This is a genomic window from Nesterenkonia halotolerans (genome assembly GCF_014874065.1).
Taxonomy (GTDB): Bacteria; Actinomycetota; Actinomycetes; order Actinomycetales; family Micrococcaceae; genus Nesterenkonia; species Nesterenkonia halotolerans.
In genome coordinates this window covers 2,062,749-2,118,392 of sequence record NZ_JADBEE010000001.1, presented here as the reverse complement: position 1 = coordinate 2,118,392, position 55,644 = coordinate 2,062,749, and the positions used below count along the sequence as shown (strand labels likewise).

The following is a 55,644-nucleotide window of genomic DNA, read 5'->3' as shown; positions in this document are numbered from 1 at the left end:
CGCGGTTGTTGCTTACACGAGCAAACCTGAAGCAGTGCGCGCCTTCGCGATCGAGAACAACTGGTTCTCGGAGGACGAGATTGTTCTACTTTGAGCGAAGACGAATAACCGACGAACCCAACGGGTCGGTCGGCCCTCCGTCTGCCGGGGTGGCGACCGACCTCCGGAACCACGAACTGCCCCGGTAGAGAAAAACGACTAACTCCCACGCTCTAGGCTGAACCCCGTGTATGAGAAAACGCGGCCCGCTGCCTCCGACCTACTGACCACAAGCGACGGTCAGGGCATCTACTGGGAGGAGTCCGGCACCCAGGACGGAATCCCACTGCTCTACCTGCACGGCGGACCGGGTGCAGGCCTGGGCAGTCGTGGCTACCTGACCAAAGCCGACCCGAGCCGATTCCGTATCATCGGTCTCGACCAGCGAGGATGCGGCAAGTCAGTCCCCCTCGCGTGCGACCCGGATCATGACCTGGAAGCCAACACGACCGCCCGACTGATCGCCGACCTCGAGGAGCTACGTGAGCATCTCAAGGTCGAACACTGGGTGCTAAACGGCGTCTCCTGGGGGTCGACGCTGGCCATCGCCTACGCTCAGGCACATCCGGATCGAGTGAGCAGCGTCGTCGCCATGGCAGTGACCACCACATCACGCTGGGAGGTCGACTGGATCACCGAGGCCGTCGGGGCCCTCTACCCGGAGGAGTGGGAGGTCTTCGTCCAGCACGCCGAGCGGTCCGGATGTGGCTATCGACGCGGGGAGACGCGACTGGTTGAGGCTTACCGGCAGCTGATGCGCCACTCCGACGCGGATGTGCGGGACGCCGCCTCGCAGGCGTGGGCCCGCTGGGAAGACGCCCACATCGCCATCGGAGCCGGAGGGTTCCGGCGTGACCCGCGGTGGGAGGATCAGGAGTTCCGTCAGAACTTCGTCACCCTGGCCACGCACTTCTGGGCCAATGACGGATTCTGCGATCCACCGCTGCTGGACCGAATGGATCGGCTCACCGACATTCCCGCAGTGCTCATCCACGGACGGCTCGACGTCAGTGGACCTTTGCGCACCGCATGGGAAGTCCATCGCCGGTGGCCAGGCAGCCGCCTGATTATCGACGAGGGCGAAGGCCATGGTGGCCACTCGATGGTGGACGCATGGGCACAGGCCAACGATGATCTGGCAGCCCGCCTTCTCGCTGAAATGGGATGAGTTGCTTGGTTTTATTCGGGGGCGCGTTGGGTTTTCCGCACCGATAGTTGTCACCGTGACGCGCCCTACAAGTGTGGCAAACCCGAGCGCAAGAACACTCGAGAACGCACTAGCAAGACCATAAACCGTCTGCGTCGCAACTTTCATAAGGACCATCCCACCAAAGCGCGGCGCGGCGACGTTCAACAGCTCCTCGAAGACATCGTTGCCCAACTCGAGGACACCGGAGCTGAGGCCGAAAAAGTTCGCGACGACGTGCGGAGCATCCGCTCCGACTTCAACGTCTCCACCGAGCCTGCAGCTTCGATCGATAATTACGACGAGCTCAAGCGTCGTCTCGAAGCATTGACGTATGCACCAGTACTACTGGTCCAGGACTCTGGGAGCTTGTGAAGCCACAAGTCTGGCCAGATGAACCCGCTAATACTCGCTTGCGGGAAATTGAACTTCAGTCTCTCCAAGCCCGTAGGTGCCTCAGAACCTGCCAACTTAGCCCTTCCCGGACCGGGGAAGAGCCCGTGAGAAAATAACCAAGTGGAAACCATCTTCAGCCACAAACCAACACTCGAAGGAACCCGCGTCCGGCTACGCCCGATCCAAGGCCAAGACGCAGAAGTGATCCACCGGCTGATCCAAGACCCTGACATCGCGGTCCTGACAGGTTCGGTCCATTCCAGAACCCCACAACAATCACCCTGGTCGGTAGAGTCCCTTCGCGCGATCTACCAGCAGTGGAGCACCTCAGACGACCGACTAGTGCTCGCCGTGATCGAGCAGAAGACCGGAGCCATGGTCGGTGAAGTGGTCCTCAAGGACTTGCACGAAGAGAACCGGTCCTGTGGCTTCCGGACCCTCATCGGCCCGGACGGTCGCGGCAAGGGTCTCGGCACCGAGGCAACGAGGATGATCATCCGGTATGGCCTGCAATCACTAGGTCTGCATCGGATCTCGCTGGAGGTCTACGATTTCAACCCACGCGCACGTCACGTCTACGAGAAGGTCGGCTTCACCCACGAAGGGACCGGCCGGGACGCATTGCGGTTCGAAGATCGGTGGATCGACGTGCACTACATGTCGATCCTTGACATCGATATCTACTAGAGCGTCGGTCGGCGATGACGGCTATGCCCGGAGGTCTCGGACGAAGATGTGAAACACCACCGGTTGGCCAGCTTCATCCACCTCGCTCGTGCTCGGGGCTACTCGCAGCAGCGTGAATCCGGCCTTCTCTGCCACCCGAACGGACGCCGGGTTCCGCAGATCGGCCCGGATCGCCGCGCGAGAGCCGACCCTGCGGGCACGAAGAAGATCACGTACCTGGATCACCGCGTCGGTGGCCACCCCCTGGCTCCTCACCCAAGGGGCGACGCCGTACGCGATGTTCACATCCCCGGGGTCGAGTCCATCTGTGACCTCAAGGGAGTAATCGATGGTTCCGACAAAGGCACCCTCGACCCAAATGCCGAAGGCCCGCTTCGTCGAACGCTGCTCCGCGGCGGACATCAGACGCTCCACGTAAGCCCGGGTGCCAGCCACCGTGCTGACGCCACCACTAAACCAGCGAACTGTCAGATGGTCTTCAGCGGCAACGACAGCCTCAGCATCCTGGATACGGAGAGGTTTCAAGAGGACGACCATCCGCCAAGCCTAGTCTCGGGCAATCCTGACGGGACAAAACAGGCCGTAAAGCCAAGAGCTGTGAGCCTGTGCTCGGGGCGTGAGCTGAGGATTACGACAAGTTAGTGAGACAGACCGCGTCTCACCGAAATGTCACACCCCATGTCAGCGGCTCTCACGTATGACAAGTTCCGCGGGATCCTACACCGCCGCCGCCGCTTTGCGGAGAAGTCGGGGTTCTTACCGCGCCGAGCGGCCGCACAATGATCACGGAGGCGGAGTGTGTCTCGGCCCATAGCTCTTGGCCCGTCCCCGGTTCAATCAATCCGAGCCTGCGAACCCGAGCTGAAATTCGAACCCCTTCGCCGCGCTCATTCGGGCAGATGGGGTCATGACACTGACGTTGTTGACCAGAATGTGGACCGGCTTCCCGACTTCTCCCCTGTTCCCTCCGAAGGCGGCGATCGAATCGAGGGAGGACAGATCCAGATCCCCGAGCTCGAGATGAGCTTCCGGCCTGCGTCGTAAAATTTCGGAGATCGCTGCCTCGCCCTTCTTCCGATCGCGCACCGCGACGGAGGCCGCTCGGAGCCGCTCTCACCGGCGACCCGACCTCGTTCTCAGGAACCGCCCGCGAGGTAGGAGCCTTGGAGCTGAACTGTCACTGGCAGACACGGATCAGCTGCATACGTTGCTCGTCTGCACACCGGCCCCCGTCACGAAGAGCTACGAGAAGCTACAGCTTCTTTCAGCGATCGACTCAGTTGCTCGCTGACCGTTACCCGAAGACAGGGACACATGCCCGGATCCACCCTGCGACTGATGCGCGTGCACTGCCCACCACCTACCGTGGGGGCATGTCCAACGAGCAGATCCCACTCCGCATCTTGAAAAGTCCTTGGTCTCAAGCAGCAGTCGGAGGGGCGCTGACCCTCATCCCGGGCAGGAGGTACCCAGCGTGGTTGCGTCATGCCATCACCTGGGGCTCGACCGCAACGGTGACGGTTCTCGTTGCAAACCCCCGACTCGGCTCGAGAGTCCTCGGAGCCCTCAGTCGAAGCTCAGACCAGGAGCCACCAGAGCCCATCGAAACGAGCCCGAAGGCAAGGGCCGTTTCTGCGGCGGTGACCGGCGCGGCGACGTTTGGGATGCTGCGGCTTGGCTGGTGGTTCGACGAAGCCGCCGAACAGGCTCTCAGGAAACTCCAAGTGCCATTCCCCCGGGTCCTGCTCGGAGTAGCTGTAGGCGCGTTTTACTACGCCACAGATGATCGAGAGCGGAAGGACATGAACTCACTCCACGATTAGATGGAGAGATTGGATGGAGGAGCACCAGTTCGCGTGGATGCCCTCCCATCATCGGGAGCGACCCGCAGTGGGTCACCGAGCAGTTCCCGCACCACATGTCTATCGCCGGTCACACGGATGCGCATGACCGCTGAGAAAGGGCTCTATCCATATGGCACGACGTCAGGATACCCACCTCTGGCCGATGATGGCCGCGGAACGCCAGGCCCTGGCAGCTGATCTGGCCAGTCTCGGCCCAGCTCAATGGAGGCACGGCACCCTCTGCGGGGAGTGGAACGTCGAACAAGTCGTCGCCCACCTCACAGCAGCCGCCAGCCTCAGTCAGTGGCAATGGCTGTGCAGCATGCTCGGCGCACGGTTTCGTCCCGCCGTGCACAATCAACGGCGGCTGGAAGAGCACCTCGGTCAGACTCCACAGGAGACGCTGAACCGCTTCCGTGCCGTCATCGGGAGCACGACGACGCCGTCGGCCCACCTCCCGGCTTACCTGGGCGAGGTGCTGGTGCACACTCAAGACATTCGGTGGCCATTGGGGCTGCAGCGGACACCCAGCATCGAGGCTCTGACGCCCGTGGCCGAGTTCTTCTCCCGGCGAGACTTCGCCGTCGCAAGTCGCACCACGGTCCGGGGACTGCGGCTTGAGGCGAACGACGGACCTTTCGCCGGGGGCTCCGGACCCGAGATCACGGGCTCGACTCTCGCCCTCGTGATGGGCATGGCCGGTCGTGAGGCATATCTCGACCAGCTCGATGGGCCAGGGGTGACGATCCTGCAGACCCGTCTGGACCGCGCTGCCTCTTGAAGTCACTGGCCGCGCTGGCCCCATGCTCTAGGTCACCGCGTCTACGCATCCTCTTCAAGGTCTGAACTCTTGTTCTCGTGGGGTTCGTCGCGACCCTTATGTGCGACTTCGATCTGCTGGCTCGCTTCCGCGACAGGGTCAACCTCTGTCGTTTTGTCGCGTCCGCTCCAGACCTTGATGATGTCCCACGCGACGGCCGTCAGCGGAACCGACAGCAACGCTCCGACCACACCAGCCAATACCGTGCCCGCGGTCAACGCGATCAGTATCACCAGGGCATGAAGGTTCAACGTCTGAGACATCACCAGCGGCTGCAGCAAGTTCCCATCCAGTTGTTGGATCACGATGACCACGGCAAGAACAATCAACGCGGCGACGGGTCCATTGGCCACAAGGGCCACAAGGGTCGCCAACGCCCCAGCGACGGTGGCCCCTATGACGGGGATAAAGCCACCAAGGAAGATGACCACACCGAGGGGCAGAGCTAGCGGCACCTGGAGGATGAGCAGTGCGATGGTGATCCCGATGGCGTCGATTGCGGCGATCAGAGCGGTACCTCGTACGTAGCTGCCGAAGGTCTGAACGGCACGGTCTCCGGAGGCTATCCATTTGCCGCGGAAGTGTTGTGGTGTCCACGAGACGAAGAACGCCCAGATGCGATCACCGTCTTTGAGGAAGAAGAACAGGATCACAAGCAGCAGGATCAGGCCGGTGATGAAGCTGCCCGCGGCGCCGAGAGTGCTCACCGCACCCGACCCGAAATCGGAGCTCGTGGCGAAGGACGTCACCGAGTCAATGGCACCGTCGATCTGTTCCTGGTCGATGGTGATCCCGAAGTTGCTCAGGAGGCCATTGACCAGGTCGCGCAATTCGGCGAACCCCTGACCGGCCTGGTCTACCAACGTGGGCCACTGATTGAGCACCGAGAAGAACAAGCCAGTGCCCACGCCACCGAGCACGAGCAGAGAACCGAACAAGACCGTCCAGGCGGCCAGCACGGCGGGCATGACCCGGCGAGCAAGATGCACCAGAGGCCACAGTGCGCACGTCAGGATGATGGCGATCAAAGCGGGAATGACCACCACCGCCACATTCAACATGGCGAACACCAGCAGGGCCGCCACGGCGCCGATGAGCAGCAGCTGCAGCGCGCGAATGCTCAGTCGGCCCATTACATCGGTCCACAACCCGGGGACCGTGAAGCGTCTACCTCGGCTGCCCTCGTGGACCGGTTCATTCGGTATAACCGCCATCTATGTCTCCTGCGGGCTCGTCGTGTTGAAGGGCTTTGTGGCAACCGGGACGCTGGGCTCTCGCGCTGCTGAGAGAGTCTCGGGCCGAACGCTCAGATCTCGACAGTACCTCGCCACCTCGCTTCTTCCCCCGCTCGACTGAAGCGATATGTGGTCATATCGCGGGCCATCCATCTCAGCTGAGGTCACTCCCTCGACCTCCACGCGTCATTTCACCGCGCCTCGCAGGCCCACTCGTCGGGTTCTTCATGCCAGAATCGCTCAGGTACGCTGGCGTCGTAGCTCAAGCAACGGGCTCTTGAATCAACTTTCAAGGGTGGCTTCTTGCAGCACTTCTCTCGTCTCCCCGCTTCCAGCCAGTGGTGGCACCAGCGGGTGAGCCACATGCGAGCGTCCCGACTCCGGCGGGTCGTGACATGACCCGGGTGCGCGAACTCATGTCCGCTGTACCGCGCAGCGTCTGGATGACCCAGTCTCTGGCCGACGCCGTCAGCCTGTTCGATCATCAGACCCCGGCGGGCCTTGTCGTGGATCTTCGGGATCACCCTGTTGGTCTGATCACCAAAGCAGCAGTGGCCCGCGTGGCGGCAAGGAACCCCGACCGCTGGAGCAGAATCCGGTGCGCACACCTGATGGAACCCCTCACCAGCTGGCTGCATCCCGATGATTCGGTCCAAAGGGCATTAGCCTGCTACCGCGACGATGGCCCCCGACCCTTGCTTGTCTTCAACGGAGACCACCCCACCGGGATGCTCTACCCGGAATACGTCCTGGCCTCGACCCCAGCGTCTGACAGGACCCCGACGTCGACCCCAGGTGTCGAATCCACACTCAAGACTCCCTGACTCCAGCCCTCACGGCCCTCCCTGCCTCCCCACCCCGAGGCACAGACTTCTCAAAGGAGAAAGCTCTCATCATGACGACAGTCGCAGAACTCATGACCGCTGACGTGCCGCACCTCAGTGCGCACTGCGCCCTAGAACACGCCAGTCACGCCATGGACCAGTCCAAAACCGACGCACTCCCGCTCTGTGATCCAGACGGCAGACTCCTCGGCATGGTGACCCGGCACAACATTTCACGGGCCTCCCGATCCCTGGGGGAGCTCGCAGATTCCCTCAGGGCCCAGCATCTGATGAACCCTGATCCGCCCACCATCGGCCTCCACGACACGGTGGAGAAAGCGATGGCCCAGATGGCCATCCATCAGACCCGCCACCTCCCGGTCCTCAACGGACAGCGCGTCTGCGGCATGCTCACCAGCGCCCAGATCGGCCACCAGCGCCCCGCGGTGAATGTCGAAGAGCTCGTCCACCACGTCAAGCTCCCAGCCGAGCATGCCCCGGCGTCGTCGTCGAGCACGCAGTGAATCTTGACCCCGCCTTGCGAAATGACTCCGAACCAGAAGATGTACCCACGGGCGAGACGCCGGTCAGCGGCAGCGCGCAACGTGTGACGCTCTCACGTCGGGGACGCCGGAAGCGCGAGGCAGTGGCCCGGGTGACGGCACTGGTCGTCGCTGCCGGACTGCTGCTCCTGGGGGTCGCTGGTTTCATCCCCGGAGTGGCCGATACCGACCAGACCCTCGCGTGGGGCGAGGAGAGCTCCCTGGTGGTGCTGGTCGGTGTTTTCCCTGAGTCCGGGTGGGGCAACGTCGTCCACGTGGTGATGGGACTGGTGGGGTTGGCCCTGAGTCTGACCCGTCAGGCGGAAGCGTCCCGGCGCTATGTGCTCGCCACCGGGGTGCTTCTGCTGATCTGGGCATTGGTGCGATTCATCTTCGCGGTGCCCGTGGCGGCGGCGCCTGAGGGCCTGACCTTCGGCGGGTGGCTCCACCTCGGGGTAGGAGCAGGCGTGAGCCTCATCGGGTTCCTGCTGCGCATCTCCCGCCCAAGGAAAGCACCTGAAGATACCCGGCACGAGGAGCACAAGGCCGTGTAGAGCGGCCACCCGCCACGTCATCAAGCATCCGGTCGGCGGAGGGCACAGCGTTGTGAAAGGGACACCACCCTGGACGGTTAATCGCGGCACCGTCCCACGTCAGATCCTCATTCATCTGAACCAGGAGCACCCGATCACGAGGGAAAAACCGCCAGCCCGCTCGACGATGGCTCCCCGTTCACTCGTTCCGTCTCCCACCACCCGTTGCTCCACAAATTTACGCATAACCCCTGATCACAAGCAGCTAACGATCTACGCCAACAGTTGCCCCTGTCCAGTCAGCCCTGGTTACCGTGGGGAAACACCCACCCCCTCGGCTCACCCTGGAGGACACCCCGATGACCCGCCGCCCCGCGTTCCTCACCGCTTCCATAGCCGCAGGCGCACTCGCCCTCGCGAGTTGTGGCACGCCCGAAGAGGATCCAGCACCCATCTCGACGTCAGCTACACCCTCCTCCACGGTGGAAGAAGAAACCAACTCCGAGGAGTCCAACTCCCCGGAACCCTCCCCTGAGGACACCGAAACCGATGCCCCTGCCGACGACTCATCCCAGGAGGAGACGTCTGCACCAGAGGAAGAACCTTCTCCAGCCGAGGAGGCCAGTGATGGATCTCAAGCAGAGGGGGAGAGCCATCACGTCGATCGTTCTGAGTTCTCTCGAGAGACAACTGCTACGGAAGGATTCCCGGGAACTCCCGGGGCCCCTGCTGAGATCCAGCACCTGGTGGAAGTCCGGGTTGGTCAACATGAGGGTTATGACCGAGTTGTCTTCGAACACAACGGCCCGAGTGAATTGGGGTACCAGGTCGAGTATGTTGACTCTCCCACCGACCCCCAGTTAGCGGAGCCCATCGACGTGCCCGGTGAGGCGTTCATATCGATCGGCGTAGCGGGATTGGGATTGCCTACTAGCAACTTCGATTCAGTGCTTTCGGGACCCATCGAGGGTGTCGATACACGGTCCCAGTTGGTCTATGGCGTCCACGCGCTCAGTCCCTTCGAAGCCCAAAGCACGTATTTCATCGGGGTGGACCAGCAGCGCGACTTCCGAGTGCAGGTGCTCGAAGACCCTGTCCGGTTGGTCGTGGACCTCGCGCATTGATGCCCCTGGAGGGTTCTTCTTCGAGGGGCCGGAGAAGTCGGCGCCCGCGAAAAGCTGGAGCTTGGAAGACCTGGCCCGCGCTTCGTCGATGTCCCGCAGCACCTTCGCCCAGCGCTTTCGCGACACCGTGGGCACCTCACCGCTGGCCTACCTGATCGACTGGCGCATGCTGCTCGCTCAACGCGCGCTGCACACACGCGACACGCGGATCGGTGCACTGGCGTTCACCCTGGGGTACTCCTCCGAGAGCGCCTTCAGCTCTGCCTTTAAGAAACATCTCGGAGAGTCCCCGCTGGCCTACCGCACACGCCTCACCAAGAATCGCTGACAGGAACCTGCGTCGAGAATTTGCCGGACCGGCGACATGTGCTGACGGTGCTCAGCCAGGAACGTGAATCGCTGGCGAGTCGGACCTGAGGCGGGCGCGTCTTGCGGTCAATGATGGAGCCATGAATGACCTCCATGGAATCGACATCGCCGCTGAGCTTGGGAAGGTTCACGAACACTGGACGCCGCGGGTCGTCGGGCGGGTGAACGACCAGTATATAAAGGTTGCGAAGCTCCTCGGTGAGCTTGTCTGGCACGCTCACGATGCAGAAGACGAGATGTTCCTTGTCATCTCCGGCCGGCTTCGAATCCAGTTGCCGGACGACGAGGAGGTCGTGCTTGCGCCAGGTCAGTTCTACGTCGTTCCGAGGGGCGTCCAGCACAATCCAATCGCGGAAGAAGAGGTTGAGATCGTTCTGATTGAGACCATCACGACCGCGCACACCGGCGATGTCGTCGTCGAGGGCACTGTTCCCGTCGAGGAGCAGGTCCGCGACTTCAGCTAACGGCATCCGGAGAGGAACGCGTCCGATAGAGGGTCCCCCACCGGCCTATATGTTGAAGCCCCAGACACACATCGGCCTTGCCGGGAGGACTGTGATCCTTCCGGCAAGGCCGATGTCTCTACTTCTTCGCGCTGACTACGGAATGTGGTCGAAGCTGTCCGGGTCTGGACCGGTGCGCTCGTCCTTGTTCAATCCCGAGATCGCCGCGACATCCTCCGCGCCAAGCTCGAAGTCGAAGAGGTTAAAGTTCTCCTCGATGCGGGAGCGAGTCACCGACTTCGGAAAGACGATGTGGCCTTGCTGGATGTGCCAGCGCAGGGTGACCTGGGCGACAGTGCGATCGAGGCGCTCAGCGATCTCCTTCAGCAGCGGGTCATCAAGCACCTCGCCCTGTGCAATCGGGGACCATGCCTCGGTAGCGATATTGTGTTTGGCGTCGAAAGCGCGGACTTCCTCATTGGTGAGGTACGGATGGATCTCGATCTGGTTGACCGCGGGAGCAGTGTCGGTCTCATCCATCAACCGCTGCAGGTGGGACACCTGGAAGTTGGAGACGCCGATCGCCCGCGCCTTGCCGGCCTTGTAGATCTCGATCATTGCCTTCCAGGTTTCGACGTAATCCACCCCGATGGTCGGCAGCGGCCAGTGGATCAGAAACAAGTCCATCTGCTCTACGCCGAGCGCACGGAGGGACCCATCAGCAGCCTCCAGGGCGTCGTCGAACTTGTGGAAGCTGTTGTTCAGCTTCGAGGTGATGAAAACCTCGTCCCGAGCGAGGCCAGACTCTTTCAAGGCTTGTCCCACCTCGGCTTCATTGCCGTACATCTGAGCGGTGTCGATGTGCCGGTAGCCGACTTCAAATGCCTCCAAGACCGCGTCCTTGGTGGTCTCAGGAGTGATCTGGAAGGTGCCGTATCCCAGCTGCGGGATGGTGACACCATTGTTGAGTGTGATCTGAGGGACTGTGGTCATCGTCAGGTGCTCCTTTATAGTCGCGACGGCCGACGTGAGGGCCGGGTCCACGAGCAAGAACGTGGAGAGTGGCAGTCAGTATTCCTGCTGTGGCCGGTCGGTTTGGCTCGTGAGTGCTGTCGGATGTCCGAAGTACCACCCCTCAGTGAGCCCTTCTCACGGATTTACGCCGCGGTCCTGGAAAAGCCTACGAGTTCAAGGCTTTTGTCCCACAATCTCGCTGCCAGCTGCGCGTCCGAGGCCTGCGGATTGGTCTTGGAGATCTTCTGCTTCTCGTAGTATTCACCCGAGATCCACTCCCGGCCAGGGTTGCCCTCCGCGATCCATACCAGAGGCTCCGCGCCCTTCTCTGGGCTGATCAAGCCGGCCAGACGGCCTAGGGGCGTCTGGTAGACGAAACGCATCACGCTGGTGGTGTCCGAAGCGAAGCTCGTCTGGACATTTCCGGGATGGAAGGCAACCGCAGAGATTCCCTGATCGGTGAACCTGCGGTCGAGTTCCTTGGCGAAAAGGATATTGGCCAGCTTCGCGTCACCGTAGGCCTTGTTGGGGGAGTACTTTCGTTCATTGTTGAGGTCGTCGAGGTTGATCTTCCCGAAGATTCGCGCTGCCACACTTGACGTATTGATGATTGAGGCGTTGCTCGCCGTCAGAGTCTCCATCAGGAGGTTGGTGAGCAGGAACGGTGCGAGGTGGTTCACCTGCAGCGTCTTCTCGAACCCATCGACCGTGCGGGTCTGATCCCCGAAGATGCCGCCGGCGTTGTTGATCAGAACGTCTATACGGGGGTAACTGTCCTTCAGCCGCGCCGCGAGCGCCCTGACTTCGGAGAACTTGGTGAAGTCCGCGAGGAAGAATTCGGTCTTCAGCTCGTGCGCCAAGGCTTCTGTCTTCTGTTTCGAGCGTCCCACAAGGGCGACCGTGTGCCCGTCCGCAACGAGTTGGCGGGCTGCGGCTGCTCCGATCCCGTCGCTGGCACCTGTGAGGACGATGGTTCTTCTGGGCATGGGCTGTCTCCTCGGTGGATGAATGTGTGATGGCAGTGCCAATGTTTTCGAGATGAATCTGGGTCTACGCGCGACCCCGCCGGGACGCGAAGACCACATGCAGCAACGGGATGAGAGAGACCACCATGAGCCCATATCCGATGACGGCGTTTTCGTCCCGCAGCAGCGTTCCCGTCACCAGCAGTCCGGTGAAGAGCACCGCAGAGACGATTCGTCGACCCACGCGTTCCAACGCCGCCACCCGCCGATCAAGATCCGGGGTGCGCACCGGGATTCGTCCGCCCTCGATGCGGTCCACAGTGTCGGAGATCCGGCCAGGCAGGCGCAGCGCCGTGGCGGCAGTGGCGCCAGCCCGCCGCGCGATGTCCTGGACGGCGGGCCCGCGCTGGTCGCGGATCAGCTGCTGGGCGTAAGGCTCGACGGCGTCCCAGATGTTGAACTTCGAATCCAGCGTGCTGCAGACGCCTGAGATCAGCGAGACCGTGCGCAGCATCAGCAGGAAGTTCTCGGGCAGCTGGAACGGCAGCGAGCGAACCAGCTCACCGAACTCCTTGGCGAAGTCCCGGAACTCCCGCGGGTCGACCTCTTTCAGCTCCGCGAAGCCCATGCCGCCGAATCGGGCGAAGAGCTGCGTCATCGCCTCTTCAAGCTCATCGGTGTCCGCCGAGGGAAGCAGCACACCCACCTCTTGAATGCCGTCGACCAGGCTCTTGCCGTCGCGAGAGGCCGCGGCGATGAACACCCGGCGCAGCCCATCGCGCAGCGTCTCCGGAATCTCGCCCATCATGCCGAAGTCGATGAAGGTCAGATGCCAGCCCCGCGCCTCACCCGGCGCGACCGCCTCGCCCGAAGACTGCGGATCCGCGGAGTGCGGGGTGACGAAGATGTTGCCCGGGTGGGGATCGGCGTGGAAGAACCCCTGGACGAAGATCTGATCAAACATCACGTTCGCGAACTCGATCGCGACCTCTGCCGGATCGATCCCCGCAGCCTTCAGGCGCTCCACATCATTGATCTTGATCGCGGTGACGTCTTCGAGGGTGAGGACACGACGCGTGGTGCGCTCCCACATCACCTCGGGCACCGAGACGCGCGGATCCCCGGCGAAGTTCGCGGCGAACCGTTCCGCATTGGCGGCCTCATGGAGGTAGTCGATCTCCTCCATGCTCGTCACGGCGAACTCCTCCACCAGAGCGGGAGCATCCACCCGGTCGCTCACCAGGCGGATATGCGACAACCACCGGCCCACCCGACGCAGCGCCGCGAGATCGACGTCGACGATCTCCCCGATGCCGGGGCGCTGGATCTTCACCACCGCTGAAGCGAAGCCAGCCAACTCTTCGTCTTGCGCGCTGGGTACAGCGCGGTGCGCCTGCCCCAGCGAGGCAGCAGCGACGGGCGTTGCACTTACGGAAGCGTAGGCATGTTCCAGAGAGGTGCCGAGCGCCTGCTCCGCGACGGCCTTGATGTCAGGAAAAGACACGGGACTGACCTCATCCTGCAGCCCCTCCAACTCCTTGGTGATCTCCGGAGGAAGCACGTCCAAGCGCGAGGACAGGAACTGACCGACCTTGATCATCAGCCCGCCGAGATCCACGGCGAGCACGTGGAAACGCTGGGCGAGCCGCCGCATACGGCGTGAACGTCCCGGAGCGGCCAGTCGTGCCAGACCGATCCGGGGCAGAAACAGTTCGAACCACCACACCTGGATCAGGTGAAGAGCGGCGAAGCGCAGGATGCGGCGGTCCCGGGTGCGCAGCGTCTTGGACGAAAGACTCACTCGGTGCCCTGCAGGCAGCAGCGCCGAGGATCAGGTGCAGTCACGCGGTTCAGTCCTGCGCGAGGATGGAATACAGCCGACGACGCACCTGGTCCAGCTCTTTCTCCGCCTGACGAATCTGCTCCGGGGTCCCGGAACGGCCCACCTGCGCGGCCGCCTGAGCCAGTTCCATGCCAGCTTTGGACAGGGTCCGCACGGCGTGGCCGCGAGACTCGGCGCCCTGACCTTGCGCAGGCCACGGGCCAGCCGCCTCGGCGGCTTCCCGGCCTTCTGCGGTCAGCGAGTAGGTCTTGCGTCCGCCCTCGGCCTCCGCGTGGATGAGCCCCTCGTCGGCCAGAAGCTGCAACGTGGGGTAGATCGAGCCGGGGCTGGGCTTCCAGGATCCCCCGCTGCGCTCTTCGATCTCATGAATGATCTGGTACCCGTGCATGGCTCGCTCGCTCAACAGGGAGAGCACTGCCGAGCGGACATCACCGCGGCCGGCTCGCGGCGCCGGCTGGTTCTTGAAAGCACCACGCAGCTGATCCAGAGCCTCCCAGATGTCACCTGGGGACCCTCCTACGGTGGGCCGAAAGTCTCCGAAGATCCCACGAGAATGGGAGTCACCTGTGAATGATCCAGTCATAACAGCCTCCTAGGCGCCGCACCCACGATGGGCCCGATCACGCCTAACGATATATCGGCAAGTATCGCCTCGTGAAGATGTGACGAATCACGTCCATCACCAGACGGGGCTGCTGGGAGGCATCACAGATGTTCACGGCTCCTGGGCGGTGGCCCAGTCGACACCCTCCAGCGAGAGCTGCTGCGTCATGTCCTGAAGGAATCCGATCACGACCTCGCGCTCACTCGCGCTCAGCCGTGCTGCCGAGTGAAATCGCTTCGCCTGCTGGCGCCCCACTGTCTCCATCGCTGCTTTCGCCGTCGCCGGCGTCACACGCACGATGAAGGCTCGTCGATCGGAGTGGTGCACCTCGCGGGTGATGTGCGCACCCCGCTCCAGACGATTGAGAAGCTTCGTGGTCGAGGCCGCCGAGATTCCCAGATGGGCCGCAAGCATCCCAGGCGTCACCATCGTTCCGCGGTTGTCCGCCACGATCAGATAGTGGATCGCGCTCATATCCTGCGGGCTGAGCTTCATGTACTGCTGCGACGCCTCGGACAGGCGCTCCTCGGCAGCCCGGAGTTCAGACAGCGCCCGCATGAGCCGACCGATTTGGGCAGTATCCTCGGTGGACACGTCGGACCGATCCACGAGCTGCTGCTCGGGGTCCGTGGCGTCCACCTCATACAGGTGCTCTGCGACGGAGTCAGGCCCTGCTTCTCCTGCTGGCATGATGCCTACCTTACGACGCAGCGGCTGCGTCAGTGCAGATTACTATCCTTTGGTGTACTTTATCCTCAAAGACATTAAACGCCACGACCGCACGGACCGCCACGCGAGGAGAAGCAGACATGCCGCAGCGCGAGCTGACAGACGTCAACGAGGACGGCCGTTCCAGTGCAGGAGCCAGTGGCCGCTCGGCGCGAGGGCGCGTTCCCCGGTGGCTGCGGGTGTTTCTCCCCGCCCTGTTGATCCTGATCTGGCTGACGGGGACCGCGGTGGGTGGGCCTTACTTCGGCAAGGTCTCGGAAGTCAGCTCCAACGATCAGACGACCTACCTGCCTGAATCTGCGGACGCCACGGCAGTGCAGGAGCTGCTCGGAGAGTTCAATGACTCCGAATCCATCCCCGCCGTCGTCGTCATCACCTCCGACACGGAGCTCAGCGGGTCCCAGGTCACCACGATCGAAGACGCCGTCACACAGCTGCCCGAGATCGACGGCGTGCAGGACGATCTCTCCCCTGCCATTCCGTCCGAGGACGGCCTCGCCGTGCAAGCCTTCGTGCCCATCAACTCGGAGGAGGAGCTCGGCGACGTCGTCGGCGAGATTTCAGAGACGCTCCGCAGCGAACTTCCGGACCTCGAGGTCTTCGTCACGGGACCGGCCGGGTTCACCGCCGACCTTGCCGCCGGGTTCGCGGGCATCGACGGGATCCTGCTGGCGGTCTCCCTGGCGGCGGTCTTCGTCATCCTGATCGTCGTGTACCGATCACTGCTGCTGCCGATCGCCGTGCTGGCGACGAGCGTCTTCGCCCTCACGGTCGCGCTGCTGAGCGTCTGGTGGCTGGCGTATGCGGACGTCCTGCTGCTCAGCGGGCAGACCCAGGGGATCCTGTTCATCCTGGTGATCGGCGCGGCCACGGATTATTCGCTGCTGTACGTGGCGCGCTACCGGGAAGCGCTGCGGGTCCATCAGGACAAGTGGACCGCGACGTGGAAGGGGCTGCGGGGGTCCTTCGAGCCGATTCTCGCCTCGGGTGGCACCGTGATCGCGGGCCTGCTGTGCCTGCTGCTCAGTGACCTGAAGTCCAACAGCACGCTGGGACCCGTGGCCTCGATCGGCATCCTCTTCGCGATGGCCTCGGCCCTGACCTTCCTGCCAGCGCTGCTCTTCGTCTTCGGCCGGACGGCGTTCTGGCCCCGCCGCCCACGCTTCGAGCCCGAGGCGGTCGCCGCAGAGGGCGGAGTGCCGAGCCGCGGCCTCTGGGCCCGGACTGGTCAAGCCGTGGAGCGCAGACCCCGGCGCATCTGGATCGCGACGACCCTGCTGCTCTTCATCGGAGCAGTGGGAGTCACGCAGCTCGACGCGCAGGGCGTTCCGCAGTCGGAGCTCGTGCTGGGTGAGTCCGAGGCACGGGATGGCCAGGTCGCCTTGGGCGAGCACTTCCCCGGCGGCTCGGGCAGCCCCGCCTACGTGGTCACCGAGCAGGACTCGCTCCAGCCGACTGCCGACGTGCTGCTGGGGAACCCCGGGGTCGACGGCGTCACCGTGGTGACCGACGACGACGCCGGCTCCGCCCCAGTCACCGAGGACGGCGTCAGTGGCTTTGGCCCTCCGGGCACACCCGCCCCGGAACCCACGGTGGTCGACGATTCAGTCATGCTCCAGGCCACGCTGACCGACCCGGCTGATTCGGCAGCCGCGCAGGACACCGTCCGGGAGCTGCGTGCGGACTATGCCTCGACTGATTCCGAGGTGCTGGTGGGCGGTGTGACCGCCACGGCCATCGACACCAACGATGCCGCGATCAGTGACCGAAACCTCATCATCCCCATCGTGCTGCTGGTCATCCTGCTCATCCTGATGGTGCTGCTGCGCTCGGTCCTCGCCCCGGTGCTGCTGGTGCTCACCACCGTGCTCTCCTTCGCCACAGCACTGGGGGTCTCCGCGCTGGTGTTCGACTACGTCTTCGACTTCCCGGGGGCTGATCCCACGGTGCCGCTCTACGGCTTCGTCTTCCTGGTCGCACTGGGCATCGACTACAACATCTTCCTCATGACACGCGTCAGAGAGGAATCTTTGAGCCACGGGACGCGTCGCGGAGTCATCCGCGGGCTGACCGTCACCGGTGGCGTGATCACGTCGGCAGGGATCGTGCTTGCCGCCACGTTCGCGGCGCTCTCGGTGATCCCGATCCTGTTCCTCGCCCAGATCGCCTTCATCGTGGCCTTCGGCGTACTTCTGGACACCTTCCTGGTCAGGGCCCTGCTGGTCCCCGCCCTGGTGCGCGACATCGGCCCCGCCGTCTGGTGGCCCTCGAAGCTCGCGCGGCCTGACGGATCAACATCGGACCAGAGACTCAGCTCCGAGAATCTCAGCTCCGCAGTCGGCGAGCGCTGATCACACCTGGCTGGCTGAGTTCTCCGGTCGCTGCGTGACCGCCGGAGAACTCAACCACGAGGGAGGGGAAACCCCGCGGGAGGAATATCATCGGTCTGACAAAACGATGAAATGTTCAGCCCTACAGCGGAGAGGCACCGATGACGACCGCGCCCCCGGACGCTTCATTTCAAGGACCAAGCGGTTCTGTCTCCCCGGATTCTCCATCCTGGCGACGCCGCGCGCCCACCGCTGAAGAGTTCAGGACCGACCTCTCCATCACCCTCGGGCTCTTCTGCTGCTCGGTTCTGTCTCTGGTGCTGTTCCGGCCGGCGGGGTTCATCGAAGACCCTGCCGGGCCCATCACGTCTGCACTGTGCCTGATGGTCACTGTCCTTCCGCTGGCGTGGAGACGTCGCTATCCCGCGGCCGTCACCTCAGTGGTCGCCGGCGGCTTCATCCTGGTCACGGAGCTGCAGGTGCCGGAGATGCTGGTCATCAACATTGCGCTCTTCCTCGCCCTGTACAGCCTGGGCGCGTGGGGCCGCCGGAAGCGCACAGCTCACATCGTGCGCTGGTCCGTGATCGCGGCGATGGCGCTCTGGCTGCTCATCGCGTTCTTCCGCGTCTCCTTGGAGGACCCCCTGTCGGATCAGGAGGCGATGGGACCGGGAGGGATGACCCCGGCGCTGGCCTACATGCTCTATCAGCTGCTGATCAATGTGCTGTACTTCTCAGCCGCCATCTGGTTCGGACACCATGCCTGGGAATCCGCCCGTGACCAGGCCCGACTGGAGGAACGGGCGGCTGAGCTTCAGGCCGAGCGTGCGACAGTGGCGGCGCAGGCAGTCTCGCTGGAACGGCTCCACATTGCCCGCGAGCTCCATGATTCGGTCGCCCACCATGTCTCGGTCATGGGGGTTCAAGCCGCCGCGGCACGCGTGGTACTGACACAGGACACCGCGAAGGCAGAGAGGTCCATCCGTTTGGTCGAGGACTCTGCGCGCCGTTCCGTCGCGGAGCTCCATTCACTGCTCGGCACCCTCCGGGAGCAGCCGCTCATGCGCTCCGGCGGCGAGAAGTCTCCCTTCGGCTCGGGGACCTCTTCTGGGGGCGTGGTCGGCGTCGGTCACCTGGAGGGTCTCGTCGCTGAGGCACGCATGACTGGCCTCCACGTCTCTCACCAGGTCCTCGGGAACCCCTCCACGCTCAGACCCCTGGTGTCCATGAATTTGTACCGGATCGCTCAAGAGGCCCTGACGAACGTCCGGAAACATGCCGGGGAAGGCACCAAGGTGGACCTGCGACTCCGCTACCGGAGAGCTGCGGTCGAGTTGGAGGTCACTGATGATGGCTCCGGCAAGGCAGGGAATGCGGCCCGGGGTGCGGGTGATTCAACGGGCGGACACGGACTCATCGGCATGCGGGAGCGAGTCGCAGCCATGGACGGAGAGCTCACTGCCACCACGCAGGCCAGCGGAGGATTCACTGTTCGCGCAGAGGTGCCGCTGACGGAAGAGTCCCCAACCCTGTGGCCTTCCGCGGCGTCGGCCAGTCAGACCGATGGACGCCAGTCATGAACGGTCACCCGCAGGTTGACTCCCCCATCCGGGTGTTGCTGGCAGATGACCAGGACCTGGTGCTTGACGGCATCGCCACGATCCTGCAGTCACAGCCGGGTCTCGAGGTCGTGGCCCGCGCCTCCACCGGGCAGGCAGCGATCGACCTGGCCGCGCAGACGAGCCCGGACATCGTCTGCATGGACATCGAGATGCCCGGCATGAGCGGCATCGACGCGACACGCCAGATCGTGTCTGCCGGTGGAACTCAGGTCATCATGCTCACCACCTTCAACCGTGACGACTATCTGCTGGAATCCCTCCACGCCGGCGCCGCTGGTTTCCTGCTGAAGACGTCCTCCCCCGAGCAGCTGATCGCCGGAATCCGCTCAGTCTTCTCGGGTGACGCGCTTCTCGCGCCCGAGGTCACTCGATCCCTGATCCAGCATGCCATCACCCAACGCACCCAGACGCCAGCTGCGGAAGCAGAAGCCCCAGAATCTCGACTGCCAGCGAGACTCTTGCCGCTGGCTGACGGCGCACATCCGCAGGATCTGACCACTCGGGAACAGGACGTGCTCTCCCTGGCCGCGCAGGGTCTCTCCAACAGCGAGATCGGAGCGCAGCTCTTCATCGGGGCAGAAACGGTCAAAACACACATCTCCAACGTGCTGGCCAAGCTGAACCTGCGCAATCGCGTCGAAGCCGTCGCGTTCGCCTACCAACACGGGCTCGTCAAACCGCTCTCCGCATGAAACTCAGCTCCTGAGCAGCTGAGGGCCTGCCTAGAAGCCCGTGGAGCCAGACTCCCCTAGATGGGGGATCCGCCCAGGCCAGCGGGATCGGTACTCTCGAAACAAGTTCTCACACTTCCACCGGTCCCCGGCTCAAGAAGGTGCCCTCGTATGCTCGAGCTGCAAAACATCTGCCGGTCCTATTCAGGACGCCAGGTCCTCCACGACCTCTCTTTCAGCGCCCACCCCGGACAGCTCACCGGCTTCGTCGGCGGCAACGGCGCAGGCAAGACCACGACGATGCGCATCATCCTCGGGGTCCTCTCCGCTGATTCCGGCACTGTGCGACTCGACGGAGAAGAACTCACCGGTGCCTCGCGATCGCGGTTCGGGTATATGCCTGAAGAGCGTGGCCTCTACCCCAAGATGCAGGTCGCGGAACAGATCACCTACCTGACCCGGCTGCATGGGTTCGAGCGCCGAGAAGCCCGCACCCGAGCAGAACACCTGCTCGAGAGGCTGGGTCTCACTGAGCGGATGAATGCTCCGCTGGAGTCCCTGTCTCTGGGAAACCAGCAACGGGTACAGATCGCCGCTGCCATGGTGCATGACCCGGACGTCCTGGTCCTGGATGAGCCCTTCTCCGGCTTGGACCCGATGGCGGTCGACGTCGTGCTCAGAGTTCTGGCAGAACACGCTGCGGCGGGCGCTGTGGTGCTCTTCTCCTCGCACCAGCTCGACGTCGTCGAGCGCCTCTGCGATGACCTCGTCATCATCGGATCGGGCCGCATTCTGGCGGCCGGGGGCCGCGAACAGCTGCGCGAGAGACATGGCACACGCCGGTTCGAGCTGATCACCGATGCCGATACCGGGTGGGTGCGCGACCTCAACTCCGTGCAGGTCGACGAATTCTCTGCCGAACGCGTGCTCTTCCGCGGCGACGACGCCGCAGCTCAACAAGTGCTGCAGCACGCCATGGCCCGAGGTCCGGTCCGGCAGTTCCGTCCGGTGCTCCCCAGCTTGAGCGAGATCTTCAAGGACGTCGCATCTGACGATTATGCGCAGCAGTCCCGCGGACAGGAGACCCGAACATGACCACGACGATTCCCCGTCCCACGCGAGGCGAACACGAGCAGCCCTCCCCGCGCACTCAGCTCGGCTCGGTCCAGGCTTCCCTGCTGGTGGCCGAGCGTGAGATCACCACACAGGTGCGCAACAAGTCGTTCCTGATCAGCCTTGCGATCACGGTGCTCATCACCGTGGTCGGCATCCTGATCTCGGGATTCATCGGAGGCGATGAGGAACCCACGACTGAGGTCGCCGTCGTCGCGGGGGCTGACGCCCTCGACGAGGAGCACAGCGACGCAGGCCTTGAGATCGTCGCCGCCCCCGACCAGGAGGCCGCCGAGCAGCTGCTCCGTGATGGTGATGTCGAAGCCATCATCACCACGGACGAGGAATCCCCGGTGGGACTGCGTGTCATCGGACTGGATGCGATGCCCACGGAGGTCGCCCAGGCGCTCTCGGTCAGTCCGTCGATGGAGGTGCTGGATCCCAGCGCGGAGGGCCCGCTGCGCTTCATCATCGCCCTGCTCTTCGGGCTGGTCTTCATGCTGCTTTCCATCGGCTCAGGAATGATGATCGTGCAGAACACGATCCAGGAGAAGCAGTCCCGGATCGTGGAGATTCTGCTCTCCAGCATCTCCTCACGCTCGCTGCTGGCCGGCAAGATCATGGGGAACTCTGCGCTGGCTCTGGGGCAGGCGGTGGTGATCGCGGCCGCGGCTGCTCTGGCGCTGATGGTCTCGGGGCAGCAGGATCTGCTGGACGTGCTCACCGTCCCGATGCTGTGGTTCGTCCTGTTCTTCCTGCCCGGCTTCGTGCTGGTAGCCGCGATATTTGCCGCCAGCGCGGCGCTGGTGTCCCGTCAGGAGGACTCCGGAACGGTGGTGACCCCCGCGATGATGTTGGTGATGATGCCCTATTTCGTCGTGGTGTTCTTCTACGACAATCCCTTGGTCATGACCATCGCGTCCTACATCCCCTTCACCGCACCCGTGGCGATGCCCTTGCGGATGTTCTTCAACGAGGCGGCGTGGTTCGAACCACTCCTGGCGCTGGCCGGTCTGGTGCTGGCGAGCCTGGTGTTGATCATGCTCGCCGCCAGGATCTACAGCCGTTCGCTGCTGCGCACCGGCCAGCGGGTCTCCCTGCGAACGGCTCTCGGATCAGGCGACTGAGCAGCGAGGGCACCGCCAGACGACATCTGGCGGTGCCCCGAACGGCCCCTCGGTCTCATGCCTGGACCCGGGCCCGGATGCTCAGGCCTGGGGCAGCGGAGCCTTCGGTGAGATCAGGCCCTCGTGGAGCAGCTCTTCCCAGAAGGCGGCGGGGATCTGCGTCTTGAGCCCGGCGATGTCCTCGGCAATCCGACCCGGTCGGCTGGATCCTGGAATCACTGCCGCCGTCGCGGGGTGGGCCATGGAGAACTGCAGGGCCGCGTCCTTCAGGCTCACCTGGTGCTGGCCCGCCACAGCGTTGAGCTGCGCCACGTGCTCCTTGACCGCCGGAGTCGCTTCGGCGTAGTCGAAGTGATCTCCGCCGAGCAGCGCACCGGAGTTGTACGGTCCGCCGACGATGATCCCCACGCCCTGAGCCTCCGCACGGGGCATCATCCGCTCGAGGGCGGTCTCATGCTGCATGAGGGTGTACTGGGTGGCGGAGAGGCTCACGTTCGGGGTGGTGTCCTCCAGCTGCATGGCGAGCTCGATCGGCTCGGTCGTGTTGACGCCCAGCCCCCATCCCTTGATGAGACCCTCCTCGCGCATCTGGGTGAGCACCCGGAATGCCCCGGTGCGCGCCTCTTCCAGCTTCCCGATCCACTCATCGCCGTGGAAGTCCCGGGACACGTCATGGACGAACACGAAGTCCAGACGATCGGTCCCTAGACGCTCGATGCTCTGTTCGATGGACCTCCGCGTGGCATCGGCGGTGTAGTCGGTGACGACCTTCTTGTTCCGGCCGTCGGCGAAGAGCCCTGACTTCTCTTCGGTCTCGTCGAGCATGTAGCGGCCCACCTTGGTGCTCAGCACGAACTCGTCGCGAGGCTGCTGGCTCAGGGTCGCGCCGAGACGCTTCTCGGCCAGTCCGGCCCCGTAGAAGGGAGCGGTGTCGAAGTAGCGGATGCCTTCATTCCATGCAGCCTCCACGGTGCTGCGGGCTTCGTCCTCCGGGATGTCGCGGAACATGTTGCCCAGCGGGGCGGTGCCGAATCCGATGGTCTTGTTCAGCGTCTGGTTCAGGTCGCTCATGTCGTGAGTCCTTACTCGTTGGTCTGCAGTCGTCACGGGAACACCACCTGAGGCGCGGTTTATTTCATGGCTCCGCAGTCTGACTGACCGACAAGGACTTACTTTCGACGGATCGCCAGCGCGTCGAGGAGTCTGCCTTCGGAATCCGATCCGGCATGGATTCCGCGCGGGATCCGGAACAGGAAAAACATGCCGAGCAGCCACCAACCACCGAAGAGCACGTAAGACATCGGATGGATAGAGGCCGGCATGCCCGGAATATAGAGGGAGAGCAACCCCAGAGTGAGCAGGCAGCCGAGGACTCCGATGAACGTGCCCTTCGAACCAGCACCTGTCATGAAGGGACGTTCCATGCCGGGCTCTCGCCTACGCAGGATGAGAAAGACAACGCAGACCATGAAGTAGGTGAGCACGATGCTTGGTGACCCTGAGTCCACGAGCCACCCCAGGGCGCCTTCCCCGAGGAACGGGGCGATGATCGAAAGTACACCGATGAACGCGATGGCGTGCGATGGTGTCTGGAACTTCGGGTGAATATGAGCGAACCAACGGGGCAGCATTCCTGATTTACCCATTGCGTACATCAATCGCGATGCACCAATGAGCATCGCGATCCACGAAGTGATGATTCCGGCGACTCCACCTGCAATCAGCACGTGCGCCATGAACTGGCTGCCGAAGAGTGCACCCATGGCGTCGGCCGTTGCCAGATCCGAATTCACCAGCGCCTCCAGCGGCATCGAGGAGGCAGTTGTCACGGCCGTCAAGATGTACCAGACGGTGGCGATGACCACCGAGATCACGATGAGCTTGCCCACGCGGCGCGGGCTCATGCGAAGCTCTTCGGCAGTCTGCGGGATGACATCGAAGCCGACGAAGAGGAACGGCACGACAATCAGAACCGTGAAGACCCCGGTGAAATCCGTGAAGATCGGATCCATGTTGCTCACGGAGCCACCCGTGAACGAACCGAAGGTCAAGATGAGCCCTACTGCCACCAAGAACAGCACGACGAACGTCTGAATCAGGCCGGCGGTCTTGATCCCTACGTAATTGATCACGGTGACTATGACTGCCGATACTGAGCCGACCAAGGCCCACAGAAGGAAAACATCGGAGCCAAAGACCGAATATAGGTACCCCTGGTTAATTCCAGGGAACACATAACCGAGGGTACGAGGAAGCGCGACCGCTTCGAAGGCGACGATGGTGATGTAGCCACCGGTGATTCCCCAGGAGCCCATGAAGGCCCACCGTGCGCCCAGCCCGCGCATCAGGTAGTTGTGCTCACCACCAGCCCGTGGCATCGCCGCCGTCAGCTCCGCGTAGATGAGACCGACGACCACCATGATGAGTCCGCCTGAGAGCAGGGCGAGAACGGCTCCAAGGGTGCCGGCGGCTTCCAGCCAACCGCCCGTCAGAACCACCCAGCCGAACCCGATCATGGCACCGAAGCCCAGGGCGTATGAGTCCAACGTGCTCAAGGCACGTCGTAGTTGGGGAGCTTCGTGGGTCGTTCTGGATTCTCTGATCATTCTTCAGTCCTCCGCAGGAAACATCAACGAGGTGGCGCCGCTCACGCTACGATAATGTCTGCCACTGGACAAGCCTGGATTATCTGGCACTTAGTGTAGGTTTTACCTATGTCAATGACCCTCGCGCAGCTGCGCGCCTTCCTTCGCACCCTGGAACTGGGGACATTCACGCGGGCCGCAGAAGAGCTCGACGTCTCCCAGGCCTCCGTTTCAGAGCTCGTGAGCCGACTCGAGGAGCATCTCGAGACCCGCTTATTCGTCCGCGGCGGTCGACGAATGGTCCCCACGGCTGCGGCGGAGGAGCTGCGGACATACGCCTTGCGAGCGCTGCAGGCAGCGGAGGACGCCAACCATGCAATGCAGGCGCTGCGATCGCTGGAGGCTGGGGTGGCGAGATTCGGGGTCCTTCGGAACGCCAACTACTACGGGCTCACCAGGCTGGTCGAGACCTTCCACGCGCGGCACCCCCAAGTACGCATTCACATGGTGGGGGTGAACTCTCACGACGTGGCACAGGCTGTCGAGAGCGGACATCTGGAAGCTGGAATCGTCGTCCTGCCCGTAGGGTCTGAGGACCTTGAATACGAACCACTGTTCCGAGACGAGGTTCTCTTTGCCACCGCACACGAAGGCCCCGCCAACGGGTCAGCAACCACGAAAGACCTGGATACCGCGGGTCTGGTCCTCTATGACGCACAGAGCGGCTGGGCAGATCCGACACGGAGACAGCTGCTCGATCGCGCCCAGCAGGCGGGCCACGCGCTTGAACCGCTCATCGAAGTTGAACAGGTGGAGTCTGCGCTGACCCTCGTGGCAAATGGCACGGGTGCCACGGTAGTCAGCGACTCCCTCAGGCGGGCCGGAAGGATCCCCGATGGGGTGGAGGTCTATCCTTTCGAGCCGCCGCTTCTCGAGACGCTCGCGCTGGTGAGGCGAAAAGACACGGTGGTCTCCCGGGCAACCACCGAGATGATGTCCTTGGTCCGTGAATTCATCCACGGACCAAGGCACCATCGCTAGCTCCACTGGCTGATGCCCCGCCGGCGAAGTGGCTGGTTCAGTTCTGGTATCGGTCCAACCGGTACGTGGCGGTGCGGCTGTGGGCCTCCATGCCCTCGGCATCGGAGATGACCCGAACGGGCTCCGCCGTCGATGGAGTCGCTTCGCGAGCCACACGCTGATAGGTCAGCGGCTTCACGAAGCGAGACACGGAGAGTCCCGCGCTGTGCTTCGCTCCCCCCGCGGTGGGCAGGGTGTGGTTCGTCCCTGCCATCCCCTTGTCCGAGTACGCGACTGTGCTCCACGGACCGAGGAAGATGGAGCCGTAGTTGCGCAGACGGTCGTGGTACCAGTCATCATCTGAGGTGATGACCTCCAGATGCTCCGGGGCCAGATCATCCATCAACGCGGCGGCGGTCTCCCGCGTGTCGGCAACTGTGATCGATCCGAAGTCCCGCCATGCCGGACCAGCGATCTCATGAGTGGAAAGTGTTGCAAGCTGACGGTCTACGGCATCCGACACCTGTTGCGCCAACACCGGTGAGGTGGTGACGAGAGCCGCGGGCGATTGCGGTCCGTGCTCGGCTTGACCCAGAAGGTCGGCAGCGACGATCTCTGGCTCGGCGGTGTCGTCGGCGATGACGGCGACTTCTGAGGGGCCGGCGGGCAGGTCAATGGCCACGCGACCGAAGAGCTGACGCTTGGCTTCTGCGACAAAGGCATTCCCAGCTCCAACAAGCATGTCTGAGGGAAGCTCATCCAAGAGGCCGAACGCCAAGGTGGCCAGGGCCTGCACACCGCCGAGGACGTACATGCGATCAACCCCGGAGAGATATGCGGCATAGAGCACTGCGTCATTCGCCCGCCCGTCCGGTCCGGGCGGCGTTGCGGCCGTGACCAGCGGCACGCCCGCTTCCTTGGCGACGCCGATGGACATGAATGCGCTGGCCGTGAGCGGGAATCGTCCTGCCGGCAGGTACGCTCCAACCTGTCGAATAGGGACATATCGCACTCCACACACCACTCCTGGTGCAGTCTCATACTCGAAGTCACGCAGATGACGTCGGGATTCCGCGGCGAAGGCCTTGGTCCTCCGGGAACCGAGTTCAATGGCCTCTCTCAGATCGGTGGGGAGGCGCTCTCCGCTCGACTCCAGGTCTCCCTGACTGACCACGAAGTCTCCGGAGTAGTTATCCAGCTTCAGCGCATACTCCTCGACCGCGGTCAGTCCCCGACCCTCGATGTCAGCCAGCATGCTGCTGACCGTCTCGGTCACCTTCGGGGCATACTGGGCGGCCGGAGCTTCGCTCGGCGCCTTGAGGAAGCTGAACTTCCCGTCCAGTGCACTCAGTGTCTGCGGAGAGAATCGCATATGAACTCCTTACTTGGGCTTCTGCGCCCACGTTCTGCCTGTATCAACCACAATCCAATGTATTCTCGGGTTATTCATAGGACAACCGCAGTGTTTCCGGGATAACCCACAGGTTATCCCGATGATTGGGGTCGAAACCTCTTGTGTCGACCTCAGCTCTAGGCACACCCTGTTATGGTCCGAGTCCCTGCGCAGTAGACATAAGAGGCACAGTTTTCAGTCGAGATGACCAGCGAGATGAAAGTGAAAATCGTGCCCGAGAGCGACCCAGCCGACGCCCAGCTCAGCACCCGACGCGTGCACGTCAGCGGCCATGCCGTGGATGTGCGGGGCACCTTCGCGCCCGGGCGCCAACCGATCCTGCTGGTGCATGGGATCGGCATGTCCGGTGAGTACTTCCTGCCCTTCGCCGATGTGCTGTCGCAGACCCATGACGTCTACGCCGTGGACCTGCCGGGGTACGGTCGCACGCCCAAACCGCCGCGCGCTCTCACCATGACCGAACTTGGTGAGGTCCTCGCTGAGGTGACTCTGGCGCTGGGACTGAAGGCCGCCGTCGTCGTCGGCCACTCCATGGGCGCGCAGATCGTCACCAGCTCCATCGCCGGGCACCGCGGGCTCTTTGCCGGCTACATCCTGATCGGACCGACGGTGGACCCGACGGCGCGCAGCCTGCCGGCGCAGGCGGTGCGGCTGTTCCGCGACAGCTTGGCCGAACCGCCCTCCAGCAACGCCGTGATCTTCCGCAACTATCTCCGGATGGGCCCGCTGCGCTACCTGCGCACGGCCCGCTACATGGTGACTCACCGCACCGAGGAGTCCATTCGGCACTGCACCATCCCTGGCTTGGTGATGGGAGGCGGCAGGGACCCGATCGCCTCCGAGGCGTGGCTCTACGAGCTGGCCCGGACCGCGCCTGATGCGCAGGTGCTGGAGGTTCCCGGGGGTCCGCACGCCGTGCAGCTCAACCGTCCGCGGGAGCTCGCCGCAGCCTGCGCGCCCTTCCTGGAATCGGTCACCGGTCAGCAGCCCGACCCGCACACACTCGGTCCGCGCTCATGATCGGCCGACGGCGCCGCGTGGACCGATCAACCGCCCGCAGATCCCTGGGGCGGGTGCGTCTGCCCGGTCCTCTCTCCGAGGCCGGCACCAACCTCGATGCCTGGGTGCGGGACTACGCCTATGCGCTGCGCCGCCAGGCCTCCGGGGAGATTCGTCGGCCGAAGCCGAGGCGGTATCGTCTCTCCACCCCGGAGACCCCGGTGATCATCCTGCTGCCCGGGATCTATGAGACCTGGGCGTTCATGCTCCCGGTGGCCGAGACGCTGCGCGCTCGCGGCTATGACGTGCACGCAGTCCTGGACCTGGGGCGCAACGGCGGCACCATCGAGGACATGGCGGGGCGGGTGGACGCCTATATCCGCCGCGAAGGCATCTCGCACTGTCTGCTGGTGGCGCACAGCAAGGGCGGGCTGATCGGCAAGCTGCTGCTCTCCCGCTACAACACAGCCGGGGCCATCCACGGGCTGGTGGCCATCAATACGCCTTTCGCCGGTTCCCCGCTGGCTCGACTGCTGCCGCTTCCTGCACTGCGCGTCTTCCAGCCCCGGTCACCCGAGCTGGCGGAACTCGCTGCCAGCCGCGAGGTGGACCGGCACATCGTCTCGATCTACGGCCGCTTCGACCCGCACATCCCCGGCGGGAGCCACCTCGAGGGCGCGCACAACATCCAGCTCGAGACGCGCGGACACTTCAGGCCGCTCGCCGATGCCCGCGTGCACGAGGCAGTCCTGGAAGGGATCCAGCACCTCACGGACTGAGCAGCGCTTCTGGGCCGCGGCCCGCTGTCCAGCGAGACTGTTCAGCGCGACCGCGAGCCCGACCAGCCGCGGCCCCGCTCAGCCCTCGGCTGCGCGGTGCGCCGCCAGGGCCTCACGGCGCTGCTTCTGCTCCACCGGGTCCGGCACCGGAACCGAGGCCAGCAGACGCTGTGTATAGGGGTGCTGCGGGTCGGTCAGGACCTGCCTGCCGGCCCCATGCTCCACGAGCTCACCGCGGTAGAGCACCCCGATCTGGTCCGAGAGCATCCCCACCACTGCGAGGTCATGGCTGATGAACAGCGTGGCGAAGCCGCGGCGCTCCTGGAGCTCGCTGAAGACCTCCAGCACTCGCGCCTGCACCGAGACATCCAGCGCCGAGGTCGGCTCATCGGCCACCAGCAGCTCGGGATCCAGGGCAAGCGCCCGGGCGAGGCTGGCGCGCTGACGCTGACCGCCGGAGAGCTCATGCGGGTAGCGCTCCGCGTAGTGGGTCGGCAGATGCACGGAATCGAGCAGCTCCCGCACCCGGGCCTTGGTGCCGGCGGCGTCGGTCGCCTCCCCGTGGATCAGCAGCGGTTCAGCGATGGCCTCCCCCACGGTGAGCAGCGGGTTGAAGCTGGTGGCGGGATCCTGGAAGACGAACCCGACGCGGGAGCGCAGCGGACGGAAGGTGCGCTCCTTATAGCCCACCATCTCGTGGCCGAGCACGCTCAGCGATCCGCCGGTGGCGCGGGTCAGCCCGACGATCGCCCGGCCGATGGTGGTCTTGCCGGACCCGGATTCTCCGACCAGCCCGAGCACCTCGCCCGGCGCGATCGTGAAGTTCACCCCGCCGACGGCGCGGAACCCCGACCGGCCCAGTCGGCCCGGGTAGACGATCTCCAGGTCGCGGGCCTGGACCAGCGGGGCCGTGGGTTCGCCCGGGCCGGCTTCCGCGGTGACCTTATAGGCGGTGTGGGCACCGAGGCGCGGCACGGCGCCGAGCAGCTGCTGGGTGTATTCGTGCTTCGGGTTCGCGAAGAGGTCGCGGACATCGGCCTCCTCGACCACCTCGCCGCGGTACATCACGGCGACGCGGTCGGCGAGGTCTGCGACCACACCCATGTTGTGGGTGATCAGCACGATCGCGCGGCCGAAGTCATCGCGGACCCGGCGCAGCAGGTCCAGGATCTCGGCCTGCACGGTGACGTCGAGCGCCGTGGTGGGCTCATCGGCGACGATGACCTTGGAGCCCAGCGCCAGCGCCATGGCGATCACCACGCGCTGCTTCTGTCCTCCGGAGAACTGGTGGGGGTAGTGATCGACCCGCTTCTCCGGGTCGGGGATGCCGACCGTGCCGAGGATCTCGACGGCGCGTTCCCGTGCCTGCTTCTTGGAGTACTTGCCGTGGGCGCGCAGCCCCTCGGCGATCTGCCAGCCGACCGTGTAGACCGGGTTCAGTGCGGTGGAGGCCTCCTGGAAGACCATGGCCACGTCGCGCCCCCGCACCTGGCGCAGCTGTCCCGGGGAGAGCTGGACGACGTCGTTGCCCTCGAGCACCACGGCGCCGGAGACGGTGGCGTTGTCCGGCAGCAGACCGAGGATCGACTTGGCGGTCACAGTCTTGCCGGAGCCGGATTCACCGACGATCGCCAGCACCTCACCGGGCTGGACGTGCAGCGAGACGCCGTCCACGGCGCTGACCGGCTCGCCGTCGGTGGCGAAGCTGATGCGCAGATCACGGATGTCTACGGCGGGTTCGGCGGCGGTGGCCGCTCCCTCTTGGTTCTGAACAGCGGTCATCACGCGGCTCCCTTCATGGCCGTGGCGGTCCGTCGGGGCACGCGCTTGGGGCGGCGGCGGATGCGCAGTCGCGGATCGGAGAGGTCGTTGAGCGACTCACCTACCAGGGTGATGCCCAGCACGAGCAGCACGATGGCGGCACCGGGGAAGACACCGGTCCACCAGATGCCTCCGGCGACGTCGGAGATCGCGCGGTTGAGGTCATAGCCCCATTCCGAGGCGGCGGTGGGGTTGATGCCGAAGCCGAGAAAGCCCAGCCCCGCGAGGGTGAGGATCGCCTCGGAGGCGTTGAGCGTGATGATCAGCGGCAGCGAGCGGGTGGCGTTGCGCAGCACGTGCCGCGAGAGGATCCGCGGCGTGGATGCGCCCAGCACTCGGGCGGACTCCACGAAGGGCTCGGCCTTCAGCCGCACCGTCTCGGCGCGCACCACACGGAAGTACTGCGGCACGAAGACCACGGTGATGGAGATGGCCGCCGCCAGGATGCCGCTGATGAATCCGGACTCGCCGCCGGAGATCACGATGGAGACCACGATGGCCAGCAGCAGCGAGGGGAAGGCGTAGATGGCGTCGGCGATGGTGACCAGGATCCGGTCCAGCCAGCCGCCCAGGTAGCCCGAGATCAGGCCCAGTGCGATGCCCAGGAAGATCGAGAGGACGACGGCGAGCACCACGGTCAGCACCGCGGTCTGGGCGCCCCACACCACCCGGGAGAACACGTCGTAGCCGCCCACGGTGGTGCCCCACCAGAACTGGGCCGAGGGCTCGCCCTGGCGGGGGAAGTTCCCCCCGGCGTCGGAGAGCTGGTTGAAGCCGTAGGGGGCGATCAGCGGAGCAAGCATGGCGGCGAGCAGGAACACCGCGCACAGCACCAGGCCGGCGATCAGCATCCCGCGCTGGAGTCCGGTGCTGCGGCGCAGCTGCCAGATCACGGGCAGCCGCTTCCAGCGCGGTTCGCGCTGACGAGCCTGGCCGGTCACGACTGGATCGGTGGCCGAGGCGGGGCCCTCCACGGGTTCTGGGAGGTTGGAATCAGTGGGAACAGACATGGTCAGTACCTCACTCTCGGGTCGATCAGCGCGGCGAGGACGTCCACGGCGAAGTTGGTCAGTGCGACGATCACTGCGAGCAGCGCCACGATGCCCTGCACGGCCACGAAGTCGCGGGCGCCGAGATACTGGGCGAGCTGGAAGCCCAGCCCGCGCCAGCCGAAGGCCGATTCGGTCAGGATGGCGCCGCCGAGCATCAGCGCGATCTGCATGCCCATGACCGTGATGATCGGGATCAGCGCCGGCTTATACGCATGCTTGCGCAGCAGCCGACCCTCCCGGACACCACGCGAGCGGGCGGCGTCGACATAGTCCATGGACAGCGTGCCGATGAGGTTGGTGCGGACCAGCCGCAGGAAGACCCCGGCGGTGAGCAGACCCAGGGCGACGGCGGGCAGCACCGCGTGTGCCAGCACATCTGAGATCAGGTCCCAGCGTCCGGTGCGCAGTGCGTCGATGATGTTGATCCCCGTGGAGCCGGAGATCCGGTCGAGCACCAGCTGGGTGCTGGTGCTCGCGCGGCCGCCCAGTGGGAACCAGCCGAGCCAGACGGAGAAGACGAGCTTCAGCAGCAGGGCGGCGAAGAACACCGGAGTGGCGTAGCAGAGGATGGCGAAGATGCGCAGCAGTGCGTCCGGGATCTGATCGCGGCGGTATGCGGCCAAGCGTCCCAGCGGGATGCCGACCACGAGCGCGACCACCAGGGCGAAGAAGACCAGCTCGAGGGTTCCGGTGCCGTAGGTCACCAGGATCTCGCTGATCTCACGGTTGTCAGTCAGGGTGCGGCCGAAGTCTCCGGTGAAGATCTGACCGATGTACTCGAAGTACTGCACCAGCACCGGCCGGTCGTAACCGGCTTCGGCGAGGCGGGCGTTGAGCTGGTCGGGGGTCAGACGACCTCCGACCGAGGCGGAGATCGGGTCACCGACCACCCGCATGAGGAAGAAGACCAGCGTCACCAGGATGAACACGGTCGGGATGATCAGCAGGAACCTGACCAGGATGTAGCGGCCCAGACCGCCGCCCCCGGATTTCTTTCCGGCGGCGGCGCTCGGAGGCGTTGCTGTGTCAGCGATGGTCACGCTGGTCCTCTTCTCTCAGAGTCTTTTTCGGGGTGCTGCCCACACCGGTTGGCCCGCTGATCGGCAGGTCAGCCGATCAGCGGGTCACCCGGTGAACAGATCAGCGGGTCAGCGAGGCGTAGCGGAACTTGAAGGACGCATCCAGCGTCACGCCTTCGATGTCGTTGGCCGAGACCGCGACCTGTGCACCCTGGAGGTACGGCAGCGTGGAGAGATCCTCTGCCACCAGCTCCTGGGCCTCTTCGATCATGGACGTGCGCTCTGCCTCGTCCGGCGTGCTGGCCTGCTCCAGGATGAGGTCATTGACCTCTTCGTTGGAGTAGCCGTTGACCAGGAAGTTGTCCTCCAGGAAGAACGGCGCGAGGTAGTTGTCGGCATCGGAGTAGTCCGGGAACCAGCCGAGCTGGTAGGCCGGGTAGACGCCCTCGACGCGCTCCGCGTTGTAGGTGTCCCACAGCGTGGACTGCAGGTTGACCTCGAAGAGACCATCGGATTCCAGCTGGCTCTCGATCATGGCGTATTCCTCATCCGAGGAGTTGCCGTAGTGATCGGGGCTGTACTGCAGGTTCAGCTCGACCGGGGTCTCGATGCCGGCCTCCTCCAGCTTGCTGGCCGCAGCCTCTGCATCCGGGCCGCCCTCGCCGTCGCCGTACATCTCCATGAGCGGCTCGACAGCACCGGTCAGTCCCTCGGGGACGTAGGAGTACAGCGGGGTGTAAGTGCCCTGGTAGATCTCCTCGCTCAGCGCCTCGCGGTCCAGCAGGTCCGCAGCTGCCTGGCGCACGGCCAGCGCCTGCTCCTCGTCGGCGTCCTCGGTCTCGGCGCCGAAGGGCTGAGTGTTGAAGTCGAAGACCATGTAGCGGATCTCGCCGCCGGGGCCGTCATGGACGGTGACGTTCTCGTCCTCGCGCAGGTCACCGAGGTCGGTGGGGCTCAGGTTGCGGAAGGCCAGATCGATGTCGCCCTCCTGCACTGCCAGCTTGAGCTGGGTCTCCTCGGTGAAGTACTGCGCGGTGATGACGTCGGTCTCTGCCGCGTCGAGCAGACCCTGGTAGTCCTCGAAGGCCTCGTAGCGGATCAGCTCGTTCTCGGTGTAATCCGTGATGGCGTACTGACCGGCGAACGCGTCGCCCTCGACGATGTCCTCGGAGGGGGTCAGCTCGGTGGCGGAGAAGACTTCCTCATCCACGATCGGACCAGCCGGTGAGGACAGGATCTGCGGGAACGTCTGATCGTCCTCGCTGTTGAGGTTGAAGACCACGGTCTGCTCATCCGGAGTCTCGACGCTGTCCAGGTTGTAGAGCAGGGAGGACGGTCCGTTGGGATCCGCGATCTCCAGCTGGCGGTCGAAGGTGAACTTCACATCGGAGGAGGTCAGCTCGTTGCCGTTGGCGAAGGTCAGACCCTCCTTCAGCGTGACCGTGTACTGCGAGGGCTCGGTGAACTCCGCGGACTCGGCGATGTCCGGTTCGACGTCCGGGCTGCCATAGGGAGTGTTCATCAGGAACGGATACACCTGGTTCTGCACGGAGAAGGATCCGTTGTCATAAGAACCGGCAGGGTCCAGGGAAGTCACGACGTCCGTGGTGCCGACCGCGATGCTGCCGCCGCCGGAATCATCCCCTTCGCCTCCGCCGTCGATGTTCTCGGTCTCTGCGCATGATGCCAGCACGAGTGCCAGGCTGGCGGTGAGAGCGACCGCGCTGAAAGCACGGCGCCGATGTCCTGAGAATGCCATGAGTCAAGTCCTTGCGAGTGATGGGCGACCGTCGGCGGGGTGCTGCGGCGGCCGAGGACACGGTGAGTCCTTCGCGTCCGGCGTCAATTGAAACACACAACTTTATCGCCAGATGACACGCGTGGAGGATTTATTCAGAATGTAATGCATGAGGTGCGCCTCACGCTTCGGTGCAAAATCCAGTGAGTGCTGGTGTACTGAGGCCTGACCCACTCTCAACCCCCAGAACAGGTGGTCCCGATGAGCAGCGTAGAGATTCTCAAGGATGTCGCACGGCGCCCCCGGGACGAGGCGCAGGCGCTGTGTTCCGCCCTGACCCCCACACTGCTGAACGCGCATCCGCACCATGACAACTCCATCGCCTGGCTGCTGTGGCATTCAGCTCGGGAGATCGACGAACAGATCGCCACCCTCTCCGGGCAGGAGACGGTGTGGATCGCCCAGGGGTTCGAGGGGCGCTTCAACCTGGGTCTGAAGGACCACGACATGGGATTCGGACATTCCTCGAGCCAGGCCCGGAAGATCCATGTGGAGGACGCCGACCTGCTGCTGGAGCACCTCGACGCGGTCGTCCAGGCGCACCTTGACTACCTGGACTCGCTCAGCGATGCGGACCTGGACGAGGTCATCGACGAGCAGTGGGATCCGCCGGTGACACGCTCGGCGCGGCTGATCAGCGTCTCCCTCGACGCCGTGGCCCACGTCAACCAGGCCGCCTACATCACCGGGATGGGTGCGGACGCGTTCGACGCGGACCACGCCCATCAGGTGGATTGACCCCCAGGTCACCCCCGCGAGATTCGCGAGGACGGCCAGACCCAGGACGACGGCGCGCAACATTCCCCGCCGTCCAAAAGCTCGCCACCATGGTTTAGTGGTGACATGCCAGCGCGCATCAGCTCCATCGGCACGGCCCTGCCGGAGACCTCGGTCCCGCAGCAGGACCTGCGTGCCTTTTTCGCCGACCAGCCCGACGTCAGCAGGCTGACCCGTCGGCTGATCGGCGCAGCCTTCGACGCCGCCGGCATCGAGAAGCGCCACACGGTGCTCACCGGCCTGGGCGGTTCTCCCGATGGAGAGTTCATCGGCGAAGACGCCACCCTGCTGACACCTGGCACGGGTACGCGCAACGATCTCTATCGCAACGCCGCACCGCGGCTCGCCGCACAAGCCGCGCGCCGCGCCCTCGCCGAGGGGGAAATCTCCCCCAGCCAGATCAGCCACGTGGTCACGGTCTCCTGCACGGGGTTCTTCGCGCCCGGGCTGGACTACCGGCTGATCCGCGACCTGGGCCTGCCCGAGACCGTGGAGCGCAGCCACCTGGGCTTCATGGGCTGTGCCGCCGCACTGCCGGGACTGCGCCTGGCCTCCCAGATCACCGATTCCCGCTCTGAGGCAGTGGTGCTGGTGGTCTGCGTGGAGCTGTGCTCGCTGCACATCCGCGACACCGCCGATGCTGAACAGATCGTCGCGGCCTCGGTCTTCGCCGACGGCGCGGCCGCCGCCGTGGTCACCGCCGACGACGCCGTGGGCCGGTCCGGCGGGATCATGCTTGAACGCTTCACCACCGCGCTGACCAGCGACGGAGAATCCGACATGGTGTGGACCATCGGTGACCACGGCTTCAACATGACGCTCTCCGCCGAGGTCCCGCGCATCATCGGACGCGAGATCCGCGCCGCCGTCGACCGCTTCCTCGGCGACGCGGAGCCGCCGTCGACCTGGGCAGTGCACCCCGGGGGACGCAGCGTGCTGGACCGCGTGGAAGCCGGCCTGGCGCTGGAGCCCTCCGCCCTGGACTCCTCCCGGGCGGTGCTGCGCGAGCACGGCAACATGTCCAGCGCCACCATCTTGTTCATCCTGCGCCGGCTCCTGGAGGACCCGGCGGTCTCCGGGCCGATCGCCGCGCTGGCCTTCGGCCCCGGGCTCACCGTGGAATCCGCGCTGATGCACAAGAGCGGCTGAGCCGAGACCCCGATGAGCCGCCTCGACCTCTCCACCCGCGATGAGCAGCTGCGTGAGCTCATGGATGACCCGGACTGCGATCCGCAGCGCCTGCAGGCCACGCTGCGGCGCTTCGGACTGGTCAACCGGCTGATCTCCGGCTGGGACCTGATCTACCGCCGACGGCTGCGCAGCCTGCTGACCAGCTTCGACCGGCCCGCCCGCGTGCTGGACCTCGGCTCCGGCGGCGGCGACGTGCTGACCCGGCTGGCCCAGCTCGCCGCGGCAGACGGCATCACCGTGGAGTGGACCGGCGCCGACCCGGACCCGCGAGCCCACGAATCGGCGCTGCGCCGAGCCCAGCCGGGGATCACCTTCCGCTGCGCAGACGCCGAAGAGCTGATCTCCGGCGGGGAGAGCTTCGACCTCGTGCTCTCCAACCATGTGCTCCACCATCTGGACGCCGACGAGCTGCGGCAGTTCACCGCCGCGTCCCAGCAGCTCTCCTCCGGCACGGTGCTCCACGCGGACATCGCCCGCGGTCGCCTCGCCTATGGGCTCTACGCCGTGGCCATCACCCCGGTCGCGCCCGGGACCTTCCTGCGCACCGACGGGCTTCGCTCGATCCGGCGCAGCTACCAGCGCGCCGAGCTGGCCGCTGCGCTGGGCCCGGACTGGGAGGTCTCCTCCCCCGCCCCCTTCCGACTGCTCGCCCAGGGGCCCGGCCGTGGCTGAGGTCATCGTCATCGGCGCCGGACCGGTGGGCCTGCTGCTGGCCGCCGAGCTGTTCCGCCGCGGCATCAGCGTGGAGGTCCTCGAGGCGCGCGAGGAGCCCGGGTCCGACAGCCGGGCGATCGGCATCCACGCCCCGGTGCTGGCCGCCCTGCAGCGCTCAGGACTCACGGCCGCGCTGCTGGAGCACGCCGTGCGCGTGCGGCGCGGCGAGGCCCGATCCGAGGGCCGATTGCTGGGCACCGTGCGCTTCGACCGCCTCTCCACCCGGTTCCCCTTCGTCGCCACCCTGCCGCAGGCCGCCACCGAGGCCGTGATCTCCCGGGTGGCGCCGGAACCGCGGCGCGGGATCCGGGTCACCGCACTCTCCGCCCGACCCCAACACGTGGAGGTGCGCACCAGCCACGGAGACCGGCGCGCCCCGCTCGTGGTCCTCGCCGGCGGCGGCCGCTCCCGGGAGCTGGTCTATCGAGACCCGGTGGCACACACCTATCCGGACCGGTACCTCATGACCGACGCCGAGGTCTCCGACCGTCAGGACCAGGGCACCGCGGTGGTGCACCTGGAGACCTCCGGAGTGCTGGAATCCTTCCCGCTCCCAGGACGACGACGCCGCTTCGTCGCCTGGGACTCCCCTGACGCCTCGACCGAGCCGGAGCAGCGGCTGGAACGGATGCAGCGCCTGCTGGCCGTCCACGGCGAATCGGTCACCGCCGAGGTGACCGGGTTCGGAGTGCGTCGCTTCGTCGCCCCACAGCTGCGCAACGGACGCCTCCTGGTGATCGGCGACGCCGCCCATGAGGTCAGCCCGATCGGCGGACAGGGGATGAACCTGGGCCTGCTCGATGCCGCCACCCTCGCCCCGCTGCTGACGAAATGGGTCAATACCGGAGTCGCGCCGGAGGAGGGCCTGCAGCGGTGGGAGCAGAACCGGCTGCGCTCGGCGCGCCGAGCAGCGCATCTGGCCGGACTGAACACTCGGCTGGGCAGACCCGTGGGGCCAACCGTGAACACCCTGCGCAGCGGCGGGCTGCAGCTGATGCTGGGGCCGGGCACCGGACGGCTCTTCGCCCGCGCCTACGCGATGGGCTTCGACTCCGCAGCCTGAGTTCTCAGCCGGCGAGGGAGCCGCCCGCTGCGACCAGCTGCGCGGCCAGCAGCAGCGCCGCGAGCATCACCAGGCGAAACAGCACCCGTCCGGAGCGCCCCTTCACCGCGAGCACCAGCGTCACCAGGACGACCGCGACCTCCAGGGCGAAGAACACCCAGGAGATGACCGGGATCTGCGCGAGGTCCCCCTGGAGGATCTCCCCGTCCGCCGCGCTGGCCGTCACCGCGATCGCCCCGATCAGCACCGCAGCAGCCGCGAGCGCCGCCGAGGGGCGGGCACCGAGCCGGTGCGGCAGCCCCGAGATGCCGGTGCGGGCGTCGTCGTCGAGGTCTGGCAGCACGTTGGTCAGGTGGATCGCGGCACCCAGGGCGCCGCCGGCGAGCAGGGCCCAGGGGGCCGCCAGCTCCGGATCCGGGGCGGCGAGCGTGGCGAAGGCGGGAAAGGCGCCGAATCCGAGGATGAACGGCAGGATCGAGATCGGTGTCGCCTTCAGCCCCGCGTTATAGGACCAGGCCGAGGCGAGGAAGATCGCGTGAGCGGCGAGCATTCCCAGACCCAGCGGGGCGGAGAGCCCCAGCGCCAGGGCGAGCGCGAGGATAGCGGCAATCCACCCCGTGCGCAGGCTGATGTCGCCGCGAGCGATCGGCTTGTCCGTCCGGCCCACCGCACGGTCTCGCCCGGCATCGAGCGCGTCATTCGACAGGCCCACCGAGAGCTGTCCGGCGAAGACGGCGAGCGTGAGCAGCGCGATCCGCCCCAGGCTCAGCCCGGCGGCCAGCGATAGCGCGGCCGCGAGTACAGTGACCACCAGTGTGGGACCAGGATGCGTGGAACCCCACAGTCCGCGTGCCACTCGGATGAAAGCCCCAGTCATGGGCTCAGTGTCTCACTGCGTGGGCACGATTCCCCCGACGACCCCAGGAGAGCCAGCTCGATGAACACGAACCAGCAGGCCGTCGCGATGGCAGGCCTTCTCAGCTTCACCGGGGCGCTGCACTTCCTCTACCCGGCCCCCTTCGATTCGATCGTGCCGCCGCAGCTGGGCAACCGGCGCCTGATCACCCACGCCAGCGGCCTCGCCGAACTCGGCACCGCCGTCGCGCTGATGATCCCGGGCACTCGTCGCGCCGGGGGACTGTGCACGGCAGCCCTGATGCTCGCGGTCTACCCGGCGAACATCTACTCCGTGAAGAAGTACTGGCACCACCCGAGGGCCCGCGCCGTCGCCCTGGCCCGCCTTCCGCTGCAGGTGCCGCTGGTCCGCACCGGGTGGAACATCGCTCGGGCCTAGAGTTCGACAGACCCCCCGCAGGCGTGTTTACGGTGGAGAAGAACGGTCAGACGGGCCCGTGCGCAGATCTGTTGACTGCGGCACGCGCCAGCGGAAGAAGCGTTGGTGCGCACGGCCCACTGGCCGGAGCAACTGAAGGAGCACCCTATGCGCCACGATGAATTTCTGAAGAACGTCTCCGAGAAGGGCGGTCCGAGCGACCGCGAGCAGGCCGACCAGCTAGTGAAGGTCGTCCTGGAGGACCTCGGCAAGCGGCTCAAGGGTGGCGAGGCAAGCGATCTTGCCGCCCAACTTCCCGAGGAGCTGAAGGCACCGCTGACCTCCCAGACTGAGACCGAGACGCTCGACGACGTGGATGACTTCCTGCGTCGCGTGGCCGGTCAGCTGGGCGAGGACCTCGGCACCGAGGATGCCCTCCCCCAGGTCCAGGCAGTGTTCTCCACCCTCGCCGACTCGGTCTCCGAGGGTGAGATCAAGGACCTGCGCTCGCAGCTGCCGACCGGGTTCGCTCCGCTCTTCGCCTAGAGTGACCTCACCCGTGGAACCACGGGCGAAACCCCGCTGGGCCGTCGGTCCAGCGGGGGCTTTGGTCTCCCTGACGGGACCGCTCTCTATGCCGGCTGAGGAGCACCTGTAGCTGTGTCAACATCCGTGAACACGTTCCGCATCATGCTTCTGGCTGACCCTGGCCTGCCCACTCGGCGGGTCAACTCCATTCAAGAGTCCTTCAGCGCCGAAGCGCGCAGACTCATCGGCGGCGAGGTCTCGGTGCACTCCGAGACCAGGATGCTCAAGATCCGCCCCGATGACACCCTCGATCTCAGCGCCGTGCGCGAGATCGACGAGGAGAATGAAGACGCCGACGCGGTCATCATGCTGACCGAGATCCCGCGTCACACCAAGGGGCATCCGCTGATCTCCGAGATCTTTCCGGAGCAGAACATCGCGATCGTCTCCTGCCCGACGCTGGGCGCCTGGGCCACCAAGCGCAGGATCCAGAAGGTCTTCACCGGCTCGCTGCTGCGCCTGCTGCCCGAAGGCACCGGCCCAGACCCGGAGAAGTACGACTCCCGCTGGAGCCGGTGGCAGGACACCGAGCGCGGCGCGGCGCTGGGACTCTTCGCCCACACCTTCACCGGCGGACCGCGCACCGTGTTGGGCATGGTCCTCGGCAACGACCCGATGCGGGCCGTGCCCAAACTCTCCAGCGCCCTGGCCGCAGGTGCGGCGACGGGCGCCTTCGGCATCTTCTACAGCTCCATCTGGCAGATGGCCGACGCGCTGAGCTCCACCCGTCTGCTGCTGGTCGGACTCGCCGCCGTCGCGACCATGATCTTCTGGCTCATCCTGCGCGACGGGCTCTGGGACCGCCCCAAGAACCGGAGTCTGGCCACTGTGGTGACGCTCTACAACGGCTCGACGGTGATCACGCTGCTGGTGTGCATCATGGTGCTCTATCTGTTCCTGGTGCTGGTCATCTTCCTGGGCGCTCTGGTCATCATCGACGCCGAATACATGTCCAATGTGATCGGCCGAAAGGTAGAGCTCTCCACCTACCTGCACATCGCCTGGTTCAGCGCCGGCCTGGGCGTGTTCGCCGGTGCGATCGGCTCCAGCTTCGACTCCGGGGTCGATCTTCGCCGGCTGACCCACGGGCAGCGCGAGCGCCAGCGCCAGTACACTCAGGGCGCATGAACGATCAGCAGACGCTCCAACGCACACTGACCTCTCTGGACGGCCGCGGCTACGCCTCCTATAAGCAGCTGACCGGCTCCTATGACCTCGGAGTCTTCCGGCTCTTCGTGGACAAGGTGCAGGTGGATCCGTTCGCCCCGCCCTCCCTGATGCGACTGCGCCTGAGCCGAGCGGAGGCGGGGTTTCCCGCAGAACTTCTCGCGGACCGCGAAGGCCGGATCGCGACCGGGGACTTCCTCACCCGGGCGTTCGCCGCCGCTCTGCGGGGCAGTCACAAGTCCTCGCCCGAGAGCGATGCCATCAGCATCGGCACTCCCGGGCAGCAGGTGCTCGAGCGCACCAGCGTGCTCATCACCGAGGAGTTCATCGAGGCGCGTCTCGCCGTCGGGCTGCCGGCCGCCGGCCGCAAGGCACTGGGGCGCAAGGCTGCTCGGCTGCTCACCGAGACGCTGCCGCAGATCGCCGAGGCCGCGCTGCTCCACGGCAGCGTGGACCAGGACGCCCTGCAGAACCACGTCACGCTCTACCGAGATCAGGCTGCGCTGCAGGCCGAGCTGGCTGCACGACGCCTGGTCTCCTTCGTGGCCGACGGCGCGGTCCTGCCCCGCAGGTCGGGGGACTCTGACCGCCCCTTGGCAGAGGCGGCAGTCCAGTTCCGCAGCCCGGAATCGCTGCGGGTCAGCTTCGAGCTCCCCAGCGGTCGCAGTCTCACCGGGATGGGCGTCCCCGAAGGCGTCAGCGTGATCGTCGGCGGCGGGTATCACGGCAAGTCCACTCTGCTCCGGGCCATCGAACGCGGCGTCTACCCCCACATCTCCGGGGACGGCCGTGAATGGGTCATCACCCGCGACGACGCCGTGTCCATCCGCGCCGAGGACGGCCGCGCCGCCGCCGGGGTGGACATCTCACCCTTCATCTCCGGGCTGCCCTCCGGCACGGACACCCGCAGCTTCTCCAGCACCAACGCCTCCGGCTCCACCTCCCAGGCCACGAACCTGGTGGAAGCCGTGGAGGCAGGGGCCAGCGCGCTGCTGATCGACGAGGACACCTCCGCCACCAACTTCATGATCCGTGACGAGCGCATGCGCGAGCTCATCCCGGCCCAGCGTGAACCGATCACTCCCTTCGTGGACCGGGTCCGCCCGCTCTTCACCGAGCGCGGCGTCTCCACCGTGCTGGTCGCCGGTGGTTCCGGCGCCTTCTTCGAGGTGGCCGACCAGGTGATCGCGCTGCAGGACTACACCCTGCGCGACGTCACCGAGGAGGCGCACCGCATCGCGGCGCGGCACGCCGCCCCCGCCGCCCCGGAGGTCACCGCGGCTGATGCCCCTGCGGCTGATGCCACTGCCCCCGGCGCCGCCACGCCAGCCACCGCACCCGGGATCTTCGCCACGGCCGCGGCACGGGTCCCGCAGCAGGACTCGCTGCGGCCGGCGAAGAAGACCAAGCCCGCGCGCGGCCGAGGCCGGGATGCCATCCAGTACGGCCGCGAGGACGTGGACCTGGCCGCCGTCGCCCAGCTCGTCGACGCCGCCCAGACCGAGGCCATCGCCAAGGCACTGGACCGGCTCGCCGAGCGCGCCGACGGGGTCAGCGATATCGCCAGCATGGTGGAATCTCTGCTTCGGGAGGTGGATGCCTCCGGACTGGAGTCCCTCTCCCCCCATCGCGGACATCCGGGCCACCTGGCACGTCCGCGCGCCCATGAGATCCACGCGGCGCTCAACCGCTACCGAGGCCTGAAAGTCAGGGACTGATCACCATGTCCATCAGCATGTGGGAATTCGGGGCCGACGGACAGGTCCACGCGGTCGAACCCTCCGCGGTTGGTTCGGCACGCAGCTCGTCGCGGGGTCTGCTCTGGGTGGACCTCCAGGCACACGACGCGCCGGACCTCGCCGCTGCGGCCGAGGGCCTCGGTCTGCAGGAAGCCGAACTGGACTTCCTCGCCGGCAACCGGAGCCGGCTGTCCATCCCCTCGAGCTCCTACGAGTCGGTCGCCGCCGTGCTGCACCGGGTCTGCCTCACTGCTGATCAGCAGTTCAGCTTCACCGAACTGCGGGTGCTCTCGGCGAAGAACCTCATCATCACCGTGCAGACAGCGACCGAGGATCTCCCGCAGCTCAACGTGCTCGACGCGGTGCGAACCCGTCCCGCTGGCCTCACGGCGACCGACGCGGTCTCCGGGATCATCAGCGCCGTGCTGCGCGAGTATCCCGCGGCCCTGGATGAGCTGGAGGATGCCGTCGAAGAGATGGAGGGGCTGCTGTTCCGGGAAGCCCGACTCGATGCCGCACTGTCCCACAAGATCTACCAGCTGCTCCAAGAGGCCCACCGGTGCGAATGGGCTCTGCGGCCCCTGGAGGCGCTGTCCACAGAGGGCGGGTCCAACGCCGCCGACTCAGCCGTCGACGCGGCTGCCGATTCGGGCGCTGAGAACGTCCCCTCTCCCATCTGGAGCGACCTCATCCGCCGTGCACGGGGGATGCGCGACCGGGTCGAGCTGCTGCGCTCTCATCTGGAGAACGCGGTGGCTCTGCACTCCACGCTGCTGACGATCGAACAGAACGACGCCACCCGACGTCTGGCTGACGCCTCCTACGCCCAGGGGGAGCAGAGCAAGAAGATCTCCGGTTGGGCGGCGATACTGTTCGCGCCCACGCTCATCGCCTCGATCTATGGCATGAACTTCCGCCATATGCCGGAGCTTCACTGGATCGCGGGATATCCACTGGCCCTCGCCCTGATGCTCGGCCTGAGTCTCGGGCTATGGCTGGTCTTCAAGCGTCGGCAGTGGCTCTGAGCCGCACAAGGACCCTCACCTCGGGGTGGGGCCACCCTCGCTGACCCGCCTGCGCCACCGATGAAGCCCGACGCCGAGCACCAGCCCCCAGAGCAGGAGCATCGGGTACCAGAGCAGCGCCTGGCCCCATCGCGCCGTCGGATCCTCCACGGTGAGGCCGGGGAACAGCAGCAGCACCAGGTTGATGACCAGTCCCGCCGCGCCATAGAGGATCAGCGCCACAGCGGCGAGACGGGAGAGGTTCCACCACAGCACCCGCCGGGCAGCCAGCACGTGGATCGCCACCAGCGGGATCACCGCCGCCGCAGATTTTCCCAGCGCGATGCCCAGCAGACCCATGCCGATCAGCAGCGGGGACCGGCCCCGCAGGTCGATCAGCCACTGGCCGATGGTCTCCAGCAGGGCATCCCCGCCGAAGGCCCAATAGACGCTGGGCGCCGCATTCAGCAGGCCGAGCGCGGCAGCGGCCCAGATCAACCCCCGCCCTGAGCGGGGCTCTCCCGCAGGCTGTGTCCCAGAGCCGCGCTGTGCCTCTGAGGGCTCCTGCGACTCAGCCGCCATGGCTCTGAGGTGCGGCGCTGCCTCCGGCGACGCTGGCGGTCGGCCGGGTCTCTTCAAAGCTGAGCAGCATCTCGGCCGCGCGGCGGGCCTTCATCGCCATGGCGGCATCTCCGGTGATCGCGGCGGTGACCTGGGCGCCTTCGGCGAGCAGCATCAGCTGGTCGCCCAGCTCGGCGGAGAACCCGGCATCGATGGCGAGCTGGTCCATGTAGTCGCGGAAGTCCCGCTTGTGCTCGGCGGCCTTGGCCGCCACCGCGGGGGACTCGGTGGCGAGTTCACCGAAGGCGTTGATGAAGACGCAGCCGCGGAAGTTCTCGGAGCGGAACCACCCGGCGAGGTAGTCATAGATCGCCAGCAGACGCTCTCTGGGAGATTCGGCACGCTCGACGGCGGCGGTGACCTCCCCGGCCCAGATCTGGTGGCGGTAGTCCAGCACTGCCAGAACGATGGACTCCTTGGAGGGGAAGAGCCGGTAGATCAGCTTCAGCGAGACCCCTGCGTGTTGGCGCAGCGCGTCCATGCCCACCGCGCGGAAGCCGTGGGCGTAGTACAGGGAATCCGCCGATTCGATGACTGCTCGGCGCAGCTGGAGATCCCCCGATTCGCGCAGTCCTGCGTCCCCCTGACGCGTCATTGGCGACCCTTCTCTTTCCCTCGATTTCCGTTGCTCTTCATGGTGCTGTCATCCCAGTGTACTTGCCAGAGAACGATGGTTCTCCTATGGTGAGAGCAGTGGAGAACGAACGTTCTCCGGACTGAAGGAGGAACTGACTTGTCGCACGTCACCGTCGGAACCGAGAACAGCACAGACATCTCCCTCTACTACGAGGACCACGGCTCAGGTCAGCCAGTGGTGCTCATCCACGGCTATCCCCTGGATGGATCATCCTGGGAGAAGCAGACGGCAGCTCTGCTGGACGCCGGATACCGAGTCATCACCTATGACCGCCGCGGATTCGGAAAGTCCTCTCGCCCCACCACGGGCCACGACTACGACACCTACGCCGCAGATCTCCACGCAGTCATGGAGGCGCTCGATCTCCGCGACGCCGCGCTGGTCGGCTTCTCCATGGGCACCGGCGAGGTCGCCCGCTACCTGAAGAACCACGGGACCCAGCGGGTGGACAAAGCCGTCTTCCTCGGCTCACTCCAGCCCTTCCTGCTGCAGACCGAGGACAATCCCACAGGCGTCCCGCAGGACGTGTTCGACGGACTCTTCGAGGCCGTCAGCACCGACCGCTACGCCTTCTTCACGAGCTTCTTCAACGATTTCTTCAACGCGGAGGAGAACCTCGGTGGTCGACTCAGCGAGGAGGCGCTGGCCGCGAACAAGGGGCTCGCCTACGCGGCGTCACCGCATGCCTCGATCTGGGCGCAGCCGACCTGGCTCACGGACTTCAGAGACGACGTCGTCGCCCTCGGAAGCTCCGAGGTCTCCGCGCTGATCGTCCACGGCACGGCAGACAACATCTTGCCCATCGACTCCACCGGTCGACCCTTCCATGAGGCCCTTCCCTCGGCGAAGTACCACGAGATCGAAGGCGCTCCCCACGGCATGCTCTGGACCCACGCCCAGGAGGTCAACGAGCAGCTCCTGACCTTCCTGCGCGGCTGAGCGACGTCCAGGCGGCGTCAGGCCGCAGCCGAGAAACTGACACAGACCAGCTCGATGCACACCCGCACTGAGCACATGAATCGAAGGAGAACCATCATGCCTACACGTACAGCACGCACTGCCTGGAACGGATCACTCGAAGAGGGCTCCGGCCAGGTCGAGCTCAGCAGCTCCAAGATCGGCACCTATGACGTGTCGTTCCCGAAGCGCTCAGCAGAAGAGGCCAACGGCAACACCAGCCCCGAGGAGCTCATCGCCGCGGCACACTCCTCCTGCTATGCCATGCAGCTCTCTGCCGTGCTCTCCGGCGCCGGCGGCACCGTGGAATCTCTGGACGTCCGCGCCGAGGTCTCCCTCGGCGCCGATCCCGACGGCGGCTTCAAGCTCACCGGCATCAAGCTGATCGTCCACGGTGAGGTCAGCGGCATCGACGAGGACACCTTCCTGAAGTCCGCTGAAGAAGCCAAGACCGGCTGCCCGGTCAGCAAGGCGCTCACCGGAGTGGAGATCACTCTGGACGCCACCTTCGAGAGCTGATCCGCTCAGACCACATCGGTCCAGCACACGCCTGCAGGGCCGCGGCGCGCCTCCATCGCCCGCCGCGGCCCTGCGGCGTCTCCTGACACTTTCACCGCGCATCACTGCGCCACCACACGAAGGAACACCCTATGACTACGACCATCACCGCACTTCAGGCCGACAGCGCCGAAGGTGACTTCACCCGCCGTCCGCTCGAGCGTCGCAGCGTGCGCGCCGATGACGTGCGCATCGCCATCCGCTATGCGGGCATCTGCCACACCGACATCCACCAGGTCCGCAACGAATGGGGCGGCGCCAGCTACCCGATGACTCCGGGGCACGAGATCATCGGCGACGTGGTCGAGGTCGGGGCTGACGTCTCCGAGTTCACCGTCGGTGACACCGTCGGCGTCGGCTGCTTCGCTGATTCCTGCATGGAGTGCGAGGCCTGCAAGGCCGGCGAGGAGCAGTTCTGCAGCCAGGGCGTCGTCGCGACCTACAACGGTCAGGACAAGGACGGTGAGACCACCCATGGCGGATACAGCCAGCAGATCGTGGTCCGTGACCACTTCGTGCTGCGCATCCCCGAGGGCATGGACGCCGCCTCGACCACCCCGCTGCTCTGCGCCGGGATCACCACCTACGCCCCGCTGAAGCGCTACGGCGCCGGTCCGGGCGTGAAGGTCGGTGTGATCGGCATGGGCGGACTGGGGCACATCGCGGTCAAGATCGCCGCCGCCATGGGCGCTGAGGTCACCGTGCTCAGCCGCACCGACAGCAAGAAGGAAGACGGACTCAGCTTCGGCGCCACCTCCTACCGCGCCACCGCGGACGGCAGCGCGTTCCAGGAGCTGGCCGGAACCTTCGACCTGATCATCAACACCGTGGGCGCATCCGTCAGCCTTGACTCCTTCCTCGGCCTGCTGGGCCGCGGCGGGACCATGGTCAACGTCGGAGCCCCCAGCGAGGAGCAGTCCTTCCAGATGTTCTCGCTGCTCACCATGCGCCGGAACTACGCCGGCTCCATGGTCGGCGGTCTCCCGGAGACCCAGGAGATGCTGGACTTCTGCGCCAAGCACGGCATCACGGCCACCACTGAGCTGATCCAGGCCGATCAGGTCGCCGAGTACTACGACAAGGTCGTCTCGGGCGACGTGCGCTACCGCGCCGTCATCGACATCGCCTCGCTGGAGAACGCCTCCTGAGCATGAGGTTCTGAGCGACCCGAGCAGCACAGAACGCACGCCCCGTCCCAGAGGAACTCCCCGAGTTCCCCTGCGGCGGGGCGTTCGTCATGCCACGGCGCGAATCAGCGCGCCGAACGCGGCACTGCTCTCGCGGTCTAGGGGATGACGCGGTCCGCGCGGTAGCGGACGAACAGGTCCTTGAAGGCCTGCTCGGTGCGGCGGTGGGACAGGAACCCAGCGTCGCGGCTCTTGCCCATATCTGTGACGACCTCCATCTCACGCCCCAGATCGGCGTCGGTGTGCCACCAGGAGGCCAGTCGCTGGATATCGGACTCGATGAGACCGTGCTTCTCCGCAATCGCGGGCCATGCCGCCTCGTGCGGCGCCATCTGCTCCTCCAACGGACGCGGCGCCTCGGAGAATCCGATCACGCGCTCAGGGGCCACACCGAGATCAGCCGCGAGCCGCGGCCACATCCAGCGCCACCGGAACACGTCCCCGTTGACGATGTTGAAGGGTTCGTTCGCCCCGGCAGGGTCCGTGGAAGCCCAGATCATCTGCTCGGCGAGCAGCCCTGCGTCGGTCACATCGGTGAGCCCGTTCCACTGCTGCTCGCTGCCGGGGAACACGAAGTCGAGATCCAGCTCTTTGGCGAGCGTCGCCTGAACGGCGATGGTCAGGCCCATGTTCATGGCGTTGCCCACGGCGTGGCCGATGATGGTGTGCGCCCGGTGCACGGACCAGGTGAAGCCCTGACGCTCCGCCGCGGCGAAGAGCTCATCCTCATGCGCGTAGTAGAAGTTCGGGGTCTCCAGTCGCGGCTCCTCTTCGTGGAAGGGAGTATCGGGGGTGGCTCCGGCGGCGTAGGCCTCGAAGGGGCCGAGATAGTGCTTGAGTCCGGTCACGATGGAAACATGCTGCAGCGGCGCGTGCTTCAGCGCTGCCAAGAGGTCACGCAGCATGGCGCCGTTGACCCTGATGTTCTCCGCCTCGGTGTCCTGCTTCTGCCAGGCGCTGAAGAACACGTGCGTCGGCCGGTGCTCGGCCAGCGCGGTGGCGAGGCTCTCGGGATCGCGAAGATTGGCAGCAACCCCGCGCACGCCCGGAGCGGAGACGGCACTCCGGGACAGGGCCAGCACGTCCCACCCCTCGGCGACGAGCTGCCGGGCGACAGCGGATCCGGTGATGCCAGAGGCCCCGACGATCAGCGCGGTGCGGTCGGCGGGCAGTGTTGGTTCTTCTACATCGGAGGTCATGCACGGTCCAAGGCCTGAAGCACTGCGGAAATTCCTCCATGGTCAAGGGCGCGACGAGAAACACAGCGAAAAACCTCTTGTTTCCAGGATGGAAACACCTGTACTGTTTCCTGCATGGAAACAACAGGATCAGCTCCTACTCCCGAGGAGGCGCGTCGCGCACTCGATGCGGCTGAGCAGGAGGAGCGAGCCACGATCTACCGCCCCCTTCCTCCCTGGTATCTGCCTGCCATCGCGGCACTGATCTTCGGGGCGCTCGGGTTGAACGCGCTGGAGGATCTCAGTGGTGCAACGAGAATCCTCCAGGTCTCGCTGATCCTGATGCTGACGATCGGAATCGGCGGGCTTGCCGGGGCCGTGGGACTGAACCACCCCGGATACCAGGGCATTCGCCTCCCCTGGCGTCCGATGCTGCTATCCGGATTGGCGGCCGGCGCCATCCCCGTAGCCGCGATCGCTCTGGACAGCATCCTCGGTGGCTGGGTCTGGCTGGCAGCCGGTGCCATCCTCGCCGCAGGGCTCCTCGGAGTCAGCATCGCCTATCAGCGGCGGCCTCGTGGGGTCTGAAGCCGAGGGGCCTGAACCGCGCTTTGACCCGCTCATCCACGCTGCTCACCGGCTGCGCATCTGCGCCATGCTCTCGCAGGCGAAGGGAATCGAATTTGCGGAGATCCAGGAGCGCACCGGACTGTCCAAGTCGGCGCTGAGCAAACAACTGACCCAGCTCGTCTCCGCGAGATACGTGACAGAAGAGCCGTTCGTGCGGGCGGGACGCTCACGCCTGATGCTGTCCCTCTCCGAGCTCGGTCGCGATGCCTACACCGGGCACAAACAGGCACTCACCGCCCTGCTCCAGGAACAGGACCAAGACTCAACAGCGCAGTGACACCTTGAGCCACGAGCACCGCCTAGACTCAAGCACGTGAGTGCCGCCGCCGCCCCAGAACTCGATGTCCTCGTGGTCATCCCCGCCCACGACGAAGCGGCCACAGTGCTCGCCGCTATCACGGCCGTTCGCGCGGCGGCGGATCATGCCGGAGCGGCGCTGCGGCTCATCGTCGTCGCCGATGCCTGCAGCGATGCGACTGCCGCCCTGGCACGCCAGGCAGGAGCCGAGGTGCTGGAGATCGAGGCGCACAACGTCGGAGCCGCCAGGGCGGCAGGATTCCGGCACGGGCTCAACCCATCATCCACCCGGCCTGGCGCTGCTCGCCCGGATACTCAGACCGACCCTCCCTGGCTGGCGACCACCGACGCCGACAGCCAGGTTCCGCTGGACTGGTTCAGCAGGCAGAAGGCTCACCGAGCACAAGGGGCCGACCTCGTCATCGGCACGGTGTCGCTCGACCCACGCCTCGGTGAAGATCCTCTGGGGCGCGCCTGGGCCGCTGACTACACAGGAAAGTTCACTCCCGGCGGCCACGGCCATATCCACGGAGCCAATCTGGCGTTCAGTGCAGCACGCTACCTCGACGTCGAGGGCTTCCAGCGCCTCGAAGCCGATGAGGATGTGGACCTCGTGCATCGATTCCGCGAGTCCGGGGCGCGCGTCGTCACGGCGACGGACATGCCCGTGCTGACCTCACGACGCACCACCGGGCGCGTCCCGCGCGGGTTCGCCCAGACCCTGGGGGCTCTGCCCGCATGAACAAGATTCTGGCGGACGTCCACTCCTGCCTGCGTGCCGGCACTCCCACCCTTCCCGGCCACGGGGACACCATCGCCCGGTGGCGCAGACTGGCAGGCATCACCGCGGACCACACGGTGGTGGGTCGGCTCTACGAGGCCCACGCCGACGCGGTCGCCATCACGGCCGAGCTGGGCCAGCATGAACTGGTCCGCCCTGGTCAGCTGTGGGGCGTATGGGCTGCAGAGCCGCCGACGCCGGTGCTAAGGGCGCAGCACAGCGGCCAGGGCTGGACGCTGACCGGCACAAAGCCGTGGTGCTCGGGGGCGTCGCTGTGCACCCACGCGCTGGTCACCGCCACCGTCAGCACCACTGACACCCCAGCCGCGCAGGGTGATGACGCGGAGGCATCCGATGACGTCCCGCACAAGGTGCTCTTCGCCGTTGACCTCTCCTCCCCCGGGGTCACGCCCGTGCCAGACACCTGGCATGCGGTGGGCATGGCGGCCAGCGACTCGGGCTGGGTCTCCTTCGAACAGGTCCACGCGACCCCCCTGGGAACACACGCGGACTACCTGGACCGCGCCGGTTTCTGGCACGGCGGCATCGGAGTGGCCGCCTGTTGGTACGGCGCCGCCCGCGCCGTCGCCGCTCCCCTGCTCGCCCGGGCCTCCACCCCCAGTGCCTCGCCGATCCTCCGCGCCCATGCCGGGGCCGTGGCCGCGGCACTCAGCGCGAGCTGGGCGCTGCTGGAACGGACGGCCGCCTCGGTGGATGCCGAGCCGACAAACCTTCCGTTGGCGAAGGCGCAGGCCTTTGCGGTGCGGACCCTGATCGACCGCATGGCGGCTGAGGTCATCGACCGCACGGGGCGCGCACTCGGACCGGGTCCGCTCGCCTCGGACGCGGCCCATGCGCAGCGGGTGGCCGATCTCAGCATCTACATCCGCCAGTCCCACGCCGAGACGGATGAGGCGGCGCTGCCTGCCGTGATGGCCGAGGACGGACTCAGCTGGGACGACCTGATCAGAGACGGCCATGGAACCTGGTGAGACCGCGCCGGCCTTTCACGGCGCGCAGACTCCGCGCAGCGCCGCTGCGACCCTGCGGGACTTCGATGCGCGCGTCCCGCTCTGGGGCATCGGCGAGGTCGACGGCGCAGGACGGTGGATCCCAGAACATCTTCCGGGACTGCTCGTCGTGGCGCCTCATCCCGACGATGAGGTGCTCGGCGCTGCAGCGTTGATCGCCGCCGCACTGCGCGGCGGGTCAGCGGTCAAGATCCTGGCCGCCACCGACGGCACCGGATCTCATCCACCCAGCACCATTCCCGCAGATCAGCTCGCCGAGGTCCGTACCGCTGAGTCCGAGGCAGCCCTCGAGGAGCTGAGCACCCTGATCCCGGGCGGGCCAGACAGCTCGGGGGGACCGCGCGGCGAGGGGGGTCCGCGCAGCTCGGAGGACCCAGGGAAAATGGAGCGACTCCGGCTGAAACTGCCCGACGGCGAGCTCGCCGCCCACATCGAATCCCTCACCCGTCAGATCGGGGCCGCATTGCTGCACATGCCCAGCGGCACGCTTGTTGCCGCGCCGCTCTCCCAGGACGGTCACCCGGACCACGACGCGTGCGGGGAAGCCGCGACGGCTGCGGCCGCTCAGCACAACGCGCCGCTGGTGCAGTACCCGGTGTGGCTGTGGCTGCACAGCACCCCGCCCGCGCAGACCTCACGGCCGAAGACGCCCTCGGACATCCCGTGGTCAGCAGCGCGCTCCATCCCCATTGATGCTGAACTCGCCGAGGCCCGCTCCCGCGCCGTCGCCGCTTTCGTTTCTCAGCTCGGCACGGAACTGGGCACACCGGTTGATCGACAACCTGGGGAGCCGGTCCTGACCGCCACCATGTTGGCCACTGTGCTGCGCGACCAGCAGGTCGTGTTCCCCGGAACTCCGCTAGATTTTGAAGGACTTCACGCCGAGCGGGACGACCCGTGGGGAGTGACCAGCCGCTGGTACGAGCAGCGCAAGTACGCGCTGACCCTGGCGACGCTTCCGCGTGCACGGTACCGGCGGGCCTTCGAGCCGGGATGCTCCATCGGCGGGCTGACCGAGCTGCTCGCGCCGCGTTGCGAGGAGGTTCTCGCCACTGACATCTCCAGCTCCGCGCTGGAGGCCGCCGCACGCCGGGTCTCTGCCGAGAACGTGACGTTCCAAGAGGCCAGCATCGAGGATTGGCCCGAGGGTGCTCTCGACCTCATCCTCATCAGCGAGCTTGCCTACTACCTCAATGATTCGCAGTGGAGCGCCGTGCTCGCGCGGGCCGCAGCGGCTCTGGAGCCTGACGGGCATCTGGTCTCGATTCATTGGCGCCACGCGAATGCGGAGGCGTTCCGCTCAGCGGAGCAGATCCGCGAGGATCTGTGGGCGGTGCCGGGCTGGACCAGTCACGGCAGCTACGAGGATCTGGACATGCTGATCGACGTGGTGGGACCCGCAGGCCCCAGCGTGGCTCAGGCGGAGTTCCTCGACTGAGTCACGAGAGCCGGTGCACGGTGGGCAGCGACAGTGCGGCTCCGGGTCGCGTCGCCCGTGCGCTGACGAAGGTCCAGCGCTGCGGTCCAGATCGCGAGCGTGACGAGGACCGGCACGGCGACGACGAGTGCGGCAAGCAGGAATGCGTTCAGCGTCTGGATCAGCATGGCGGCGCCGCCCTCCACGGAGACGGTCCGCACGCGGGGCGAACCAGGCTCACTGGGAGGCTCCGTCAGTGTAGAGGCTGCGGTTGAAGTGCAGTCGGCGCGCCGCGAAGCTCACACCCAGCATCCGCTCGATGTTCGAGATCACACCGTTCGACACCGTCTCCATCAGATCCGAGGGATCAGACTCGGCGGTGATCGTGCAGTTCAGATGAAAGACGAGGTCGGACTCGTCCCCCGAGATCTCCACGATCGCAGACTCGACGTGGGGGTGGGACATGAGTCCGGCGGAGGCAGCCTTGGCCATCTGGTCATATCGGGTGCACCGGAGTCCACGAGCCTTGTCCACCTCGGGAGCCGCCGACGGCGTTGCAGGGGCTGCCGGAGCGATGCTCGATTCGAACGTGCTCTCGTGGACTGGTTGTGCGCTCATCTGACTTCTGCATACCTCTGTGGACTGCCCCCTGTTGCAGTCACCCGTGTACCTCGCTATAGACCTTACAGTTAGACGTTATAACTATTAGTTGCACTAACGCAAGGTGAGGATCACGTGTCAGGCAGGAGTGATGTGCCGCGTCGGAACTGGACTTGAATACACCACGCTGGTCGTGATGCTTCCCAGCGTCGCCAGGCGTCCGGTGATGCGTTCAAGGTCCCGCATGGAGCGGGCCAGGACCTTGATGATGAAGCAGTCGGCGCCGGTGACGTGGTGCGCCTCCACGATCTCCGGCGTGGTGTCCACGAGGTCGTGGAAGGGCTTGTAGTTGCCAGAGGGGTAGGCCAGCCGCACGAAGGCGCTCACGACGTAGCCCAGGGCTTCTGGATCCACGGTCACGGAGTACCCCGTGATGACCCCGCCATCCCGAAGTCGGCGAAGCCGATCCGCCGTGGCACTGGCGGAGAGGCTGACGCTGCGTGCCAGCTCGACCGTGGTGATTCGGCCATCGCGCTGCAGCTCCGTGATGATGCGATGGTCGGTGGAATCTAGATCGAGAAGGGAATTCGTCGGCATGGGAGCGATAGTACCGAGGAATCCCCGGTGACCCGACGGATATGCCCCCAGATCATCGTTCCTTGATCGCCCGCGCTGGGATTGACTGGATCTATGACTCCACCACTGAGCTCCACAGACTTCTTCTCCGCCAAGCTGCGCTTCGAGACCGACCCGGCGGATCTCGCCGCTGACCGCGCAGGGGGCGCCTCCCCGCTCGTCCTCGACGTCCGCTCCACTGAGGCATGGAGGCAAGGTCACATCCCGGGCGCGCTGCACATCCCCGGTGCAGAGCTCACCGCCCGGGCAGACGAGCTGGGCACGGACCGTGACCGCGCCGTCGTCGTCTATTGCTGGGGCCCGGGCTGCAATGGCAGCACCCGCGCGGCGCTGAGTCTGGCGACCCTGGGATTCACCGCGGTTCGCGAGCTGATCGGCGGGTTCGAGTACTGGGCGCGAGAGGGTTTCCTGGTGGAGAGCCACGCAGGGCGCCACCGCCAGTCTCCAGACCCGCTGACTGCCCCGGCCCAGACGTGACCGAGGAACGCACCGAGCGGCCCAACAATGCGTCATTGTTGGGCCGCTCAGCACGCGGGAAGGGTGACTCAGTAGGCGGCTGACTGACCGCCATCGATCGGGATGACAGTGCTGTTGACGTAGCTCGCCTCATCCGAGAGCAGGAAAGCGACCACGGCGGCGACTTCATCTGCCTCGCCGTAGCGCTTGGTGGGGTTGGACTGGATGAACTCCTCAGCAGCCTCGCGGGGGTTCTCCTCGTTGAGCTGCTTCATAGACCCTTCCACCATGGAGGTCCAGATCGCGCCTGGGGCGATGGCGTTGACCGTGATGCCGTACTTGCCGTACTCGGTGCCGGAGTTCCGGGTCAGGCCGACGACTCCGTGCTTGGCGGCTGCGTAGCCCGACTGGTTTCCCACACCGCGGATGCCACCGACTGAGGCTGAGTTGACGACGTGTCCGCTGCCCTGGGCGCGCATCACCTTGAGGACGCCGGAGAGTCCGAGAAAGACGCCGCGCAGATTGACCGCCAGCACCTTGTCGAACTCAGAAAGCCCGAAATCCTCGGTGAGATTTTGCTTGCCCTCGATGCCGG

59 protein-coding genes (2 of these 59 running past the window's edge) are annotated in these 55,644 nt (G+C 65.7%); 37 read left to right on the top strand and 22 right to left on the bottom strand.

The genetic code is table 11. From position 1 onward, the window contains the following. The 3 genes from H4W26_RS09630 to H4W26_RS09620 form a co-directional block, all read left to right on the top strand. On the top strand, positions 1–94 hold the 3' portion of the coding sequence (locus H4W26_RS09630; protein WP_192591828.1) for a UvrD-helicase domain-containing protein. The gene continues 1,790 nt to the left of window position 1, outside the view; 94 of the gene's 1,884 nt are visible here — the last part of the coding sequence; its start codon lies beyond the left edge, outside the window; the stop codon is at positions 92–94. A 132-nt stretch (positions 95–226) separates the two neighbouring features. Continuing rightward, positions 227–1,207, top strand: coding sequence for an alpha/beta fold hydrolase (locus H4W26_RS09625; protein ID WP_192591827.1), 981 nt, complete (start codon positions 227–229; stop codon positions 1,205–1,207). A 534-nt stretch (positions 1,208–1,741) separates the two neighbouring features. Beyond that, positions 1,742–2,308, top strand: coding sequence for a GNAT family N-acetyltransferase (locus H4W26_RS09620; protein ID WP_192591826.1), 567 nt, complete (start codon positions 1,742–1,744; stop codon positions 2,306–2,308). A gap of 21 nt (positions 2,309–2,329) precedes the next feature. Here H4W26_RS09620 and H4W26_RS09615 read toward each other — a convergent pair whose 3' ends face one another. Continuing rightward, the gene (locus tag H4W26_RS09615) at positions 2,330–2,845 is read right to left on the bottom strand and encodes a GNAT family N-acetyltransferase (RefSeq protein WP_192591825.1); all 516 of its coding nucleotides are present in this window, start codon (positions 2,843–2,845) and stop codon (positions 2,330–2,332) included. Between the two features lie 836 nt (positions 2,846–3,681). Here H4W26_RS09615 and H4W26_RS09610 point away from each other — a divergent pair. Continuing rightward, positions 3,682–4,131, top strand: coding sequence for a hypothetical protein (locus H4W26_RS09610; protein WP_192591824.1), 450 nt, complete (start codon positions 3,682–3,684; stop codon positions 4,129–4,131). Positions 4,132–4,282: 151 nt separating this feature from the next. Beyond that, positions 4,283–4,933: a maleylpyruvate isomerase family mycothiol-dependent enzyme gene (locus H4W26_RS09605; protein ID WP_192591823.1), complete on the top strand. Its 651-nt coding sequence runs from the start codon at positions 4,283–4,285 to the stop codon at positions 4,931–4,933. Positions 4,934–4,974: 41 nt separating this feature from the next. Here the strand turns inward: H4W26_RS09605 and H4W26_RS09600 are convergent, their stop codons facing one another. After that, entirely contained in the window at positions 4,975–6,105 is a 1,131-nt protein-coding gene (locus H4W26_RS09600; protein ID WP_225939669.1) for an AI-2E family transporter, read from the bottom strand. 518 nt (positions 6,106–6,623) lie between these two features. Here H4W26_RS09600 and H4W26_RS09595 point away from each other — a divergent pair. From H4W26_RS09595 to H4W26_RS09575, 6 genes are all read left to right on the top strand, one after another. Beyond that, the gene (locus tag H4W26_RS09595) at positions 6,624–7,031 is read left to right on the top strand and encodes a CBS domain-containing protein (RefSeq protein WP_192591821.1); all 408 of its coding nucleotides are present in this window, start codon (positions 6,624–6,626) and stop codon (positions 7,029–7,031) included. A gap of 71 nt (positions 7,032–7,102) precedes the next feature. Then, positions 7,103–7,555 carry a CBS domain-containing protein gene (locus tag H4W26_RS09590; protein ID WP_192591820.1) on the top strand — a complete coding sequence of 151 codons (453 nt, stop codon included), beginning with the start codon at positions 7,103–7,105 and terminating at the stop codon, positions 7,553–7,555. Between the two features lie 83 nt (positions 7,556–7,638). Further along, positions 7,639–8,127, top strand: coding sequence for a DUF4383 domain-containing protein (locus H4W26_RS09585; RefSeq protein ID WP_192591819.1), 489 nt, complete (start codon positions 7,639–7,641; stop codon positions 8,125–8,127). Positions 8,128–8,465: 338 nt separating this feature from the next. Continuing rightward, entirely contained in the window at positions 8,466–9,230 is a 765-nt protein-coding gene (locus H4W26_RS13770; protein ID WP_225939667.1) for an AMIN-like domain-containing (lipo)protein, read from the top strand. Beyond that, positions 9,145–9,558: a helix-turn-helix transcriptional regulator gene (locus tag H4W26_RS13765; protein ID WP_318779854.1), complete on the top strand. Its 414-nt coding sequence runs from the start codon at positions 9,145–9,147 to the stop codon at positions 9,556–9,558. The genes H4W26_RS13770 and H4W26_RS13765 overlap by 86 nt, the downstream gene beginning before the upstream one ends. Before the next feature lie 121 nt (positions 9,559–9,679). Then, positions 9,680–10,063 (top strand): cupin domain-containing protein, encoded by a 384-nt coding sequence (locus H4W26_RS09575; protein ID WP_192591817.1) that lies wholly within the window; start codon positions 9,680–9,682, stop codon positions 10,061–10,063. Positions 10,064–10,198: 135 nt separating this feature from the next. On the opposite strand, the gene H4W26_RS09570 is transcribed toward H4W26_RS09575, so the two are convergent. The 5 genes from H4W26_RS09570 to H4W26_RS09550 form a co-directional block, all read right to left on the bottom strand. Then, positions 10,199–11,035, bottom strand: coding sequence for an aldo/keto reductase (locus H4W26_RS09570; protein ID WP_192591816.1), 837 nt, complete (start codon positions 11,033–11,035; stop codon positions 10,199–10,201). Between the two features lie 164 nt (positions 11,036–11,199). Beyond that, complete coding sequence (locus H4W26_RS09565; RefSeq protein ID WP_192592118.1) at positions 11,200–12,042, bottom strand: SDR family NAD(P)-dependent oxidoreductase; 843 nt, start codon at positions 12,040–12,042, stop codon at positions 11,200–11,202. A 64-nt stretch (positions 12,043–12,106) separates the two neighbouring features. Continuing rightward, positions 12,107–13,822, bottom strand: coding sequence for an ABC1 kinase family protein (locus H4W26_RS09560; protein WP_318779826.1), 1,716 nt, complete (start codon positions 13,820–13,822; stop codon positions 12,107–12,109). A gap of 49 nt (positions 13,823–13,871) precedes the next feature. Continuing rightward, complete coding sequence (locus H4W26_RS09555; protein WP_192591815.1) at positions 13,872–14,447, bottom strand: helix-turn-helix transcriptional regulator; 576 nt, start codon at positions 14,445–14,447, stop codon at positions 13,872–13,874. A 132-nt stretch (positions 14,448–14,579) separates the two neighbouring features. Further along, entirely contained in the window at positions 14,580–15,158 is a 579-nt protein-coding gene (locus H4W26_RS09550; RefSeq protein ID WP_192591814.1) for a MarR family winged helix-turn-helix transcriptional regulator, read from the bottom strand. A 119-nt stretch (positions 15,159–15,277) separates the two neighbouring features. On the opposite strand from H4W26_RS09550, the gene H4W26_RS09545 reads away from it, so the two are divergent. From H4W26_RS09545 to H4W26_RS09525, 5 genes are all read left to right on the top strand, one after another. After that, the gene (locus H4W26_RS09545; RefSeq protein ID WP_192591813.1) at positions 15,278–17,548 is read left to right on the top strand and encodes an MMPL family transporter; all 2,271 of its coding nucleotides are present in this window, start codon (positions 15,278–15,280) and stop codon (positions 17,546–17,548) included. 140 nt (positions 17,549–17,688) lie between these two features. Next, positions 17,689–19,107: a sensor histidine kinase gene (locus H4W26_RS09540; protein WP_192591812.1), complete on the top strand. Its 1,419-nt coding sequence runs from the start codon at positions 17,689–17,691 to the stop codon at positions 19,105–19,107. Beyond that, a complete protein-coding gene (locus H4W26_RS09535) occupies positions 19,104–19,841 on the top strand; it encodes a response regulator (RefSeq protein ID WP_192591811.1) in 738 nt (245 codons plus the stop codon). The genes H4W26_RS09540 and H4W26_RS09535 overlap by 4 nt, the downstream gene beginning before the upstream one ends. 150 nt (positions 19,842–19,991) lie before the next feature. Further along, positions 19,992–20,915, top strand: coding sequence for an ABC transporter ATP-binding protein (locus H4W26_RS09530; RefSeq protein WP_192591810.1), 924 nt, complete (start codon positions 19,992–19,994; stop codon positions 20,913–20,915). Further along, positions 20,912–22,060: an ABC transporter permease gene (locus tag H4W26_RS09525; RefSeq protein WP_192591809.1), complete on the top strand. Its 1,149-nt coding sequence runs from the start codon at positions 20,912–20,914 to the stop codon at positions 22,058–22,060. The genes H4W26_RS09530 and H4W26_RS09525 overlap by 4 nt, the downstream gene beginning before the upstream one ends. A gap of 81 nt (positions 22,061–22,141) precedes the next feature. Here H4W26_RS09525 and H4W26_RS09520 read toward each other — a convergent pair whose 3' ends face one another. Next, positions 22,142–23,131 (bottom strand): aldo/keto reductase, encoded by a 990-nt coding sequence (locus tag H4W26_RS09520; protein ID WP_192591808.1) that lies wholly within the window; start codon positions 23,129–23,131, stop codon positions 22,142–22,144. Positions 23,132–23,229: 98 nt separating this feature from the next. Continuing rightward, positions 23,230–24,666 (bottom strand): APC family permease, encoded by a 1,437-nt coding sequence (locus H4W26_RS09515; protein ID WP_192591807.1) that lies wholly within the window; start codon positions 24,664–24,666, stop codon positions 23,230–23,232. Between the two features lie 108 nt (positions 24,667–24,774). Between H4W26_RS09515 and H4W26_RS09510 the strand changes: the two genes are divergently transcribed. Continuing rightward, positions 24,775–25,686 carry a LysR family transcriptional regulator gene (locus tag H4W26_RS09510; protein WP_192591806.1) on the top strand — a complete coding sequence of 304 codons (912 nt, stop codon included), beginning with the start codon at positions 24,775–24,777 and terminating at the stop codon, positions 25,684–25,686. Positions 25,687–25,723: 37 nt separating this feature from the next. On the opposite strand, the gene hisD is transcribed toward H4W26_RS09510, so the two are convergent. Further along, a complete protein-coding gene (gene hisD, locus H4W26_RS09505) occupies positions 25,724–27,037 on the bottom strand; it encodes a histidinol dehydrogenase (protein WP_192591805.1) in 1,314 nt (437 codons plus the stop codon). A gap of 252 nt (positions 27,038–27,289) precedes the next feature. Between hisD and H4W26_RS09500 the strand changes: the two genes are divergently transcribed. Both H4W26_RS09500 and H4W26_RS09495 read left to right on the top strand, forming a co-directional pair. Further along, entirely contained in the window at positions 27,290–28,099 is an 810-nt protein-coding gene (locus tag H4W26_RS09500) for an alpha/beta fold hydrolase (RefSeq protein ID WP_192591804.1), read from the top strand. Between the two features lie 17 nt (positions 28,100–28,116). Beyond that, positions 28,117–28,857, top strand: a complete 741-nt coding sequence (locus H4W26_RS09495) for an esterase/lipase family protein (protein WP_192591803.1) — start codon at positions 28,117–28,119, stop codon at positions 28,855–28,857. A gap of 78 nt (positions 28,858–28,935) precedes the next feature. On the opposite strand, the gene H4W26_RS09490 is transcribed toward H4W26_RS09495, so the two are convergent. The 4 genes from H4W26_RS09490 to H4W26_RS09475 all read right to left on the bottom strand — a co-directional run bounded on the left by H4W26_RS09490 (position 28,936) and on the right by H4W26_RS09475 (position 34,508). Further along, entirely contained in the window at positions 28,936–30,639 is a 1,704-nt protein-coding gene (locus tag H4W26_RS09490; RefSeq protein WP_192591802.1) for an ABC transporter ATP-binding protein, read from the bottom strand. Further along, on the bottom strand, positions 30,639–31,688 hold the full coding sequence (locus H4W26_RS09485; protein WP_192591801.1) for an ABC transporter permease: 1,050 nt from the start codon (positions 31,686–31,688) through the stop codon (positions 30,639–30,641). The genes H4W26_RS09490 and H4W26_RS09485 overlap by 1 nt, the downstream gene beginning before the upstream one ends. 2 nt (positions 31,689–31,690) lie before the next feature. Next, positions 31,691–32,770: an ABC transporter permease gene (locus H4W26_RS09480; RefSeq protein WP_378626012.1), complete on the bottom strand. Its 1,080-nt coding sequence runs from the start codon at positions 32,768–32,770 to the stop codon at positions 31,691–31,693. Positions 32,771–32,870: 100 nt separating this feature from the next. Then, complete coding sequence (locus H4W26_RS09475; RefSeq protein WP_192591800.1) at positions 32,871–34,508, bottom strand: ABC transporter substrate-binding protein; 1,638 nt, start codon at positions 34,506–34,508, stop codon at positions 32,871–32,873. 240 nt (positions 34,509–34,748) lie between these two features. Between H4W26_RS09475 and H4W26_RS09470 the strand changes: the two genes are divergently transcribed. The 4 genes from H4W26_RS09470 to H4W26_RS09455 all read left to right on the top strand — a co-directional run bounded on the left by H4W26_RS09470 (position 34,749) and on the right by H4W26_RS09455 (position 38,292). Then, positions 34,749–35,285, top strand: a complete 537-nt coding sequence (locus tag H4W26_RS09470; protein ID WP_192591799.1) for a mycothiol transferase — start codon at positions 34,749–34,751, stop codon at positions 35,283–35,285. A gap of 105 nt (positions 35,286–35,390) precedes the next feature. After that, on the top strand, positions 35,391–36,473 hold the full coding sequence (locus H4W26_RS09465) for a type III polyketide synthase (RefSeq protein ID WP_192591798.1): 1,083 nt from the start codon (positions 35,391–35,393) through the stop codon (positions 36,471–36,473). 12 nt (positions 36,474–36,485) lie between these two features. Continuing rightward, on the top strand, positions 36,486–37,187 hold the full coding sequence (locus H4W26_RS09460) for a methyltransferase domain-containing protein (RefSeq protein WP_192591797.1): 702 nt from the start codon (positions 36,486–36,488) through the stop codon (positions 37,185–37,187). Next, positions 37,180–38,292, top strand: a complete 1,113-nt coding sequence (locus H4W26_RS09455) for an FAD-dependent oxidoreductase (protein ID WP_192591796.1) — start codon at positions 37,180–37,182, stop codon at positions 38,290–38,292. Before H4W26_RS09460 ends, H4W26_RS09455 begins: the two co-directional genes overlap by 8 nt. A 4-nt stretch (positions 38,293–38,296) precedes the next feature. On the opposite strand, the gene H4W26_RS09450 is transcribed toward H4W26_RS09455, so the two are convergent. Further along, the gene (locus H4W26_RS09450) at positions 38,297–39,169 is read right to left on the bottom strand and encodes a UbiA family prenyltransferase (protein ID WP_225939664.1); all 873 of its coding nucleotides are present in this window, start codon (positions 39,167–39,169) and stop codon (positions 38,297–38,299) included. A 60-nt stretch (positions 39,170–39,229) separates the two neighbouring features. Here H4W26_RS09450 and H4W26_RS09445 point away from each other — a divergent pair, with 60 nt between their 5' ends. The 5 genes from H4W26_RS09445 (at position 39,230) to H4W26_RS09425 (ending at position 44,084) form a co-directional block, all read left to right on the top strand. Beyond that, positions 39,230–39,586, top strand: a complete 357-nt coding sequence (locus H4W26_RS09445; RefSeq protein WP_225939663.1) for a DoxX family protein — start codon at positions 39,230–39,232, stop codon at positions 39,584–39,586. Positions 39,587–39,733: 147 nt separating this feature from the next. After that, on the top strand, positions 39,734–40,111 hold the full coding sequence (locus tag H4W26_RS09440; RefSeq protein WP_192591795.1) for a DUF2267 domain-containing protein: 378 nt from the start codon (positions 39,734–39,736) through the stop codon (positions 40,109–40,111). Positions 40,112–40,225: 114 nt separating this feature from the next. Further along, the gene (locus H4W26_RS09435; RefSeq protein WP_318779825.1) at positions 40,226–41,281 is read left to right on the top strand and encodes a hypothetical protein; all 1,056 of its coding nucleotides are present in this window, start codon (positions 40,226–40,228) and stop codon (positions 41,279–41,281) included. Then, positions 41,278–43,038, top strand: coding sequence for an ABC-ATPase domain-containing protein (locus H4W26_RS09430; RefSeq protein ID WP_192591794.1), 1,761 nt, complete (start codon positions 41,278–41,280; stop codon positions 43,036–43,038). The genes H4W26_RS09435 and H4W26_RS09430 overlap by 4 nt, the downstream gene beginning before the upstream one ends. Positions 43,039–43,043: 5 nt before the next feature. Further along, positions 43,044–44,084 carry a CorA family divalent cation transporter gene (locus H4W26_RS09425; protein WP_192591793.1) on the top strand — a complete coding sequence of 347 codons (1,041 nt, stop codon included), beginning with the start codon at positions 43,044–43,046 and terminating at the stop codon, positions 44,082–44,084. 15 nt (positions 44,085–44,099) lie between these two features. On the opposite strand, the gene H4W26_RS09420 is transcribed toward H4W26_RS09425, so the two are convergent. Continuing rightward, positions 44,100–44,561, bottom strand: coding sequence for a DUF3995 domain-containing protein (locus H4W26_RS09420; protein ID WP_192591792.1), 462 nt, complete (start codon positions 44,559–44,561; stop codon positions 44,100–44,102). Between the two features lie 73 nt (positions 44,562–44,634). Next, positions 44,635–45,279 (bottom strand): TetR/AcrR family transcriptional regulator, encoded by a 645-nt coding sequence (locus tag H4W26_RS09415; protein ID WP_192591791.1) that lies wholly within the window; start codon positions 45,277–45,279, stop codon positions 44,635–44,637. Between the two features lie 138 nt (positions 45,280–45,417). Between H4W26_RS09415 and H4W26_RS09410 the strand changes: the two genes are divergently transcribed. From H4W26_RS09410 to H4W26_RS09400, 3 genes are all read left to right on the top strand, one after another. Then, positions 45,418–46,260 carry an alpha/beta fold hydrolase gene (locus tag H4W26_RS09410; protein ID WP_192591790.1) on the top strand — a complete coding sequence of 281 codons (843 nt, stop codon included), beginning with the start codon at positions 45,418–45,420 and terminating at the stop codon, positions 46,258–46,260. 96 nt (positions 46,261–46,356) lie between these two features. After that, positions 46,357–46,797 carry an OsmC family peroxiredoxin gene (locus H4W26_RS09405; protein WP_192591789.1) on the top strand — a complete coding sequence of 147 codons (441 nt, stop codon included), beginning with the start codon at positions 46,357–46,359 and terminating at the stop codon, positions 46,795–46,797. A 131-nt stretch (positions 46,798–46,928) separates the two neighbouring features. Continuing rightward, positions 46,929–47,984, top strand: coding sequence for an NAD(P)-dependent alcohol dehydrogenase (locus tag H4W26_RS09400; protein ID WP_192591788.1), 1,056 nt, complete (start codon positions 46,929–46,931; stop codon positions 47,982–47,984). Between the two features lie 137 nt (positions 47,985–48,121). Here the strand turns inward: H4W26_RS09400 and H4W26_RS09395 are convergent, their stop codons facing one another. Next, complete coding sequence (locus H4W26_RS09395) at positions 48,122–49,222, bottom strand: SDR family oxidoreductase (RefSeq protein ID WP_192591787.1); 1,101 nt, start codon at positions 49,220–49,222, stop codon at positions 48,122–48,124. Between the two features lie 114 nt (positions 49,223–49,336). On the opposite strand from H4W26_RS09395, the gene H4W26_RS09390 reads away from it, so the two are divergent. The 5 genes from H4W26_RS09390 to H4W26_RS09370 are packed head-to-tail and all read left to right on the top strand — an operon-like array spanning position 49,337 to position 53,378. After that, entirely contained in the window at positions 49,337–49,789 is a 453-nt protein-coding gene (locus tag H4W26_RS09390; protein ID WP_192591786.1) for a hypothetical protein, read from the top strand. Then, the gene (locus H4W26_RS09385; protein WP_318779824.1) at positions 49,779–50,108 is read left to right on the top strand and encodes a transcriptional regulator; all 330 of its coding nucleotides are present in this window, start codon (positions 49,779–49,781) and stop codon (positions 50,106–50,108) included. Before H4W26_RS09390 ends, H4W26_RS09385 begins: the two co-directional genes overlap by 11 nt. 36 nt (positions 50,109–50,144) lie before the next feature. Next, positions 50,145–50,870, top strand: coding sequence for a glycosyltransferase (locus H4W26_RS09380; protein WP_192591785.1), 726 nt, complete (start codon positions 50,145–50,147; stop codon positions 50,868–50,870). Further along, positions 50,867–51,901, top strand: coding sequence for an acyl-CoA dehydrogenase family protein (locus H4W26_RS09375; RefSeq protein WP_192591784.1), 1,035 nt, complete (start codon positions 50,867–50,869; stop codon positions 51,899–51,901). The genes H4W26_RS09380 and H4W26_RS09375 overlap by 4 nt, the downstream gene beginning before the upstream one ends. Further along, on the top strand, positions 51,888–53,378 hold the full coding sequence (locus H4W26_RS09370) for a PIG-L family deacetylase (RefSeq protein ID WP_192591783.1): 1,491 nt from the start codon (positions 51,888–51,890) through the stop codon (positions 53,376–53,378). Before H4W26_RS09375 ends, H4W26_RS09370 begins: the two co-directional genes overlap by 14 nt. On the opposite strand, the gene H4W26_RS09365 is transcribed toward H4W26_RS09370, so the two are convergent. The 3 genes from H4W26_RS09365 to H4W26_RS09355 all read right to left on the bottom strand — a co-directional run bounded on the left by H4W26_RS09365 (position 53,357) and on the right by H4W26_RS09355 (position 54,554). Next, positions 53,357–53,578 carry a hypothetical protein gene (locus H4W26_RS09365; RefSeq protein WP_192591782.1) on the bottom strand — a complete coding sequence of 74 codons (222 nt, stop codon included), beginning with the start codon at positions 53,576–53,578 and terminating at the stop codon, positions 53,357–53,359. The genes H4W26_RS09370 and H4W26_RS09365 overlap by 22 nt on opposite strands. A 16-nt stretch (positions 53,579–53,594) precedes the next feature. Continuing rightward, positions 53,595–53,975, bottom strand: coding sequence for a hypothetical protein (locus H4W26_RS09360; RefSeq protein WP_192591781.1), 381 nt, complete (start codon positions 53,973–53,975; stop codon positions 53,595–53,597). A gap of 120 nt (positions 53,976–54,095) precedes the next feature. Further along, a complete protein-coding gene (locus tag H4W26_RS09355; RefSeq protein WP_192591780.1) occupies positions 54,096–54,554 on the bottom strand; it encodes an Lrp/AsnC family transcriptional regulator in 459 nt (152 codons plus the stop codon). 93 nt (positions 54,555–54,647) lie between these two features. Here H4W26_RS09355 and H4W26_RS09350 point away from each other — a divergent pair, with 93 nt between their 5' ends. Further along, positions 54,648–55,070 (top strand): rhodanese-like domain-containing protein, encoded by a 423-nt coding sequence (locus H4W26_RS09350; RefSeq protein ID WP_192591779.1) that lies wholly within the window; start codon positions 54,648–54,650, stop codon positions 55,068–55,070. Positions 55,071–55,138: 68 nt separating this feature from the next. Here H4W26_RS09350 and H4W26_RS09345 read toward each other — a convergent pair whose 3' ends face one another. Further along, positions 55,139–55,644, bottom strand: the 3' portion of a protein-coding gene (locus H4W26_RS09345) for an SDR family oxidoreductase (protein WP_192591778.1). It continues 277 nt past the right edge of the window; only the last 506 of its 783 coding nucleotides appear in the window; its start codon lies off the right edge, out of view; the stop codon is at positions 55,139–55,141.

Bases quoted from the DNA above. Each gene is read 5' to 3' on its own strand.
- H4W26_RS09615 (WP_192591825.1), bottom strand. From the start codon at position 2,845: ATGGTCGTCCTCTTGAAACCTCTCCGTATCCAGGATGCTGAGGCTGTC.
- H4W26_RS09610 (WP_192591824.1), top strand. From the start codon at position 3,682: ATGTCCAACGAGCAGATCCCACTCCGCATCTTGAAAAGTCCTTGGTCT.
- H4W26_RS09605 (WP_192591823.1), top strand. From the start codon at position 4,283: ATGGCACGACGTCAGGATACCCACCTCTGGCCGATGATGGCCGCGGAA.
- H4W26_RS09600 (WP_225939669.1), bottom strand. From the start codon at position 6,105: ATGGGCCGACTGAGCATTCGCGCGCTGCAGCTGCTGCTCATCGGCGCC.
- H4W26_RS09595 (WP_192591821.1), top strand. From the start codon at position 6,624: ATGTCCGCTGTACCGCGCAGCGTCTGGATGACCCAGTCTCTGGCCGAC.
- H4W26_RS09590 (WP_192591820.1), top strand. From the start codon at position 7,103: ATGACGACAGTCGCAGAACTCATGACCGCTGACGTGCCGCACCTCAGT.
- H4W26_RS13770 (WP_225939667.1), top strand. From the start codon at position 8,466: ATGACCCGCCGCCCCGCGTTCCTCACCGCTTCCATAGCCGCAGGCGCA.
- H4W26_RS09575 (WP_192591817.1), top strand. From the start codon at position 9,680: ATGAATGACCTCCATGGAATCGACATCGCCGCTGAGCTTGGGAAGGTT.
- H4W26_RS09570 (WP_192591816.1), bottom strand. From the start codon at position 11,035: ATGACCACAGTCCCTCAGATCACACTCAACAATGGTGTCACCATCCCG.
- H4W26_RS09565 (WP_192592118.1), bottom strand. From the start codon at position 12,042: ATGCCCAGAAGAACCATCGTCCTCACAGGTGCCAGCGACGGGATCGGA.
- H4W26_RS09555 (WP_192591815.1), bottom strand. From the start codon at position 14,447: ATGACTGGATCATTCACAGGTGACTCCCATTCTCGTGGGATCTTCGGA.
- H4W26_RS09550 (WP_192591814.1), bottom strand. From the start codon at position 15,158: ATGCCAGCAGGAGAAGCAGGGCCTGACTCCGTCGCAGAGCACCTGTAT.
- H4W26_RS09545 (WP_192591813.1), top strand. From the start codon at position 15,278: ATGCCGCAGCGCGAGCTGACAGACGTCAACGAGGACGGCCGTTCCAGT.
- H4W26_RS09540 (WP_192591812.1), top strand. From the start codon at position 17,689: ATGACGACCGCGCCCCCGGACGCTTCATTTCAAGGACCAAGCGGTTCT.
- H4W26_RS09535 (WP_192591811.1), top strand. From the start codon at position 19,104: ATGAACGGTCACCCGCAGGTTGACTCCCCCATCCGGGTGTTGCTGGCA.
- H4W26_RS09530 (WP_192591810.1), top strand. From the start codon at position 19,992: ATGCTCGAGCTGCAAAACATCTGCCGGTCCTATTCAGGACGCCAGGTC.
- H4W26_RS09525 (WP_192591809.1), top strand. From the start codon at position 20,912: ATGACCACGACGATTCCCCGTCCCACGCGAGGCGAACACGAGCAGCCC.
- H4W26_RS09520 (WP_192591808.1), bottom strand. From the start codon at position 23,131: ATGAGCGACCTGAACCAGACGCTGAACAAGACCATCGGATTCGGCACC.
- H4W26_RS09515 (WP_192591807.1), bottom strand. From the start codon at position 24,666: ATGATCAGAGAATCCAGAACGACCCACGAAGCTCCCCAACTACGACGT.
- H4W26_RS09510 (WP_192591806.1), top strand. From the start codon at position 24,775: ATGTCAATGACCCTCGCGCAGCTGCGCGCCTTCCTTCGCACCCTGGAA.
- hisD (WP_192591805.1), bottom strand. From the start codon at position 27,037: ATGCGATTCTCTCCGCAGACACTGAGTGCACTGGACGGGAAGTTCAGC.
- H4W26_RS09490 (WP_192591802.1), bottom strand. From the start codon at position 30,639: ATGACCGCTGTTCAGAACCAAGAGGGAGCGGCCACCGCCGCCGAACCC.
- H4W26_RS09485 (WP_192591801.1), bottom strand. From the start codon at position 31,688: ATGTCTGTTCCCACTGATTCCAACCTCCCAGAACCCGTGGAGGGCCCC.
- H4W26_RS09475 (WP_192591800.1), bottom strand. From the start codon at position 34,508: ATGGCATTCTCAGGACATCGGCGCCGTGCTTTCAGCGCGGTCGCTCTC.
- H4W26_RS09470 (WP_192591799.1), top strand. From the start codon at position 34,749: ATGAGCAGCGTAGAGATTCTCAAGGATGTCGCACGGCGCCCCCGGGAC.
- H4W26_RS09465 (WP_192591798.1), top strand. From the start codon at position 35,391: ATGCCAGCGCGCATCAGCTCCATCGGCACGGCCCTGCCGGAGACCTCG.
- H4W26_RS09460 (WP_192591797.1), top strand. From the start codon at position 36,486: ATGAGCCGCCTCGACCTCTCCACCCGCGATGAGCAGCTGCGTGAGCTC.
- H4W26_RS09450 (WP_225939664.1), bottom strand. From the start codon at position 39,169: ATGACTGGGGCTTTCATCCGAGTGGCACGCGGACTGTGGGGTTCCACG.
- H4W26_RS09445 (WP_225939663.1), top strand. From the start codon at position 39,230: ATGAACACGAACCAGCAGGCCGTCGCGATGGCAGGCCTTCTCAGCTTC.
- H4W26_RS09440 (WP_192591795.1), top strand. From the start codon at position 39,734: ATGCGCCACGATGAATTTCTGAAGAACGTCTCCGAGAAGGGCGGTCCG.
- H4W26_RS09430 (WP_192591794.1), top strand. From the start codon at position 41,278: ATGAACGATCAGCAGACGCTCCAACGCACACTGACCTCTCTGGACGGC.
- H4W26_RS09425 (WP_192591793.1), top strand. From the start codon at position 43,044: ATGTCCATCAGCATGTGGGAATTCGGGGCCGACGGACAGGTCCACGCG.
- H4W26_RS09415 (WP_192591791.1), bottom strand. From the start codon at position 45,279: ATGACGCGTCAGGGGGACGCAGGACTGCGCGAATCGGGGGATCTCCAG.
- H4W26_RS09405 (WP_192591789.1), top strand. From the start codon at position 46,357: ATGCCTACACGTACAGCACGCACTGCCTGGAACGGATCACTCGAAGAG.
- H4W26_RS09400 (WP_192591788.1), top strand. From the start codon at position 46,929: ATGACTACGACCATCACCGCACTTCAGGCCGACAGCGCCGAAGGTGAC.
- H4W26_RS09395 (WP_192591787.1), bottom strand. From the start codon at position 49,222: ATGACCTCCGATGTAGAAGAACCAACACTGCCCGCCGACCGCACCGCG.
- H4W26_RS09390 (WP_192591786.1), top strand. From the start codon at position 49,337: ATGGAAACAACAGGATCAGCTCCTACTCCCGAGGAGGCGCGTCGCGCA.
- H4W26_RS09375 (WP_192591784.1), top strand. From the start codon at position 50,867: ATGAACAAGATTCTGGCGGACGTCCACTCCTGCCTGCGTGCCGGCACT.
- H4W26_RS09370 (WP_192591783.1), top strand. From the start codon at position 51,888: ATGGAACCTGGTGAGACCGCGCCGGCCTTTCACGGCGCGCAGACTCCG.
- H4W26_RS09360 (WP_192591781.1), bottom strand. From the start codon at position 53,975: ATGAGCGCACAACCAGTCCACGAGAGCACGTTCGAATCGAGCATCGCT.
- H4W26_RS09355 (WP_192591780.1), bottom strand. From the start codon at position 54,554: ATGCCGACGAATTCCCTTCTCGATCTAGATTCCACCGACCATCGCATC.
- H4W26_RS09350 (WP_192591779.1), top strand. From the start codon at position 54,648: ATGACTCCACCACTGAGCTCCACAGACTTCTTCTCCGCCAAGCTGCGC.